Annotated in this window: 54 protein-coding genes, 1 other RNA gene and 1 pseudogene (1 of these 56 only partly in view); 28 read left to right on the top strand and 28 right to left on the bottom strand. The window is 65.7% G+C overall.

Annotated features, from left to right (window positions below; genetic code table 11):
• From hslU to dapF, 7 genes are all read right to left on the bottom strand, one after another.
• Positions 1-92, bottom strand: partial view of an ATP-dependent protease ATPase subunit HslU gene (hslU, locus tag BMW28_RS10030; RefSeq protein WP_091817380.1) — the beginning only. 1,243 nt of this gene lie to the left of the window's left edge; only the first 92 of its 1,335 coding nucleotides appear in the window; its start codon is at positions 90-92; its stop codon lies off the left edge, out of view.
• Positions 93-220: 128 nt separating this feature from the next.
• Positions 221-778 carry an ATP-dependent protease subunit HslV gene (gene hslV, locus BMW28_RS10025; RefSeq protein WP_091817377.1) on the bottom strand — a complete coding sequence of 186 codons (558 nt, stop codon included), beginning with the start codon at positions 776-778 and terminating at the stop codon, positions 221-223.
• Positions 779-928: 150 nt separating this feature from the next.
• Positions 929-1,402, bottom strand: a complete 474-nt coding sequence (dksA, locus tag BMW28_RS10020) for an RNA polymerase-binding protein DksA (RefSeq protein WP_091817374.1) — start codon at positions 1,400-1,402, stop codon at positions 929-931.
• 334 nt (positions 1,403-1,736) lie between these two features.
• Positions 1,737-2,864 carry a CobW family GTP-binding protein gene (locus BMW28_RS10015; protein ID WP_091817372.1) on the bottom strand — a complete coding sequence of 376 codons (1,128 nt, stop codon included), beginning with the start codon at positions 2,862-2,864 and terminating at the stop codon, positions 1,737-1,739.
• A gap of 258 nt (positions 2,865-3,122) precedes the next feature.
• A complete protein-coding gene (locus BMW28_RS10010; protein WP_091817369.1) occupies positions 3,123-4,124 on the bottom strand; it encodes a tyrosine-type recombinase/integrase in 1,002 nt (333 codons plus the stop codon).
• A 7-nt stretch (positions 4,125-4,131) separates the two neighbouring features.
• Positions 4,132-5,181: a DUF484 family protein gene (locus tag BMW28_RS13240; RefSeq protein WP_091817365.1), complete on the bottom strand. Its 1,050-nt coding sequence runs from the start codon at positions 5,179-5,181 to the stop codon at positions 4,132-4,134.
• Complete coding sequence (dapF, locus tag BMW28_RS10000; protein WP_091817362.1) at positions 5,178-6,083, bottom strand: diaminopimelate epimerase; 906 nt, start codon at positions 6,081-6,083, stop codon at positions 5,178-5,180. The genes BMW28_RS13240 and dapF overlap by 4 nt, the downstream gene beginning before the upstream one ends.
• 90 nt (positions 6,084-6,173) lie before the next feature.
• Between dapF and BMW28_RS09995 the strand changes: the two genes are divergently transcribed.
• Entirely contained in the window at positions 6,174-7,850 is a 1,677-nt protein-coding gene (locus BMW28_RS09995) for an MBL fold metallo-hydrolase (RefSeq protein ID WP_091817359.1), read from the top strand.
• Positions 7,851-7,934: 84 nt separating this feature from the next.
• On the opposite strand, the gene BMW28_RS09990 is transcribed toward BMW28_RS09995, so the two are convergent.
• Positions 7,935-8,858, bottom strand: a complete 924-nt coding sequence (locus BMW28_RS09990) for a ChbG/HpnK family deacetylase (protein ID WP_091817356.1) — start codon at positions 8,856-8,858, stop codon at positions 7,935-7,937.
• A gap of 146 nt (positions 8,859-9,004) precedes the next feature.
• On the opposite strand from BMW28_RS09990, the gene BMW28_RS09985 reads away from it, so the two are divergent.
• Positions 9,005-9,397 (top strand): GtrA family protein, encoded by a 393-nt coding sequence (locus BMW28_RS09985; RefSeq protein WP_091817353.1) that lies wholly within the window; start codon positions 9,005-9,007, stop codon positions 9,395-9,397.
• A gap of 7 nt (positions 9,398-9,404) precedes the next feature.
• On the opposite strand, the gene BMW28_RS09980 is transcribed toward BMW28_RS09985, so the two are convergent.
• The 3 genes from BMW28_RS09980 to rnpB form a co-directional block, all read right to left on the bottom strand.
• The gene (locus tag BMW28_RS09980) at positions 9,405-10,478 is read right to left on the bottom strand and encodes a glycosyltransferase family 2 protein (protein ID WP_091817350.1); all 1,074 of its coding nucleotides are present in this window, start codon (positions 10,476-10,478) and stop codon (positions 9,405-9,407) included.
• 27 nt (positions 10,479-10,505) lie between these two features.
• The gene (locus BMW28_RS09975) at positions 10,506-12,134 is read right to left on the bottom strand and encodes an ArnT family glycosyltransferase (protein ID WP_091817347.1); all 1,629 of its coding nucleotides are present in this window, start codon (positions 12,132-12,134) and stop codon (positions 10,506-10,508) included.
• 45 nt (positions 12,135-12,179) lie between these two features.
• An RNA gene (gene rnpB / locus BMW28_RS09970) (RNase P RNA component class A) lies at positions 12,180-12,508 on the bottom strand.
• An 83-nt stretch (positions 12,509-12,591) separates the two neighbouring features.
• On the opposite strand from rnpB, the gene BMW28_RS09965 reads away from it, so the two are divergent.
• A complete protein-coding gene (locus BMW28_RS09965) occupies positions 12,592-14,328 on the top strand; it encodes an NAD(P)/FAD-dependent oxidoreductase (protein WP_091817345.1) in 1,737 nt (578 codons plus the stop codon).
• Positions 14,329-14,409: 81 nt separating this feature from the next.
• Complete coding sequence (panD, locus tag BMW28_RS09960; RefSeq protein WP_091817342.1) at positions 14,410-14,793, top strand: aspartate 1-decarboxylase; 384 nt, start codon at positions 14,410-14,412, stop codon at positions 14,791-14,793.
• A 97-nt stretch (positions 14,794-14,890) separates the two neighbouring features.
• Here the strand turns inward: panD and BMW28_RS09955 are convergent, their stop codons facing one another.
• From BMW28_RS09955 to BMW28_RS09940, 4 genes are all read right to left on the bottom strand, one after another.
• Positions 14,891-15,061, bottom strand: a complete 171-nt coding sequence (locus tag BMW28_RS09955; RefSeq protein ID WP_091817499.1) for a DUF1328 domain-containing protein — start codon at positions 15,059-15,061, stop codon at positions 14,891-14,893.
• Positions 15,062-15,175: 114 nt separating this feature from the next.
• The gene (locus tag BMW28_RS09950) at positions 15,176-15,631 is read right to left on the bottom strand and encodes a putative toxin-antitoxin system toxin component, PIN family (protein WP_091817340.1); all 456 of its coding nucleotides are present in this window, start codon (positions 15,629-15,631) and stop codon (positions 15,176-15,178) included.
• Positions 15,631-16,734 (bottom strand): hypothetical protein, encoded by a 1,104-nt coding sequence (locus tag BMW28_RS09945; protein WP_143280585.1) that lies wholly within the window; start codon positions 16,732-16,734, stop codon positions 15,631-15,633. Before BMW28_RS09945 ends, BMW28_RS09950 begins: the two co-directional genes overlap by 1 nt.
• Positions 16,731-18,095 carry a THUMP domain-containing class I SAM-dependent RNA methyltransferase gene (locus BMW28_RS09940; protein ID WP_091817335.1) on the bottom strand — a complete coding sequence of 455 codons (1,365 nt, stop codon included), beginning with the start codon at positions 18,093-18,095 and terminating at the stop codon, positions 16,731-16,733. Before BMW28_RS09940 ends, BMW28_RS09945 begins: the two co-directional genes overlap by 4 nt.
• A gap of 124 nt (positions 18,096-18,219) precedes the next feature.
• On the opposite strand from BMW28_RS09940, the gene BMW28_RS09935 reads away from it, so the two are divergent.
• Positions 18,220-18,447, top strand: coding sequence for a cysteine-rich CWC family protein (locus tag BMW28_RS09935; protein ID WP_091817333.1), 228 nt, complete (start codon positions 18,220-18,222; stop codon positions 18,445-18,447).
• Between the two features lie 17 nt (positions 18,448-18,464).
• Positions 18,465-19,262 (top strand): class II glutamine amidotransferase, encoded by a 798-nt coding sequence (locus BMW28_RS09930; RefSeq protein ID WP_091817331.1) that lies wholly within the window; start codon positions 18,465-18,467, stop codon positions 19,260-19,262.
• 86 nt (positions 19,263-19,348) lie between these two features.
• On the opposite strand, the gene BMW28_RS09925 is transcribed toward BMW28_RS09930, so the two are convergent.
• From BMW28_RS09925 to BMW28_RS09915, 3 genes are all read right to left on the bottom strand, one after another.
• Positions 19,349-20,257 (bottom strand): PhaM family polyhydroxyalkanoate granule multifunctional regulatory protein, encoded by a 909-nt coding sequence (locus BMW28_RS09925; protein ID WP_200785781.1) that lies wholly within the window; start codon positions 20,255-20,257, stop codon positions 19,349-19,351.
• Between the two features lie 99 nt (positions 20,258-20,356).
• A complete protein-coding gene (locus BMW28_RS09920) occupies positions 20,357-21,778 on the bottom strand; it encodes a DUF3422 domain-containing protein (RefSeq protein ID WP_091817328.1) in 1,422 nt (473 codons plus the stop codon).
• Positions 21,775-22,743: a fumarylacetoacetate hydrolase family protein gene (locus tag BMW28_RS09915; RefSeq protein ID WP_091817325.1), complete on the bottom strand. Its 969-nt coding sequence runs from the start codon at positions 22,741-22,743 to the stop codon at positions 21,775-21,777. The genes BMW28_RS09920 and BMW28_RS09915 overlap by 4 nt, the downstream gene beginning before the upstream one ends.
• Before the next feature lie 157 nt (positions 22,744-22,900).
• On the opposite strand from BMW28_RS09915, the gene BMW28_RS09910 reads away from it, so the two are divergent.
• Together BMW28_RS09910 and BMW28_RS09905 are read left to right on the top strand one after the other, a co-directional pair.
• Positions 22,901-24,136 carry a DUF3108 domain-containing protein gene (locus BMW28_RS09910; RefSeq protein WP_143280584.1) on the top strand — a complete coding sequence of 412 codons (1,236 nt, stop codon included), beginning with the start codon at positions 22,901-22,903 and terminating at the stop codon, positions 24,134-24,136.
• 140 nt (positions 24,137-24,276) lie between these two features.
• Positions 24,277-24,573, top strand: coding sequence for a BTH_I0359 family protein (locus BMW28_RS09905; protein ID WP_091817498.1), 297 nt, complete (start codon positions 24,277-24,279; stop codon positions 24,571-24,573).
• Positions 24,574-24,740: 167 nt separating this feature from the next.
• Here BMW28_RS09905 and BMW28_RS09900 read toward each other — a convergent pair whose 3' ends face one another.
• Positions 24,741-26,105 (bottom strand): omega-aminotransferase AptA, encoded by a 1,365-nt coding sequence (locus tag BMW28_RS09900; protein WP_091817318.1) that lies wholly within the window; start codon positions 26,103-26,105, stop codon positions 24,741-24,743.
• Positions 26,106-26,364: 259 nt separating this feature from the next.
• Here BMW28_RS09900 and purU point away from each other — a divergent pair, with 259 nt between their 5' ends.
• The 9 genes from purU to BMW28_RS09855 all read left to right on the top strand — a co-directional run bounded on the left by purU (position 26,365) and on the right by BMW28_RS09855 (position 32,621).
• Complete coding sequence (gene purU, locus BMW28_RS09895) at positions 26,365-27,213, top strand: formyltetrahydrofolate deformylase (protein ID WP_091817315.1); 849 nt, start codon at positions 26,365-26,367, stop codon at positions 27,211-27,213.
• Between the two features lie 66 nt (positions 27,214-27,279).
• Complete coding sequence (locus BMW28_RS09890) at positions 27,280-28,203, top strand: LysR substrate-binding domain-containing protein (protein WP_091817312.1); 924 nt, start codon at positions 27,280-27,282, stop codon at positions 28,201-28,203.
• 90 nt (positions 28,204-28,293) lie between these two features.
• Positions 28,294-29,793 (top strand): FAD-linked oxidase C-terminal domain-containing protein, encoded by a 1,500-nt coding sequence (locus tag BMW28_RS09885; RefSeq protein WP_091817309.1) that lies wholly within the window; start codon positions 28,294-28,296, stop codon positions 29,791-29,793.
• A gap of 195 nt (positions 29,794-29,988) precedes the next feature.
• Positions 29,989-30,351 (top strand): DUF1428 domain-containing protein, encoded by a 363-nt coding sequence (locus BMW28_RS09880; RefSeq protein ID WP_091817306.1) that lies wholly within the window; start codon positions 29,989-29,991, stop codon positions 30,349-30,351.
• 10 nt (positions 30,352-30,361) lie between these two features.
• Positions 30,362-30,862: a VOC family protein gene (locus tag BMW28_RS09875; protein ID WP_091817303.1), complete on the top strand. Its 501-nt coding sequence runs from the start codon at positions 30,362-30,364 to the stop codon at positions 30,860-30,862.
• Between the two features lie 52 nt (positions 30,863-30,914).
• Complete coding sequence (locus BMW28_RS09870) at positions 30,915-31,322, top strand: VOC family protein (protein WP_091817495.1); 408 nt, start codon at positions 30,915-30,917, stop codon at positions 31,320-31,322.
• An 11-nt stretch (positions 31,323-31,333) separates the two neighbouring features.
• A complete protein-coding gene (locus tag BMW28_RS09865) occupies positions 31,334-31,747 on the top strand; it encodes an SRPBCC domain-containing protein (protein ID WP_091817492.1) in 414 nt (137 codons plus the stop codon).
• 26 nt (positions 31,748-31,773) lie between these two features.
• Positions 31,774-32,169 (top strand): VOC family protein, encoded by a 396-nt coding sequence (locus BMW28_RS09860; RefSeq protein ID WP_091817301.1) that lies wholly within the window; start codon positions 31,774-31,776, stop codon positions 32,167-32,169.
• Positions 32,170-32,441: 272 nt separating this feature from the next.
• Complete coding sequence (locus BMW28_RS09855; protein ID WP_091817298.1) at positions 32,442-32,621, top strand: hypothetical protein; 180 nt, start codon at positions 32,442-32,444, stop codon at positions 32,619-32,621.
• Positions 32,622-32,721: 100 nt separating this feature from the next.
• Here the strand turns inward: BMW28_RS09855 and BMW28_RS09850 are convergent, their stop codons facing one another.
• Positions 32,722-33,852 (bottom strand): aminotransferase class V-fold PLP-dependent enzyme, encoded by a 1,131-nt coding sequence (locus BMW28_RS09850; protein WP_091817296.1) that lies wholly within the window; start codon positions 33,850-33,852, stop codon positions 32,722-32,724.
• 161 nt (positions 33,853-34,013) lie between these two features.
• Here BMW28_RS09850 and rarD point away from each other — a divergent pair, with 161 nt between their 5' ends.
• Positions 34,014-34,898 carry an EamA family transporter RarD gene (rarD, locus tag BMW28_RS09845; RefSeq protein ID WP_091817293.1) on the top strand — a complete coding sequence of 295 codons (885 nt, stop codon included), beginning with the start codon at positions 34,014-34,016 and terminating at the stop codon, positions 34,896-34,898.
• A gap of 30 nt (positions 34,899-34,928) precedes the next feature.
• Here rarD and BMW28_RS09840 read toward each other — a convergent pair whose 3' ends face one another.
• Positions 34,929-35,645, bottom strand: a complete 717-nt coding sequence (locus tag BMW28_RS09840) for a YggS family pyridoxal phosphate-dependent enzyme (RefSeq protein ID WP_091817290.1) — start codon at positions 35,643-35,645, stop codon at positions 34,929-34,931.
• Positions 35,646-35,911: 266 nt separating this feature from the next.
• On the opposite strand from BMW28_RS09840, the gene BMW28_RS09835 reads away from it, so the two are divergent.
• The 3 genes from BMW28_RS09835 to BMW28_RS09825 all read left to right on the top strand — a co-directional run bounded on the left by BMW28_RS09835 (position 35,912) and on the right by BMW28_RS09825 (position 38,629).
• The gene (locus BMW28_RS09835) at positions 35,912-36,814 is read left to right on the top strand and encodes an NAD(P)-dependent oxidoreductase (RefSeq protein WP_091817288.1); all 903 of its coding nucleotides are present in this window, start codon (positions 35,912-35,914) and stop codon (positions 36,812-36,814) included.
• A gap of 7 nt (positions 36,815-36,821) precedes the next feature.
• Positions 36,822-37,199 (top strand): YbaN family protein, encoded by a 378-nt coding sequence (locus tag BMW28_RS09830; protein WP_091817285.1) that lies wholly within the window; start codon positions 36,822-36,824, stop codon positions 37,197-37,199.
• Between the two features lie 104 nt (positions 37,200-37,303).
• Positions 37,304-38,629 (top strand): tryptophan--tRNA ligase, encoded by a 1,326-nt coding sequence (locus BMW28_RS09825; RefSeq protein WP_091817283.1) that lies wholly within the window; start codon positions 37,304-37,306, stop codon positions 38,627-38,629.
• Between the two features lie 194 nt (positions 38,630-38,823).
• Here the strand turns inward: BMW28_RS09825 and BMW28_RS09820 are convergent, their stop codons facing one another.
• The 3 genes from BMW28_RS09820 to BMW28_RS09810 all read right to left on the bottom strand — a co-directional run bounded on the left by BMW28_RS09820 (position 38,824) and on the right by BMW28_RS09810 (position 43,197).
• Positions 38,824-40,176, bottom strand: a complete 1,353-nt coding sequence (locus tag BMW28_RS09820; protein WP_091817280.1) for an alanine/glycine:cation symporter family protein — start codon at positions 40,174-40,176, stop codon at positions 38,824-38,826.
• A gap of 141 nt (positions 40,177-40,317) precedes the next feature.
• Complete coding sequence (locus BMW28_RS09815; RefSeq protein WP_091817278.1) at positions 40,318-42,615, bottom strand: ATP-binding protein; 2,298 nt, start codon at positions 42,613-42,615, stop codon at positions 40,318-40,320.
• A 180-nt stretch (positions 42,616-42,795) separates the two neighbouring features.
• Positions 42,796-43,197 (bottom strand): polyhydroxyalkanoate granule-associated phasin, encoded by a 402-nt coding sequence (locus tag BMW28_RS09810; protein ID WP_091817275.1) that lies wholly within the window; start codon positions 43,195-43,197, stop codon positions 42,796-42,798.
• Between the two features lie 233 nt (positions 43,198-43,430).
• Between BMW28_RS09810 and BMW28_RS09805 the strand changes: the two genes are divergently transcribed.
• The 3 genes from BMW28_RS09805 (at position 43,431) to BMW28_RS09795 (ending at position 47,239) form a co-directional block, all read left to right on the top strand.
• The gene (locus BMW28_RS09805; RefSeq protein WP_091817273.1) at positions 43,431-45,632 is read left to right on the top strand and encodes a malate synthase G; all 2,202 of its coding nucleotides are present in this window, start codon (positions 43,431-43,433) and stop codon (positions 45,630-45,632) included.
• 190 nt (positions 45,633-45,822) lie between these two features.
• Positions 45,823-46,446 carry a cytochrome b gene (locus tag BMW28_RS09800; protein ID WP_200785780.1) on the top strand — a complete coding sequence of 208 codons (624 nt, stop codon included), beginning with the start codon at positions 45,823-45,825 and terminating at the stop codon, positions 46,444-46,446.
• Positions 46,447-46,603: 157 nt separating this feature from the next.
• Positions 46,604-47,239 (top strand): EF-hand domain-containing protein, encoded by a 636-nt coding sequence (locus BMW28_RS09795; protein ID WP_159430746.1) that lies wholly within the window; start codon positions 46,604-46,606, stop codon positions 47,237-47,239.
• 191 nt (positions 47,240-47,430) lie between these two features.
• Here BMW28_RS09795 and BMW28_RS09790 read toward each other — a convergent pair whose 3' ends face one another.
• From BMW28_RS09790 to mnmA, 3 genes are all read right to left on the bottom strand, one after another.
• Entirely contained in the window at positions 47,431-47,997 is a 567-nt protein-coding gene (locus BMW28_RS09790; RefSeq protein WP_091817270.1) for a CinA family protein, read from the bottom strand.
• A 15-nt stretch (positions 47,998-48,012) separates the two neighbouring features.
• Positions 48,013-48,405, bottom strand: coding sequence for a TraR/DksA family transcriptional regulator (locus BMW28_RS09785; protein WP_143280583.1), 393 nt, complete (start codon positions 48,403-48,405; stop codon positions 48,013-48,015).
• An 81-nt stretch (positions 48,406-48,486) separates the two neighbouring features.
• Positions 48,487-49,599, bottom strand: a complete 1,113-nt coding sequence (mnmA, locus tag BMW28_RS09780) for a tRNA 2-thiouridine(34) synthase MnmA (RefSeq protein WP_091817265.1) — start codon at positions 49,597-49,599, stop codon at positions 48,487-48,489.
• Between the two features lie 233 nt (positions 49,600-49,832).
• On the opposite strand from mnmA, the gene BMW28_RS09775 reads away from it, so the two are divergent.
• The 4 genes and pseudogenes from BMW28_RS09775 to BMW28_RS09760 all read left to right on the top strand — a co-directional run.
• Positions 49,833-51,092, top strand: coding sequence for an NAD(P)H-dependent flavin oxidoreductase (locus BMW28_RS09775; protein WP_091817263.1), 1,260 nt, complete (start codon positions 49,833-49,835; stop codon positions 51,090-51,092).
• A 246-nt stretch (positions 51,093-51,338) separates the two neighbouring features.
• Positions 51,339-53,798, top strand: coding sequence for an adenosylcobalamin-dependent ribonucleoside-diphosphate reductase (locus tag BMW28_RS09770; RefSeq protein WP_200785779.1), 2,460 nt, complete (start codon positions 51,339-51,341; stop codon positions 53,796-53,798).
• A 105-nt stretch (positions 53,799-53,903) separates the two neighbouring features.
• Entirely contained in the window at positions 53,904-54,431 is a 528-nt protein-coding gene (locus BMW28_RS09765) for a helix-turn-helix domain-containing protein (RefSeq protein ID WP_091817261.1), read from the top strand.
• Between the two features lie 26 nt (positions 54,432-54,457).
• Positions 54,458-55,129: pseudogene (locus tag BMW28_RS09760) on the top strand (IS3 family transposase); the annotation flags it as partial.
• Positions 55,130-55,162: 33 nt separating this feature from the next.
• On the opposite strand, the gene BMW28_RS09755 reads toward BMW28_RS09760, so the two are convergent.
• Positions 55,163-55,458: integrase core domain-containing protein (locus tag BMW28_RS09755; RefSeq protein ID WP_143280582.1), on the bottom strand; the 296-nt coding region annotated here is incomplete at its 5' end.

Genomic DNA, 55,458 nt, shown 5'->3' with positions numbered 1-55,458 from the left:
ATGGCGATGGCCACGGCGCGCTTGGCCTGGTTCTGGCCGACGATGTGGCGGTCGAGTTCGGAGACGATTTCCTGGGGGGTCATGGAAGACATGGCGATGCTCTGGCGAAAGGGGTTGCGGGGGTGGCGCTGTCCGTGCGAGGAGAAGCTGCGTGGCACGGGCTGGCGCGGTGCGGGCCATGGGGCGGTCCATACCCTGCCCCGGGCGCACGCAGAAACGATCAGGCGGGGAAATCCAGCGTCTCGATCGTGTGGTTCAGGTTGGTGTAGATGCAGATGTCGCCCGCGATCCTGAGCGACTCGCGCACCACCTGCTCGGCAGACAGGTCGGTGTGCTCCACCAGCGCACGTGCGGCGGACTGTGCGTAGGCGCCGCCGGAGCCGATGGCCACGATGCCCAGCTCGGGCTCGAGCACGTCGCCGTTGCCGGTGATGATGAGGGAGGCTTCACGGTTGGCCACGGCCAGCATGGCCTCGAGGCGACGCAGCACACGGTCGGTGCGCCAGTCCTTGGTCAATTCGACGGCAGCGCGCGTGAGATTGCCCTGGTATTTCTCGAGCTTGGCCTCGAACCGCTCGAACAGGGTGAAGGCGTCGGCAGTGGCGCCGGCAAAACCGGCCAGCACCTGGCCGTTGTAGAGCTTGCGCACCTTGCGCGCCGAGCCCTTGACGACGATATGGCCGAGAGTGACCTGACCGTCGCCGCCGATGGCGACCTGCAGGCCTTGGGGCGTCTGGCGACGCACGCTGAGAATGGTGGTTCCGTGATACTGTTCCATGGCGATTCAGATGGGGATGCCCGCCCCGCTTTGCAAGCGAGGGCAGCGGGATTTCCCATTCTCCATCAGCGATGTGACAGTACGACTCCTCCATCGGAGAAGATGGCAGCCCGCGATGCGCGCTGGCTGCCGGGTGCCGTCGGGCCGGAATCAGTCCCCGAACAGCTTCTGCTTCATCTCGCGGCGCTGCTGCGCCTCGAGCGACAGCGTGGCCGTGGGGCGTGCCAGCAGGCGGCCGATGCCGATGGGCTCGCCGGTTTCATCGCAGTAGCCGTAATCGCCCGCATCGATCAGCGCGATGGACTGCTCGATCTTCTTGAGCAGCTTGCGCTCGCGGTCGCGCGTGCGCAGTTCGAGCGCGTGCTCTTCCTCGATGGTGGCGCGGTCGGCCGGATCGGGGGTAACCACTGCATCTTCGCGCAGGTGCTCGGCCGTCTGGCCGGCGTTGCTCAGGATGTCATCCTTCAGCAACGTCAGCTTGTGACGGAAGAAGGCCATCTGGGCAGTGTTCATGTATTCGGACTCGGGCATGGCCAGCACTTCGGCGTCGGTGAGATCCTCGGGAGCCTTTTTCTTCCAGCTGTTGGCGAGTTTGGCGTCTTTTTTCAGGGACGTGTCAGTCATGTCAGTCGATCGGGAACAAAAGGTGCGGCAGCGTGCTGCTGCACAGGGTCGCCATCGGTAAGGACAGCATCTTCGGGAGAAGACTCGGCGCCACGGTCTGGCTGGGCAATGCTGCCTTGCCGGTGGCAGCTTCTGCCGGCAGCCGGGATCGCATTATTGGCAGCCGTGTCTCCCCGTGTTCTTCTTTTGCCCGGCTTGCGGAACGAGCGCCAGCCTGTCTCAGGGCAAATAAGCGATTTTCGCTAATTATGGGCGGTAAAAAAGCAGGGATTGTATGGGTTTTACGTGACAAGTCGATGGCAGAGCGCAATCCGCACGGATGCGGTGCGGTATGTCACACCTGGCACTGCTTGAGGCCCTGCTCCAGAATCTCGCGCGGCAACTCGACGCCGATGAACACCATCTTGCTCTCGCGCTCTTCATCCTTGCCCCATTCCGGGCCCAGATCGCTGCCCATGAGCTGGTGCACACCCTGGAAAATCACCTTGCGGTTGGTGCCCTTCATGTCGAGCACGCCCTTGTAGCGGTACATCTTGGGGCCGTAGATCTGCACGATGGCGCCGAGTAAGTCCTCCAGCTTGGCCGGATCGAAGGGCCTGCGCGCACGGTAGACGAAGCTCTTCACGTCGTCATCGTGGTGGTGATGGTGGGCATGATGATGGTGGCCGTGGTGGTTGCAGGGCTCGTCCTTGCCATGGTGGTGGTCGCAATCCTCCGCGTGCTTGTGACCGTGGTGGTTGCAGGCTTCGCCTTCGGCGTGCGCGTGGTCGCAGTCGTGCGCATGCCCGTGGTGATGGTGCTCTTCCGTGGCCATGAACTCGGGGAAGATCTCGAGCGCGGCATTGAGGTTGAAGCCGCGCAGGTCCAGCACTTCCTTGAGAGGCACTTCGCCGAAATGCACCACCTTCTGCGGCGCGCGCGGGTTCATGGCGCGCAGGCGGTTCTGCAGATCGAGCAGTTCCTGCTTGCCGACCAGATCGGACTTGCTGATGAAGATCTGGTCGGCGAAACCGACCTGACGCTGGGCTTCCAGGCGCTCGTCGAGCTGGTGCTGGGCGTGCTTCGCATCGACCAGGGTGATGATGGAATCGAGCAGGTAGCTCTCGGCCACCTCGTCGTCCATGAAGAAGGTCTGCGCTACCGGACCGGGATCGGCCATGCCGGTGGTCTCGATGATGACGCGCTCGAAATCGACCTCGCCCTTGCGGCGCTTTTCGGCCAGATCCTGCAGCGTGGCACGCAGGTCATCGCGGATGGTGCAGCAGACGCAGCCGTTGCTCATCTGGATGATCTGTTCCTGCGTGTCAGCCACCAGGATCTCGTTGTCGATGTTCTCTTCGCCGAACTCGTTCTCGATCACGGCGATTTTCTGGCCATGCGTCTCGGTCAGCACACGCTTGAGCAGCGTGGTCTTGCCGGAGCCGAGGAAGCCGGTGAGGATGGTGGCGGGAATGAGGGCCATGGGAAACCTTGTCTGTTCGGGAAACGGGAAGCAGGTGGCAACAGTACAGCAGGGTTGCCGGCGCAGGCTGCCGGGACGGCGCCGCGCGGAAACAAGCCATTGTGCAGCAAGATGGGGGCTTGTCCAGCTTCTGCAACATGTCCTTGCCAGTTGCATGCCATGCGGGTGCCTGCCGACCGCCTCCCGCATGGCAGGGGGAAGCCTGATGGCAGCCGCGAACACCCTGGCGACCCCTCAGCCGTGCATGGAGCCAGTCAGTCAGTCCTCCGGCTTGTCACCATCGCGGCGATGGGCGCGCGGATGCGCCGCATCGTAGACCTTGGCCAGATGCTGGAAATCCAGCCGGGTGTAGATCTGCGTGGTGCTGATGTTGGCGTGGCCCAGCAGTTCCTGCACGGCGCGCAGGTCGCCGCTGGACTGCAGCATATGGCTGGCGTAGGAGTGGCGCAGCATGTGCGGATGCACGGGCGTGGCCAGGCCTGCCTGCTGGCTGCGCAGGCGCAGCTTCTGCCAGATGGATTGCGCGGTGAGGCGTGTGCCGTTGCGGCCGATCAGCAAGGCGGGGGTGCGGGCCGCCACGGGCAGCGTGGCCCGTGCTGCCAGCCAGGCGCGTGCCGCGGCAATGGCCTGGCTGCCGAGCGGCACGCTGCGGCGCTTGCTGCCCTTGCCCAGCACATGGGCCTGGGCGTCGCCCAGATCCAGCCAGCCCAGCGCTTCGGGGCTGGCGACCGCATCCAGGCCGACCAGCTCGCCCACGCGCAGGCCGGCGCCATACAGCAGTTCCACCAGCAGCGCGTCACGCAGTTCCTGCCAGCCGGCCTCGTCGCCAGCCGCTCCCGCCGGCTTGTGAAAATCCGCCAGCTGCATCGCCGCATCCACCGGCAGCGCCTTGGGCAGCGGCTTGGCGGCCTTGGGCGCACGCACGCCTTCCACCGGGTTGTGCGCGATCAGGCGCTCCTGCGCCAGCCAGTGGTAGAAGCCGCGCCAGCCGGACAGGATCAGCGCAATGCCACGCGGGCTGCGGCCCTGGCTGTGCATGCCGGCGATCCAGCGGCGAACGTGGGCCGACTGCACCTGCGTCAAGGGCTGACCGGCTTCTGTTGCGAAGGCCTGCAGCTTGTGCAGATCCTCGGCGTAAAGCGCCAAGGTACGTGCCGCCAGACGTTTTTCGAAGCGGACGAAATCCAGATAGCGCAGCACCAGCGCATCCGTGGCCGGCTTTGCGGCATCGGGCTGCGCGGGATCTTGCGCCGGGGTCATGCAAGCCTCAGAAGCTCGGGCCGGAGTTGTCGACCACCAGACGGATAGAGCTGCCTTCCGAGGCAACCGGGCCTGCGGAGGCAGACACTGCGCCTGTCACCCAGCCTGGGCCGGAAGGCGTGCCGGAAACCCCCTGCTCCTGAGCTGGGGACTCCTGCTGCGCAGCCAGCTGCACGGGCGACACCGAGGAATCACTGGCTGCAGCAGCGCCGTCCGGCTGCGGAGCTGCCGCCCCGGCAGCAGGCGCAGAGCCGTAGGCTGCACCGGGTTCAGCCACCTGAGGCGCAGCCGAAGGGCTTGCCTCATGCGCTGCCGACGCAGGTGCCGCTGTTTCGGCGCCCAGCGAGGCCGCTTGCGCACACGAGGCACCCGGTGTGGTCAGGCGCGACAGTGCCGCGCTGGCGATCTCGGCAATACGCTCAAGGAAATCGGTCGCCATGTCTTCCTGGTAGCGCTGCGTGTCGGGCGAGGCCAGCACCAGCATGCCGAAGGCCGGCGCACGCGGCTGGCCTGCCGGGCGCAGCGGCAGCAACGCCAGCGAGGCCGCCTGCGTGGGCTCGTCCAGCCACTTCACTGCCTCCACGCCCACGTGCATGCCGCAGTACGGTGCGCTGAGCGAGGAGGCAAAGTTGCGCGCGTCGGCGCTCACGCCGGTGGCAAAGGGCTGCCCGGCAAATTCGGGCGTCACGCCCCAGACGCGCAGCGCCGCCTGCGGCACCATGAACACGTCGCGCATGTCATCGCAGATCTTGCCTGGCAGCGCGTTCAGGTCGTGCTCCAGGTACAGGCCGGTGGCCCACTTGAGCAAGCGGTTGGTTGTCACGCTGTTGTTGCTGCCATGGCGGATCATTTCCACCAGGCGGTGCTCCAGCACCTTGATCTTGTCGCGCAGCATCTCGGCCTGGCGCTCGTGCAGGCTGACCACGCGCTGGCCATGGGCACTGCCCAGCTGCACGGCAGACAGCAACTCGGCATTGCGCTCGAAGAAACCGGGGTTCTGGATCAGGAATTCGGCGATATCGCGTTCGGTAATGGGGGCAAACTCGTTGGCGTTCATGCAGCAACCTTGGAAACTTCCGGGAGCCAGGGATGTTCTGGCAGATCGATTTCACCGTGGTAGACGGTGGTGGCAGGGCCGCTCATCAGCACGGGGGATTCTGCACCCTGCCAGTCAATGCGCAGGGTACCACCCAGTGCATCCACCTGCACCGAGGGATCGAGCAGCCCCTGCCGAATGCCGGCAACCACGGCGGCGCAGGCGCCGGTGCCGCAAGCCAGGGTTTCGCCCGCCCCGCGCTCGTACACGCGCAGCCTGACATGGCCGCGATCCAGCACCTGCAGAAAGCCGACATTGACGCTGCTGGGAAAGGCCGGCAGCGCCTGCACGGCACGGCCGACGGCCTCGACGGGCGCGTTCATCACATCGTCGACCAGCAGCACCGCATGCGGGTTGCCCATGGAGACCAGGGCCACTTCCACCGTATCGGTCCGGCCACCCGCTGACAGCGGCAGTTGCCAGAGTTCTGCCTGGCCCACGGTGCGGTGCATCAGACTGCCCGGCACGAACGGCAAGGCAGCGTGGTCGAAGCGCGGCGCGCCCATGTCCACCGTGACGGAGCCATCCGGCAGCGCTTCGAGCTCGATCACGCCGTGCTGCACCTGCACGCGGATGCGCGCCTTCTCGGTCATGCCCTGCTCCTGCACGAAACGGACGAAGCAGCGCGCACCATTGCCGCACTGCTCCACCTCGCCGCCATCGGCGTTATGGATCACATAGGCGAAGTCCACGCCGGGCTGCGTGGCCGGGCGCACGGTCAGGATCTGGTCGGCACCCACGCCATAGCGGCGGTCGCCCAGAAAGCGGTAATGCTCGGGACGCAGATGGTAGCTGGCGCGCGTTTCGTCCAGCACGACGAAATCGTTGCCTGCTCCCTGCATCTTGGTAAAGGGAATTCGCATCACGGCATTATCAATCAAGGCATGCCCATGCGATGGACGCGTGCGGTTTGTGGCATAGTTTTCAGCTGTCTTTACAGGAAGTCCATCGTCATGCCCCGCCCCAGTCAGCAACTCCACCCCGCCGTCCCCACCCTGACCCCGCGTCTGGCCGCCACCGTGCTGCTGCTGCGCGATGGCCCGCAAGGCCTGGAGGTGCTGATGACGCGACGCTCGGCCAAGGCCAGCTTCGCCGCCAGCCTCTATGTGTTTCCGGGCGGCGCGGTGGACGCAGCCGATTCCGAAGCGCCGAAACAGCCGGGCCTGGTGCACCAGCGCAGCGGCCAGTGCGGCGAGCAGCTGACCTGGGCGCTGGCAGCCCTGCGCGAGAGCTTCGAGGAAGTGGGTGTGTTGCTGGCCCGTCGTGCCGACGGCTCGCCTGCCACCCAGGCCGATGTGGATGCGCTCGACCAGGCCATCGGCCGCCGCAACACCGCGGAAGCCTTCTACACCGCCTGCGCCCAGGCCGGCCTGCAGTTGATGGTGGACGAGGTGTACACCCTGGCCCGCTGGATCGGTCCGCTGGACATTCCCAAGCGTTTCGATACGCCTTTTCTGGTGGCGCGCATGCCGGCCGGCCAGACGGTGCAGACGGACGAGCACGAGCAGTTCGAGGCGCGCTGGATCCGGCCCTCGGAGGCGCTGTCGCTGCATGAACAGAAGCAGTTTGCCATCATGTTCCCGACCGAGCGTACCTTGCGCCGGATCGAGCATTTTGAAACCGTAGATGATCTGATCGACGCCTGCAGCGAAGAACCCCTGTGGACCTACTGTCCGCGTGGCGCGCTGGAAAATGGCAAGGAAGCCCGCATCGTCAACGACGAGCTGGCCTTCGGCGAGATCGGCCTGGTCACGCCGCACGGCCAGGTAGCGCATACGCTGGAATGGCAGCACGAGCGCCCGGTGCCGCTGCTGCGCAACGTGATGCGCCTGACGGCCCCCAATGCCAACCGCATGACCGGCCCCGGCACCAACAGCTACATCGTCGGCACCGCAGCCAGCGGCTACGGCGTGATCGATCCGGGCCCGGCGCTGCAGCCGCACCTGCAGAAGCTGTTCGATGCCACTGGCGGGGACATCCGCTTCATCGCCTGCACGCACTCGCACCCCGACCACAGCCCCGGCGCGCCGCTGCTGCAACAGCTGTGTGCCGACGCCGGCAAGCCGGTGCCTCCGGTGTACGGCGTGCCGCACGGCCCGCATTCACGCGCGGACAGCCAGTTTGCGCCGGATCAGGTGCTGGCCGATGGCCAGACCCTGCTGTTGGAGGAGCCGGACGGCACCCAGCACACGCTGCAGGCCATCCTCACGCCTGGCCACACCGCCAACCACGTGTGCGTGGCGCTGCTGGAAGACGAACTGCTGTTCAGCGGCGACCACATCCTCAACGGCAGCACCACCATCATCGATCCGCCTGACGGCAACATGGGCGACTATCTGGCCTCGCTGGACAAGCTGGAGCGCGCCTGTGAGGCGATGGAACTGGAGTTCATCCTGCCGGCCCATGGCTATGCCATGCAGCATGCCACCACCGTGATCGAAGGCCTGCGTGCGCACCGGCTGGTGCGCGAGGCGCGCGTGGCCGCCGCCATGGACCAGCTGCCGGACGGCACGCCGGAAGACTGGGTGCCGCTGGCCTATTCGGACACGCCCGAGGCGCTGTGGCCGCTGGCGCGCCGCTCGCTGATCGCGCATGTGGAGCATATCCGCGCCCTGCGCACGGGGGACTGAGCGTGTTGTAGCGGCTGGTGCAGATGTGGTGATGAGATCCGCACCTTGCACGCAGTGACACCATGCAGCCTGAAACTCCAGGGCTCAGCGCTCCGACGCCTGCTCCTGCTGCGCCTCGTGCAGCCAGCGCGCAAGCGGGCCGATGCGCAGGGGCAACTGCTCCAGCAGGCCGCCGAACCATTCGGAAGCCAGCACCTGATACTCGTTGCAGCGCGCGGCGGCAATGGCGTCGCCCCGGACCATGGCGGCAGCCGAATGGCACATCAGCACATCGCCATGGCGTGCATGCAGCAGCCACGCGCTGAGCAGCTGCTGGTAACGCACGCCGTCCCCCTTGAAGTCATACACCCCTGACAGGGCCCGGTTCATGGCAAAGCCATACTGCTTTGCCATGCGGTGCAAGGCCGGTCTGCCAAGCGCTGCGATCACTGCAGCCTTGAAGGCATTGCCAGCGCCCGCGCTCAGGCCGAGCGCCGGGCGGGTGTCGCGCAGCCAGGGGCGTTGCGCAGGATCCGGATAGCGCTGCAACAGTTCATCCAGCAGGGCCTCGCGCACCATGGGCAGCTGGTGCACGTGCTGGTGGCCGTCGACAAAGGCCGGGGCTTGCTGCCAGGCGGCTTCGAAAGCGTCCAGCTGACGTGTCACTTCCGCAGCCAGCCATCCGGCGTCCAGGCGGCGCGTATAGCTTGCACCGATGAGTTGCCGCAAGGGCAGCTTGTGCCGCGCCTCGGTGGCCAGGGACAGCTCCGTCAGGTCCAGATGCAGGCCGACATCGATGCGGCCGGCAGGCTGGGCGCGCAACTGCGCTGCGCCGGAGGCCCAGGCCGGTCCGTCCACCAAGGCACCCGTCGCGCCGATGCGGCCCAGCTCAAGCAGATGCAGCACGGCCTCGTTGACCGCACCATCCAGCCCGAAGTCGTCCACACACAGGCAGACACAGGGCAACGGGTGCGCCATGTCGCTGCGGGGTGGAGCGTGACCTTCGGCCGGCGGTGAATCGGAATACATGGGGCGATTGTGGCATGCCTCCCTGCTACCGCGACAGGGAGCCACAACAAGCCACGGTGCGGTACGCGTCGACCGCCGTGTGCGCCCGGCACGACCTCCCGGGCATAGAATGGCCGCTTCCTTCCACGCACTCCACCCCTGCCACCATGCTTCGATCGCTTCCGCCTCCCCTGCGCTTCATCGCCGTCGGGTGCTGTGCCGCTGCCGTGCACTGGGGCGTCGTGCGTCTGCTGGTGGAAGCCGGCTGGCTGCAGCCACTGCCTGCCAATGTGCTGGGCTGGATGATCGCCTTCGGCGTTTCCTTTGCCGGTCATGCGCTCTGGACCTTTGCCGAGCATGGCGCACCCTGGCAACAGGCGCTTCCCCGCTTTCTGGCGGTCTCGGCCGCCGGTTTCGCAGTCAATCAGGGCGCCTATGCGCTGGCCCTGCACTGGCTGCCGTGGCGCTACGATGTGTTGCTGGCCGGGGTGCTGGTGGCCGTGGCAGCAGGCACCTATGTGCTCGGCAAGCTGTGGGCCTTCCGCGCAGCCGGGCGCTAGGACGGGTTCACTGCAGGGTCACGTCATCCGGCAAGGGGTCGGGCAACTCCGGGCACACCGTATTGGCCCCTCCAGACAGGGGCTGCAGCGTCGCACGCCGCTTGCGAGGCAGACCGCTGCCATGCTCCTCGGACACAATGTACACCGGACGCCGCTTGACCTCTTCGAAGATGCGCGCGATGTACTCGCCCACCACGCCAAGCGACATCATCTGCAGGCCGGAGAACAGCAGGATGCAGACAATCAGCGTGCTCCAGCCCGATACCCGGTTGCCCCAGATGAAATAGGCCAGCACCACCCACGAGCCATACAGGAATGCGACCAAGGCCGCCAGCATGCCGATCAGCGTGACCACACGCAACGGCCAGGTGGTGAAGGCCGTCATGCCGTCGATGGCGAAGTGCAGCAGCCTCAGGGCATTGAAGCTGGACAGCCCGCTCTCGCGCGTGAGCGGCTGATAGGGGATGGCCACGGTACGGAAGCCCGCCCAGGCATACAGCCCCTTCATGAAACGGTTGCGCTCGGGCAGGCGCCGCAGGGCCAGCACCACCTTGCGGTCCATCAGGCGGAAATCCCCCGCATTGGGCGGAATGCCGAAACGCGCTCCGCGGTTGACGGCGCGGTAGAACAGACGGGTGCCGATCTGCTTGAGGGGTTTCTCGTCGTCGCGGTGGCTGCGGATGGCATATACCACTTCCGCTCCGTCATGCCAGTGCTGCAGCATCACGGGGATCAGCGCAGGCGAATGCTGAAGGTCGGCGTCCATGAGAATCACCGCATCGCCATGGGCCATGTCGATGCCGGCGGTAATGGCAGCTTCCTTACCGAAATTGCGCGAAAAGTGCACGGCCCGCACGCCGCGGATCTGCCCGCTCAACTGAGCCAGGGTGTCGCGCGTGTGGTCGCGGCTGCCATCGTTGATGACAATGATTTCCCAGGGCATGCCTGTGCGATCCAACTCCTCGCGCAACATCGGGAGCAAACGGGCCAGATTGTCCGCCTCGTTATAGGCCGGAATGACGCAGGACAGGGTCAGCGCGGACGCGTTCGTGTCTTGGGAGGCGGTAGCCGACTGGGGCATGGCGTCAGATTGCAAGGGAAAGCAGAATCATAGCGCAGAGCAGGCTGGCTGGCCTGACTCTGGCGGCAGCACCACCCAGTGCATGGCGGTAATGCCGCCTCCGAGGTTTTCCACATGCCCGGTGACTGCATCCTGCGGAATGACGAGCGGTCTGGCTCCCTGCGCCCAGACACGTGCGGCTTCGCGCGCAGCCTCGGTTGCGGGCTCCTTGGTGGGCGCCACCAGATAGTCGGCCCGCAACACCACCGCACCACACCGTGCCACCAGATCCTCGGGCACCCAGGGACTCCAGCGGTAATTGTTGTTGAGCAGGACCAGGGGACGTTCACGCAGGGCGAGCGCAACCGCACCGGCTTCCTTGCTGTCCCCGATGATCACCCGAACCGGCCCGCCCAGCGCTTGCTGCACCTGGGGAGTCATTGCGGCGGCCACGCGTGCGGCATCGAAGTTGCGCCAGCTCTTGTTGCGCCACTTCGGCAGACCGTGCGCCGAGGTGAGGACGACCTGTGCCACCAGCAACAGCTGCAGCACCAGAAAAGTCCGCCACACCGGACGGGACAGCACCCCAGCCCAGTCGACGCGCGGTGCCAGCAGCATCAGCCCCGGCAGCAGGATGGGCAGATAGGCCACCCCCCAGTGCCGCTGCAATTCCGACCCCATCAGCATGCCCATCAGGGTCATGAGCAGCAGGGGCACCCCGCCCCACACCAGCAGGAAAATGCGCGCACTGAGAGGAGCCCGCTGCTTGCCGCCATCTTCCTGTCGCAGGTTGGCATTCGGGATAGCAGCCTCCGGAGGCTGCCGGCGCAGGCGGCGGCGCCAGAACCAAACACCCAGCCCCAGCAACAGACCGGAAAGCATCGCCCTTCCAAGCAGCTGATCCGCCAGCCACTGCAGGCTGCCCAGCGCCCCGCTCACTCCGGCTTCACCCGCCTCCACGGAGGTACTCAGCGCATATCCAAGCGCCCCGCCGCCCTGCTGCAATTGCCACCAGGCATGAGGCGCAAAGACCGCCATGGAAACCAGTCCGGCCAGAACCAGGCCGCCACGATGCACCGGACTCTGCCACCCCCGCGCCAGCAGCCAGAGCACCAGCAACGCCACCACCGACAGGCCGATCTGGTACTTGGCCAGGGCGCCCAGCCCCAATGAGCAGCCCAGCAGCAGCCACCAGCGCCAGCGCTGCTGCTCGAACGCAAGCCAGGCGAACACGGCACTGGCCACCGTGAACAGCAGCAGGGTAATGTTGTGGTTGTAGAAATGCAGCCTTCCGGCCACAAAGGTGATGCACAGCATGGCCAGCAGGGCCAGGGTGGCAAAGCGGCTATCCTGCATGCGGCGCAACAGCCACCAGAGCCACCCCAGCGAGGCCAGCGTGAGACCGCCCCCCAGCACGTAGGTGACCCAGCCATGCAGACCGAACAGCTGGACCAGCGGCCACAGCAGCACGGTCGTGAGCGGGGGGTGTTTGTAATAACCCCAGTCGAGCTTGCGCACCCAGATCAGCTGCTCGAGGTTGTCCATGGGCGGCACCAGCACCGAGCCGCCGTGCACCAGCAGCCAGAGCGCCCCAAAGGCCAGAAGGAACAAGCCTGCCGCGCGCGCAGGAACGGAAGCGCGCGCATCATCCAGCGCGCGAAAGAATGACAACTGCATGGAACGAGAGTCTGCCGCAAAAATACGCCAGCACCGTGGAAGAAGATGTGAAGTCTGCCGATAAGCCGGATTCTGTGCACAGCGGTTGCCCGCTGCGTGACCGCCATTCATCTGGGCCGGGGGTCGCCCACCCGGCTCGGTGCTACCTACCCGCCAGCTCTGCGGAACCACATCAACGCTGGCCTACTTGGTATTGCTGCGCGCAGAGATTGCCCGTTTCACCTTGGGCAGCATAGCTGCCCAAACTCGTCTCTGTTGCTCTGATCCTCACCTCACGGTGGAGAGGTATTACCTCCTGCGCTGTCCTGTGCAGTCCGGACGTTCCTCCAGTGCCGTGTTTCCACGATTGCACCAGCGGCGGTCTGGCAGGCTTCACGCTGCGCATTATCCCAGAGTGATGACAGCCGCGCCAGCCTGCCCGATAATTGAAGTTTTGCTTGATCGACACAAGCCCATCATGATCCGACTCTCCGAAATCCGCCTGCCGCTGGACAGCAGCGATGCCGACCTGCGCCAGGCCGTGACCGACACCCTGGGCATCGCCCCCACCGATCTGGCCGAGGTGCACGTGCACAAGCGCAGCTTCGATGCGCGCAAGAAGCAGTTGCAGCAGGTGTTCATCGTCGATGTGACGCTGGCCGATGACGCCGCCTGCTCCGTGGCCGGACTGCTGCAGCAGCACGCCGGCAACTCCCACATCCAGCCCACGCCGGACATGCGCTGGTACGCCCCCGCACACGCCCCGGCAAACCTCTCGGAGCGCCCGGTGGTGATCGGCTTCGGCCCCTGCGGCATGCTGGCCGCGCTGGCGCTGGCGCAGATGGGATTCAAGCCCATCGTGCTGGAGCGTGGCAAGAAGGTGCGCGAGCGCACCAAGGACACCTGGGGCCTGTGGCGCAAGCAGGTGCTCACGCCCGAAAGCAACGTGCAGTTTGGCGAAGGCGGCGCCGGCACTTTCAGTGACGGCAAGCTCTACAGCCAGATCAAGGACCCGCGCCACCTCGGCCGCAAGGTGATGGAAGAGTTCGTCAAGGCCGGCGCGCCGGAAGAAATCCTCTACGTGGCACGCCCGCATATCGGCACCTTCCGCCTGGTGAAGGTAGTGGAAAGCATCCGCGAACAGATCGAGACGCTGGGCGGCGAGATCCGTTTCCAGCAGCGCGTGACCGATATCGAGCGCGACGCCGCTGGCGCGCTGCAGGCGCTGCATGTGCACGATCTGGCTGCCGGACAGGATTACGTGCTGCCCGCCCGCCATGCCATCTTCGCCCTCGGCCACAGCGCGCGCGACAGCTTCACCATGCTGTACGAGCGTGGCGTGCAGATGGAGGCCAAGCCGTTCTCGATCGGCTTTCGCATCGAGCACCCGCAGAGCCTGATCGACCAGGCGCGCTGGGGCGTGCATGCCGGCCACCCGCTGCTGGGCGCGGCCGATTACAAGCTGGTGCACCATGCCAGCAATGGGCGCGCCGTGTACAGCTTCTGTATGTGCCCAGGCGGCACCGTGGTGGCTGCCACCAGCGAGCCGGGCCGCGTGGTGACCAACGGCATGAGCCAGTATTCGCGCGCCGAGCGCAATGCCAACGCAGGCATGGTGGTGGGCATCACGCCGGCCGATTTTCCGCAGCTGGATCCCAGCCTGCCAGCCGCCGAGGCACTGGCGCAGGCCGAACAGCTCCCGCCCAACGTGCTGGAGCGCGACGGTGTGGGCTCGGGCCGCGACAAGGCACATCCGCTGGCCGGCATCGCGCTGCAGCGCATTCTGGAAAGCCAGGCCTTCCACATGGGCGGCAGCGACTACCGCGCTCCGGGCCAGACCGTGGGCGACTTCCTGGAACAGCGTCCGTCCACCGAGCTGGGCGCCGTGGAGCCTTCCTACAAGCCGGGCGTGACACTGACCGACCTCTCGCGCGCCCTGCCCCATTACGCGATCTATGCCATGCGCGAGGCCCTGCCGGCCTTCGGCCGCAAGATCCGGGGCTACGACTGGAGCGATGCCATGCTGACCGGTGTGGAGACGCGCACGTCCTCGCCCATCCATATCGACCGCGACCGCGAGAGCCTGCAAAGCCCGAGCGTGCCCGGCCTGTACCCGGCCGGCGAAGGTGCAGGCTACGCCGGCGGCATCCTGTCCGCAGCCGTGGACGGCATCAAGGTTGCCGAGGCGCTGGCTGTCGCAATGACGAAACAGTAAGCCAAATTTTTACCCCCCTCCGCTGCGTCGCTTTATACAATCGCGCTTCTTTCGTATTTTGTTCCTGAAGAAGGACCACCCATGCCCCGTCATACCCTGTTGAATGGCAAGATCCATCGCGCTACCGTTACCCACTGCGAACTGCACTACGAAGGCTCTTGCGCCATCGACGAGAACCTGCTGGACGCTTCCGGCATCCGCGAATTCGAGCAGATCTACATCTGGAACATCAACAACGGCGAACGCTTCACCACCTACGCCATCAAGGGCGAGCGTGGCAGTGGCATGATTTCCGTGAACGGCTCGGCCGCACGTCGCGCCTCCAAGGGCGATCTGGTGATCATTGCCGCCTTCGTGCAACTGGACGCCGACGAGATCGCCAGCCACAAGCCGCAACTGGTGTTCGTGGACGAGAACAACCGCCAGATCGAACTGCGCTCGCATATCCCCACGCAGGAGATGTAAGCCGGGCGGCCTGCCGCTCCCCAGACAGCAAGGGCTGCATCGCGATGATGCAGCCCTTGTTGCTTGTGATCACGCAATGCCCTGTTCATTTATACGGCTAGAGCTTTTTCGCGCCTATCACGCCCAGCACCAGCATGATCAGGAACAGCACCACGAACACGATGAACAGGATCTTGGCAATGCCGGCCGCGCCCGCAGAAACGCCGGTAAAGCCGAAAATGCCTGCGACGAACGCGATGATGGCGAAGATGATGGCCCACTTGAGCATGATGACCTCCTTGTTGAGTGGTTCGCTCCGCGCCGTGAAGGCCCCGAGCACGATTCCACTGTAGAAGAACGGCCTCCCCGCGCCCATCAGCCCATGGCGCTGCCGCCGGTAGGATCACGCCGACAGCGCTGCCGCGCACCATTCCTCCGGCAAAGCCCTGGCCACCGTCACGCCCTGCTTCGCCAGACGCTTGCGCAGGCGCAGCACGTGGCCGTCCTTGCTCAGCAGCAGTGCCTGCCGCTCAAGGGCCAGATCGATGTAGCACTGGTCATCCGCGTCCTTGCAGATCACGCCGCAACGGGGCGCCGGCTCCACCCAATGCACCTGCGCATCCATGGCAGCCAACACGGCCTCGTTCTCGCGGCCATGGTAGACGGCACGCTTGGCAATCTGCGGATAGTGCAGCACGCGCGCCAGCTCCTCGCGCATGCGCGGCGTGGCCAGCCATTGCAGGCGCCCCTGCTGCAGCGCCTCGCGCAGCGGCACGATGGTGGGGTCCTCGAACAGCAGCAGGTCGAGCACGATGTTGGTGTCGATGACGATGGGCTGTGCGCCTTGCGCTTGCTGCATCAGAACTCCGGCACCGGATTCGGTCCGCCGTCCACCTGCTCGTACAGGCCGTCGTTCAGGCGGAACAGCTGGGTTTCCTGCACCGGCTGGCGATCGCCGCGCGCGTTGGACACCAGGCCCTTGAAGCGGATGGAGACATCTGCGCTCGCGGCCTCGCGCGAAATCGGATGCACCTCGCCGCGCACATCGAAACAGCTGTGCCCCTGCACGGCCGCACTGGCTGCGGCCGAAGCCACGCCGGCCTGCGCCGGGATCACCACACGGCGCCGGGGCTGTCGCGGACCGGAACGCTGTGGCGCCAGCCGCGCATCGCAATCCGGATAGGCAGTCCGGTTGTTGCCCGCCAGGCGCGATTGCAGCGCCAGCGCCAGGCCATCAGGTTGCAGCAGATAGCCGTTCAGCCAGCTGCCGCAGGTGCCTTTCCAGCAGCTTTCGGACTCGAACGTGAGCAGATAGCGCTCAGGCGCCAGCTTGTAGACCTGGCTGTCGCCGGCGCTGCCGTCATAGCCGATGGCATCGACGTAGGGCTGGAAGCTGGTCACCTGCCATTGCTCCTCGCCGGGGGTGCGCGGCTTGCTGTTGCCGGCGCTCTCCGCCACACGGGTGTAGAACACGGTTCCCAGCGCAGCCTTGCTGGTCGGCTCGCGTTGCGGGCGTCCTTCCTGGTCGGCCGGCACGGATTCGAACACCAGCACCGCCTGCGTCTCGTTCAGGCGCACCACCTCGCGCGGCAACGCCACCACCGCCGTGCGCTGCAACAGCGCAGGTGCGGCGCCGCCCGCCTCGGGCATGGATGCCAGTGGCGCCAACGGTTCGCTGGCCGGCAGCATGCTGCTGGGCAACCGCGCTGCCTGCTGCGGCGGCAACATCAGGTTGGCACGCCAGCGCACCTGCTGGGTGTCCACCACCTGTTGCCGGCTGCCGAAGGCGGCATCCATCAGGGCATTCAGGTGCAGGGAGCTGGCCACGCCCTTGTTGGGGGGCATCCGTGCATCACCGTTGTCTGCCGGCTGGCACGCTGCCAGCATGAGGGCCAGCGCCAGCCCCGCGATGCCTTGCAGCAGCCGCGGCAACCGGGCGGGAGCCTCTGGCTTCACCATCACGCGCGCGGTCCTCCGTCGCCGGCACCTGCGGCCTCGCCGGCCTGGCGCTGCGGGCGCGCCTGCATGGAGCCGGCCACCAGGTCGAAACGGAACAGGCGGCACTCGATCGGGCCGTTCCACATCGGGATCTTGCGCGTTTCCTTCAGGCGCATGCGACGCGGCAGGTCGCGGTCGGGCGTGAGCATCCAGGCGGTCCAGCCGGTGTAGTTCTTCTTCCAGTGGCTGGCCAGGCGGGCGAAGAAGTCATCGTCCTCGCTGCCCGCCGCCATGATGGCGCTCTCGCGCCCGCCACGGCTGGCAGCCGCTTCGCGCAGGGTGCCAGTTCCGAGCGTGCCGCCAACGCGATGCACGCGGGGTGCGGCGCTGCGGGCACGCTCCTCGGCACGCTGGCCGGCCACGCCGGCAGCGGCGATGCGCTCGCCATAGGGCGGGTTGATCAGCAGGATGCCAGGGGTTTCAGTGGGCGGCATGCGCTGCAGGGCGTCCCCCCCGCGCAACTGCACGGCGTGGGCCACACCGGCACGCTGGGCATTGCGCTGGGCAAAGTCGACCATGCGGTGCGCCACATCGCTGCCGTAGACCAGCACCGGCGCATCGCGCAATTCGCCTTCACGCGCCTCTGCGCGCAGCTGCTGCCAGACATGGGCCTGGAACGGCAACAGGCGCTCGAAACCGAAACGGCGCTGCACGCCCGGGGCCATGCGGCAGGCCATCTGCGCCGCCTCGACGGCAATGGTGCCGCTGCCGCAGCAGGGGTCGTACAGCGGCTGGCCGGAGGCCGGATCCCAGCCGCTGGCCGCGATCATGGCGGCTGCCAGTGTTTCCTTCAGCGGCGCATCGCCCTTGTCCTCGCGCCAGCCGCGCTTGAACAGCGGCTCGCCCGAGGTGTCGATATACAGCGCCATGCGGTCATTGGTGAGGTGCGCGAAGATGCGCACATCGGGCCACTGGGTGTCCACGCTGGGACGGCTGCCGGCACGGGCGCGGAAGCGGTCGGCCACGGCATCCTTGATCTTGAGCGCGGCAAAGTTCAGGCTCTTGAGCGGGCTGCGCTGCGCCGTGATGTCGATGCGGAAGGTCTGCTGCGGCGTGAACCACAGCTCCCAGGCAATATGGGAAGCCGCCTCGTACAGGTCGGCCTCGTTCTGGTAGGGCGTGCGCGAGAGCTGTACCAGCACGCGCTGGGCCAGCCGGCTGTGCAGGTTGAGTTGCAGCGCATGACGCCAGCTGCCCTGCACCAGCACTCCGGCACGCAGGGCCTGGATCTGTGCAGGCGGCAGTGCCGTGATGGCCGCGATCTCGTCGGCCAGATAGCCCTCGACGCCAGCGGCGCAGGGCAGGAACAGGTGCAAGGCATTCATGGACCGTACTTTACAAGAGTCTGACGCTTTCCACTGGCAAATCGCGGACTTGGGCGCGAAAAAACGCCGTCCTGCGGCCCGCATGCGCTCGCCGCCCGCCCCCGGTTTGTCCGACAATGGAGCCATGTCCGACCTGAAAGCCCCCGCAACGCTCCCGCGCGCGCAGACCTGCCCGCGCTGCGGCCAGCCCAACAGCTGCGCCGTCGAAGCAGGCGCACCGTCCGGCACCTGCTGGTGCATGCACGAGCCGCTGCCCGCCCCTGCCGCCGCCCGCGAGCCGATCCCCGCCGACGCCGCCTGCTACTGCCGCGCCTGCCTACGGGCCCTCCGCTCCGAATCCGCCACCGCCTGACGACCAGAAAGACCGCCATGTGCCAGCTGCTCGGCATGAACTGCAACACCCCGACCGACATCACCTTCAGCTTCAGCGGCTTTGCCCAGCGCGCGGGCGTGACCGACCACCACAGCGATGGCTGGGGCATTGCCTTCTTCGAGGGCCATCCGGATGGAACGCCCCATGCGCAACCGGACAAGGGATTGCGCCTCTACGTGGACAACCAGGCCGCCAGCACCTCACCGGTGGCCCAGCTGATCCGCCAGTACCCGATCCAGAGCAGGCACGTGATCGCGCACATCCGCAAGGCCACGCAAGGACCGATTGCGCTGGAAAACTGCCATCCCTTCGTGCGCGAACTGTGGGGCCGCTACTGGGTGTTTGCGCACAACGGCAACCTGGAAAACTTCCAGCCCCATCTGCACAGCCACTTCCATCCGGTAGGGGATACCGACAGCGAACGGGCCTTCTGCTGGATCATGCAGGAGATCGCCAAGGCGCACGCCTGCATGCCGCCGGTGGAGGAGCTGACGCGCACGCTGCGCGAACTGATGCCCACGCTGGCGAAGCACGGCACCTTCAACATGCTGCTGTCCAACGGGGCCGCGCTATGGGCCCATGCCAGCACGCATCTGCACTACATCGTGCGCCAGCACCCGTTCACCACGGCCCAGCTGCAGGACGAGGATCTGGCCATCGACTTTGCCGAGCACACCACGCCCAATGACCGCGTCGCGGTGATCGCCACGCAGCCGCTCACCACCAACGAGCAGTGGACGGCGTTCTGCTGCGGGGAGTTGCGCGTGTTCGTGGACGGGCAACCGCTGGACTGAGTGCGAAGCGCCCACCGGCGGATGCGCCGGCTGCAGCATGGGCAGCCTGCTTCACTGCCCGTGCTGGCTTGATCCGCGCAGTCCGGTCAGGAGCGCGGCTTGGCGGCCGTTCTGCTCGCCGCCGGCTTGCGCGGGGCAGCGGGCTTGGCGCTTTCTGCCGGCTTGGCAGCAGCCGCGCGTGCCGCAGGTTTTGCAGCCGGCCGGGCGGCCGGCTTGCTGGCACCTGTTTTCGCCGCAGTCGGGCTTGTCTTCGCCTTGGCTGCTGCAGTGCCGGCTGCGGGCTTGCGCGCCGGCGCCTTGCCTGCAGCGGGCCTGGCAGCTGCAGCCGGGGCATCCGCCTGCACAGGGCTTGCCGCTGCCGCCGCCATTTCCGGCATGGCAGCCGCCACCTGCTGCGCCACTTCCTCCTGCGCCTTCAGAAACTCGGCCTGTCGCTGCAACACGTCTTCCTGCGCCTGCTGGGCAATGCTCTGGAAAGTCTGCATCATGCTGCCCCACCACTGGCCTGCCTGGGCGAAGGCAGCGTTCAGCGGAGACTCTTCCTCTTGCGCAGGGGGCTCCGCCTCGGCAGCGGCGGCGGGCTGCACCGGCACTTCATGCCAGGTCACGGTGGATGCCGGTGCGGCCTCTGCCGGGGCTTCGGGCACGGCGGCCTTCACGGCCTGCGTCACGCTGGACACGGTATCGGCCATGCCCTGCTGGAACACCTGGGCCATGTCGTTCATGCTCACGTTCATGTCCTTGAGCGTGGTCAGCGTCATCTTCTGCACTTCCAGCGCCTGGATCGTGGCCTTGAGCGCCGTGGTGTTCTGCTCGAGCCAGAACTGCACGGTGCGCAGTTCCTGGATGCGGCGCTCGACCTCTTCCGGATCCACCGTGGGGGCTACCCACTGCGCCGGCGAGGGCATCATGCTGCGCGGTTGCGTGATCTGCTTGAGAAAGTCGAATCCGGGCACGAACTTGCTGAAGTCGAAGCCTACTGCGTTGATGTTCATCTGCGGTCTCCTGCCTGGCCGCCGTGCGGCAACAATGATGGACGAAAGCATACTGCATGCCGCGGCGGCACGCCAGCCGGACAAGCCGCCGCCACGCTGTCAGTCCACGGAATGGTGCTGGCGGATGCGACGCACGAACCAGGCCACCATCAGCACCACGGGAATCACGCTGGCGCCCACGGCAGCTTCCACCGGGATGTGCAGCGCCTCGATGGCCGGCACGGTCTTGAGCAGCTTGAACACATAGCTCAGCAGGCTCACCGCGTAATAGCTGATCGCCACCACCGACAGGCCTTCCACCGTCTGCTGCAGGCGCAGCTGCAGATGCTGGCGGCGCCCCAGGGCCTGCAGCACCTCCTGGTTGTCATCCTCGCGGCGCGTTTCCACCCGCACCTTGATCAGCTCGACCACGCGCTGCACGCGCTGCGCCACATCGCTCAGGCGCGCATCGGTGCTTTCGCAGAATTCCATCGCCGGCGTGAAGCGGCGGGACAGAAAGCCGCCCAACGTCTGCAGGCCCTGGATGCGGGATTCACGCAAGTCCTGCAGGCGGCGCGCCACGATGCGATGGTAGGCGCGCGTGGCCGAGAAACGGTAGCGCGAGCGCGCCACGCCGTGCTCCACCTCGGAGGCGATCGCCACCAGCTCGGCAAACAGCCGCCGGTCCTGCAGTTGCTGTTCGGACTCCCCTGCCTGATGGCCCTGCCCGGCGAACTGGTCCACCGCCTGCAGCAGGCGGCGTTCCAGCACACCGAGTTGTGCGGACTCCTGATGCGCCAGCGGAAAACCCAGCATGGCCAAGGCGCGGTAGCCTTCGATCTCGACGATGCGCTGCACCTCGCGTGCGCGCTGCTGCTCGGACAGCTGCACGTCCAGCAGCAGGAAGCGGGTGAAGCCGGCATCGTCCAGCAGCAGATGGGTGAACACCGCCGCACGCTCATCGGCAATCCAGGAGCCGAGCAGGTTATGCGAGGTGTCATCATCCGAGCGCGTGGCAGCCAGCAGTTGCGCCATGACACGGCGTGCCTGGCGCAGCATGCCGTCTTCTTCCACCGGCCACACCACCACATGCGTGGCCGCCAGCATCGGATGCTCGCCCAGCAAGGTGAAGAAGGCGGGCGACAGGGCATGGCGCGCATCGGCGCGCAGCATGGCACCGAGCAACAGCTCCGGCTCCTGACGCGGATCGGCCGGCAAATCCAGCCGCAACTGCCAGCTGACGAACTCGCCATGGCGCTCGTACTTGAGCGCCCAGCCGCCGGTCTCGATCAGGTGGTGGCGCGCGCCGGCCTGCGGTGCAGGCTGGCCGGCATCGGCACAGGCCACACGCAGCGCGGCCTCGGCCACCTCGGCCGACAACCCGGCCTGGGCCCAGTAGCTAACCACGCAGCAGGCGGTGGTGCGCAGCGGCGGCCGCGCATGCAGTTCGTCATGCAGTTCGGCGTGGGTACGCGGCGGCAATTGCAGCGGACCGGCCACCTGCAGCGCCTGTTCCGAAGCGGTGTCTACAACAGTGCTCATTCGCACTCTCCGTTTACAACAATGTCGTGGTCAATGGCACCAAAGATGCTCTGGCCGTCGCGGCCGCGCGCCTCGATGCGCAGCGAGTCGCCGTGCTGGAGCCAGGGGGTTTCCGCGCTGCCGTGGTCCTGCATCTCGAGCGCGCGTTTGTCCTTCAGGCAGGCCACCCCCTTGCGGCGGTCGCGATTGCTCACCGGGCCGGCCGACAGCAGGCTGCCTGCTGCTGCAGGGCGGAAGCGGCACAGACGCTCCAGCAGCTGGTCGAATCCCGCTTCCATGTCGGCGCCTGCGTCCAGCAGCCCCAGCTTGCGGCCATTGCCCTGCACCTGCAGGTTCAGGTGGGCGCGCCCCTCGCGCCAGGCATCGCCCAACTCGTCCGGCGTGACGGCCACGGGGCCAAATGCCATTGCGGGACGCGAGAGCAGATCCGCGCCCTCATCCCTAATAGTTTCCAGCTGGCGCAGGCGCACGCCATTGCACAGCAGCAGCAGGCGGATGCCCTCGAGCGCCTGTGCGGCAGACGCACCGACCGGCAGGTCGCCACACACGGCTGCCAGTCCGGCCTCGAAATCGATCTGCAGGCCGGCTCCGGACAGCGTCACCGGCTCCTCAGGGCCGAGCAGGCCATCGGAGCCAGCCTGCCACAGGCGCAAGGCACGGGCTTGCGCCGACGTGCCGTCATCAGGTGCCAGGTGGCCTGCATAGGCGGCAGTATCCACGCGCTGGAAGGCGCGCGGCAAGGGCGCCATGCAGCGAGCAGGGTCAAAGGCAAAGGCGTGCGGAACGCGGCCCGCATTGAGCTGGCGGTAGCAATCCTCGAGTTGCGGGCTGATGAAGTTCCAGTCGTCCAGCACCTGCTGCATGCGCGACGCCGTCTGCGTGGCATGGCAGGCCTGGCGCAAATCACGTGAAACAACCACCAGCAAGCCGTCGCGCGAGCCATCCTTGTATGTTGCAAGTTTCATCCGTATCCTTGTGTCACCCCCGAGGGCCTGGCTGCGCGCTGCTACCCCGCCAATGTATGGAGGCATTCTAGAATAGGCCAAGCACCTTCGCCGGATTCCTCATGCGTGAGGCCGGCAACCGACATTCCCTGTTTCTTTTTTCCCTGCACTGACCGTCTTGCCCGTTCGGCCACCGCCCTTTTCCACCCGCCCGATCCGCCCGCTGCCCTTGCTGCTGGCGGCACTGGCCGTGGCAGCCGCCCATGCCCTGCTGCTGGCCGGCCTGCCGAAGCAGACGCGACCCGCCGAGCAGACGCCAGCCAGCGAAACAGTGGTGGCAGGCCTGGATACGCGCACCATTGCTGCAGAGCCGGAAGCACCGCCTCCAGCACCGGAACCCGCCCCCGAGCCGCCTCCGCCAGCCCCGCAACAGCCCATCGTGGCCCCGGCGCCAATGCGCGAGCCGCCCCCTGCACCACAGCCACGGATACGTCGCCAGCCACGACCTGCCCCGGAGACTCCCGTGGCTGAAACCCCGGCACCGGCCGCTATGGCAGCGTCTGGCGCAGAGGCATCGGCTCCAGACGCTCCCGCCTCCGCAGCAGCAGTCGCGGCATCGGGCATGGCCAGCGGATCGGCGACCACCCCCGCTGCGAGCGCTGCAGTGGCTGGCAGCGCAGCCGGCACACCTGCTCCCATCCCGGCGGAACTGATCGCGCTCTCCCGCGCTCCCGCCAAGGCGCCCCCGTCCTTCACCCTAGAGTACGACATGCAGGGCGAAGCAAAAAAGCTGAAGTATCACGCCAGTGGCACCCTGCAATGGACCAACCACGGTGACCAGAGCTACCAGATGGCCTACACCATCAGCGCTTTCCTGGTGGGCAAGCGCACCCAGGTCAGCCAGGGCACGCTGGGACCCAACGGCCTGCGCCCGGACCGTTTTGCCGACCAGTGGCGCGGCGAGAAGGCCGCCAGCTTTGCCCGCACTCCGGACGCCAGCACGGATGTCGCCCAGGGCCAGATCCAGTTCAGCGCCGGCAATCCCGAAGTCCCCCTGCTGCCCGGCGCGCAGGACCAGGTCAGCATGTTCGTGCAACTGTTGGCGCTGTTCAATGCCGATGCCGGGCGCTATCCGCCGGGCAGCACGCTGCTGCTGCAAGCGGCCGGGCCGCGCAATGCGCCACTGTTCCGCTTCCGCGTCGACCCGGAGGAAACCGTGCACGCTGGCGGCCAGGAACACCATGCCATCAAGCTCACCCAGGTACGCAGTGCCGGCCAGAACAAGCGCATCGAGATGTGGCTGGCTCCCTGGAGCAGTAGCGGCCAGACGCACTACCTGCCGGTACGCATGCGCATCAGCGAGGACAACGGCAACTTCGTCGAACAGACCCTCAAGCGCATGCCCAAAGGGTGATTGGCGTGATTTCGTGCCGGCCTGATACAGAAATTGCCCGTTTCAGTCGCAATCGACGCCCGGTCACAGCTTGATTTGCGGATTGTCGCTACCATGTAGTTGACATGCACAAAGACCTTTTTGACCAAACCGTAGCCGGCATGCACACGCTGTACGACTCCGACAGTTTCGTGGTCGTGCACATGCAGTCGAATCCCGAACTGGACGCCGATGACGTCATCCAGATGCGCGGACGCGGCCATCTGGCCCTGGCCCGTCATGGCTTCGAGATCGTCGACAAGCGTTCCGGTCGCCACGTCTATCTGGATGGCAGTTGGGCCGAACTGTTCCAGCAGCAGATCACCGCCTGGCAGGACAACACCCCGACGCAGGAAGAGGTGGAAGATGCGCTGGAGCATTACAGCGGGCTGGCCAGCAGCCCGGTGATGCTGCACTGAGCGCCGTCCTGCCCTGAGCGAAGCCCTCTGCGGAGGGCTTTTTGCTGCCCGGATGAACGCCCGCCGAAGCCGCCAGGCGTACCAACCGCCACGCAGCCACCAGCGCGAGCGGCGACCCCTCCCCTGATGCAAGGAAGGCCCCCGCCTGTCGAGAGCCGCAACTTGCCTCAGGCCAGGGCGCGGATCGCCTCGCCCAGGGTGTCGACCATCTGCGCAATATGCGTTTCCTCGGCGATGAACGCCGGCGCAAACACCAGCACATCCCCCGCATTGCGCACCAGCACACCGTTTTCGTAGCAGCGCAGGAAGATTTCGTAGGCGCGCTTGCCCGGACTGCCGGCAATGCCCTGCAGTTCCACCGCGCCCGCCATGCCCAGCGTCCGGATGCCGGTCACATGGGGCAGATTGCGCAACTGGCTGTGCATGGCATCGCCCAGCACCGGCGCCATGCGGGCAGCGCGTGCGAACAGGTCCGCTTCCACATAGTGCTGCAGCGTGGCCACGGCGGCTGCCGATGCCACCGGATGACCGGAATAGGTGTAGCCGTGGAAGAACTCGATGGCGTGCGCGGGCTGGTCCACCTGCATCAGCGTGTCGTAGATGCGGTCCGAGCACACCACACCGCCCATGGGGATGGTGCCGTTGGTCACGCCCTTGGCAAAGTTCAGCATGTCGGGCGTCACGCCGAAATACTGCGCGGCAAACGCGGTGCCCAGGCGGCCGAACCCGGTGATCACCTCGTCGAAGATCAGCAGGATGCCGTGCTTGTCGCAGATCTCGCGCAGGCGCTGCAGATAGCCCTGCGGCGGCACGTACCAGCCGGCACTGCCCGCCACCGGTTCGACGATGATGGCCGCCACGTTGGACGGATCGTGCAGCGGCAGGATGCGCTGTTCCAGATCGAGCAGCGGGTCTTCTCTCCACTGCGGCAGTTCGCCCTGGATGAAGGCATGCGCCGGATCGTGGATGAAGCGCATGTGGTCCACGCGCGGCAGCATGGCGGCGCCATAGGCCTTGCGGTTGCCGGGGATACCGCCCACGCTCATGCCGCCGAAGTTCACGCCGTGGTAGCCGCGCTCGCGGCCGATGAACACGCAGCGGTGGCCCTCGCCGCGCGCGCGGTGGTAGGCCAGCGCCAGCTTGAGCGAGGTGTCTGCCGCTTCGCTACCCGAGTTGCAGAACAGCACCTTGTTCAGGTCGTCCGGCGCCAGCGCGGCGATCATGCCGGCGGCCTGCACCGCGCGGTCATTGGTCATGGAGAAGGCTGTGGAATAGTCCAGCATTTCGAGCTGGTCGCGGATGGCCGCATTGATGGGGGCGCAGCGGTGACCGGCGTTGACGCACCAGAGGCTGGAGACACCATCGAGAACGCTGCGGCCATTGCTGGTGGTGAAGTGCATGCCGCTGGCCTGCACCACCACGCGTGGCTGGCGCTGGAAATCGCGGTTGGGGGTGAAGGGCAGCCACTGGTGCACGGTGCCGGCGCGGGCATAGGGGTGCTGGGGCTTGTCTGCGGGCAAGGGGGCGTCCATCTCGTCTCCTTTGTCACATCATTCCGTGGTGCAGCGTACACAAACCGTATTACATTACCCACATTCCGGCAAGGTATACGGAGTGCCGCTACTACAATAGGTGGCTTGTAGCCAGAGCTGCCGGCAGCGCCGGACAGTGCGACCATTGTGGCATCGAATGCCCGGCCCGGCGACCTCCTGACCTACCGTCGATCCCTACCCTGATGCCTGCCGCCCGTTCCACAGCACAACTGTACCGGCTTGCGGCACGCCCCTCACGATGAGCCATCCCTACATCCTGACGCTTTCCTGCCCCGACCGCATGGGGCTTGTCCACGCCGTGTCCGGCTTCCTGATGGAACACGGCGGCAACATCAACGAAGCCGCGCAGTACAACGACACCGGCACCGGCCTGTTCTTCATGCGCGTGGGCTTCACCTGCCCCGAGTCCGATTTCGCGCAGCTGCGCGCGGCGCTGGCCGAGTTCGCCAAGCCCTACCAGATGCAGGCCCGCCTGTATCCGCGCGCCCTGCCCATGCCCACCGTCATCCTGGTGAGCAAGGAAGGCCATTGCCTGAACGACCTGCTGTTCCGCTGGCGCAGCGGCCTGCTGGCCATCGACGTGCGCGCCATCATCAGCAACCACCGCGACTTCTACCAGCTCGCCGCCAGCTACAACGTGCCCTTCCACCACATTCCGGTCACCAAGGACAACAAGGCCCAGGCCGAGGCGCGCCAGCTCGAGATCATCGAATCCGAAGGCGCCGAACTGGTGGTGCTGGCCCGCTACATGCAGATCCTCTCCAACGATCTGTGCGGCAAGCTGGCCGGCCGCGCCATCAACATCCACCACAGTTTCCTGCCCAGCTTCAAGGGCGCCAAACCGTACTACCAGGCGCACGATCGCGGCGTGAAGCTGATCGGCGCCACCGCGCACTACGTCACTGCCGATCTGGACGAAGGTCCCATCATCGAGCAGGATGTGGCCCGCGTCGACCACAGCAAGACGGTCGACGACCTCACGGCTATCGGGAAAGACACCGAGAGCCAGGTGCTTGCCCGTGCCGTAAAGTGGCACAGCGAACACCGCGTCCTTCTCGACGGCCACCGTACCGTCATCTTCCGATAAAAAAAGCAGGCGCAGGCTGCTCCACAAGAGTCAGCGCGCCGCAGATTGCAGACAGGGATACCCTCCATGGCCATGCGCATTCCGCCTATCCAATGCCTTCTCACCTTCGAAGCCCTGGCCCGGCTCCGTAGCGTCACCCACACCGCCGAAGAACTCTGCGTCACGCCCAGCGCGGTCAGCCACCGCATCAAGCAGCTCGAACAGCTGGTGGGCATGCGACTCTTTGGCCGCTCCGATTTCTCCCTCACCACCGAGGGCAGCGAATACCTCTCGCACGTGCGCGAGGCGCTGGCCATGCTGGAGCGCTTCCCCGGCCGCAATCCGGCCCTGTCGCGCCGCAAGCTGCGCGTGGCCGTCACCCCCACCTTCGCGCGCAGCATCCTGATGCCGCGCCTGCGCCAGTTCACCTCGGCCTACCCCGAGATCGACCTGTCGCTGCACGTGAACATTCCTCTGCTCGACGTGGTGGCCGAAGATGCTGACCTGACCATCCGCTACGGCGCCGGCCGCTATGCAGATCTGGAATCGGTCTGCATCATGAAGGACATCATTTCCCCGCTGGCCTCGCCCGCCTGCATCGAGGAGTTCGGCCCCTTCCGCTCGGTTCAGGACCTGCAGAACGCCAAGCTGCTGCGCAGCCCGCTGGAGCCATGGCGCACCTGGTTTGCCGCGCACGATCTTGACTGGCCCGAGCCCATGGACGGCTCCTCCTTCAACGACGTCGGCCTGGCCTGCGATGCCGCCGCCCAGGGTCTGGGTGTGGCGCTGGTGCGCCTGCAACTGGCCCAGCCCTGGCTGGCCAACGGCTCGCTGGTGCGCCTGTTCGAACGCAGCATCCCGAGCCCGCATGCGCACTACCTGTGCTGGCGCACCGGCAACATGGATCGCTGGGAATGCAGCACCTTCGCGCGCTGGCTGCAGGAAAGCCTGCAGCAGGACGTGTCGGTGGCTGAAGCCGCAACGCCGCAGCGCGTGCTAACCACGGCCTGATTCAGCACGGCAAATCCTCACGGCAGCGCTGAAGCGATTTCACGCGGCCGCAACGCCCCTCTGCGGGGCGTTTTCTTTTACAGTGGCGTCATGCCTGACGCTGCCGCCTCTCCCCTACAGAACGACGCTCCCGCCGTGCCCAAGGCCGAGCTGATCGCCGCCCTGCAACAGGGCATGCCCGCGCACGCCCTGCTCTGGCATGAGGAAGACACCACCCCCTACGAATGCGACGGCCTGACCGCCTACCGCCAGCGCCCGCTGTGCGTGGCGCTGCCGGAAACGGAAGAGCAGGTACAGCATGTGCTGCGCACCTGCCACCGTCTGCGCGTGCCGGTGGTGGCGCGTGGCGCCGGTACCGGCCTCTCCGGCGGCGCCCTGCCGCACCGCCATGGCGTGACGCTCTCGCTGGCGCGCTTCAACCGCATCCTCCAGGTCGATCCGCACAGCCGCACGGCACTGGTGCAGGCCGGCGTGCGCAACCTGGCCATCAGCGAGGCGGCGGCGCCCTACGGCCTGTATTACGCGCCCGATCCGAGCAGCCAGATCGCCTGCACCATCGGCGGCAATGTCTCCGAGAATGCCGGCGGCGTGCACTGCCTCAAGTACGGCCTCACCGTGCACAACGTGCTGCGCGTGCGCGGCTACACCATCGAGGGCGAGCCCATCACCCTGGGCAGCGAGGCGCTAGATGCTCCGGGCTATGACCTGCTCAGCCTGGCCATCGGCAGCGAAGGCATGCTGGCGGTGGTGATGGACGTCACCGTCAAGCTGATTCCCAAGCCGCAGCTGGCGCGCTGCATCATGGCCAGCTTTGCCGATGTGCGACAGGCCGGCGAAGCCGTGGCCAACGTGATCGCCGCCGGCATCATCCCGGCCGGGCTGGAAATGATGGACAAGCCCATGACTGCCGCCGTGGAGGACTTTGTCCATGCTGGCTACGACCTGGATGCCGCCGCCATCCTGCTGTGCGAAAGCGATGGCACGCCGGAGGAGGTGGAAGAGGAAATCGGCCGCATGAGCGAGGTGCTGCGCGCGGCTGGTGCCACCGCCATTACCGTCAGCCAGGACGAGGCCGAGCGCCTGCGCTTCTGGAGCGGGCGCAAGAATGCCTTTCCGGCCAGCGGGCGCATCAGCCCGGACTACATGTGCATGGACAGCACCATCCCGCGCAAGCGCCTGGCCGACATCCTGCTGGCGATTGGCGAGATGGAGCACAAGTATGGCCTGCGCTGCTGCAACGTGTTTCACGCGGGTGACGGCAACCTGCACCCGCTGATCCTGTTCGATGCGAACGACCCGGACCAGCTGCACCGCGCCGAGCTGTTCGGTGCCGACATCATGGAAACCAGCGTCGCCATGGGCGGCACGGTGACGGGCGAGCATGGCGTGGGCGTGGAGAAGCTCAACAGCATGTGTGTGCAGTTCTCGCCGGAAGAGAATGCCCAGATGTTTGCCGTCAAGCATGCCTTCGATCCGCACGGCCTGCTCAATCCCGGCAAGGTGATTCCGACACTGCAGCGCTGCGCCGAGTATGGCCGCATGCTGGTGCGCGGCGGGCGGCTGCCGTTCCCGGAACTGGAGCGGTTCTAGTCTCCCGTACCGCTGGACGCTACCAAACCGCCCGCAGCCGCAATCCCGTTTAGCCCCTGCACCGCAGCACATAGCCCCGGACGGCCTGTTGTCTGACAAGACCGGCCCCGGCTGCCTTCCACAATGGCACTTCAGGCAATGCATGCATGCCCTGCCACCCATCCCCTTGGGCCGACTCACTCTCAGGAGGTCGCCATGCAGCAAGGCAATTACGTGGACGGGTTTGTCGTGCCCGTGAAAACCAGCGAGAAAGAGGCCTACCGGGCCATCGCCGACAAGGCGGCGCGCATTTTCATGCGCCACGGCGCGGTGGAGGTGGTCGAATGCTGGGCCGACGACGTCAAACCCGGCAAGCACACCTCGTTTCCGCAGGCGGTCCATCTGAAGGACAGCGAAACCGTGGTGTTTGCCTGGATCGTCTGGCCTACGCGCGAGTTGCGTGATCGCGGCATGCAGGCTGTCATGGAGGATCCCGAGATGGACAAGGATCCCGCACACATGCCCTTCGACACGAAACGCATGATCTTCGGCGGTTTCGGCGTGCTGGTGAATCATTGAGGACGCTGCCATGGCACGACTCGCCATCATCCAGCCCTGCCTTTGGTTCGACGATCAGGCCGAAGACGCCGCGCGTTTCTACACCGGCATTTTCCCGGACTCCGCGATCGGCACCATCACGCGCTATACCGACGTGGGCCAGGAACACCATGGCAAGCCCGTCGGCAGTGTGCTGACCGTCGCCTTCACCTTGGCCGGGCAGCCCTTCGTGGCGCTCAATGGCGGACCGGTGTTCCGCTTCAATGAAGCGCTGTCGCTGCAGGTCCTGTGTGAGACGCAGGACGAGGTCGACCACTACTGGCATCACCTGAGCGAAGGCAACCCTGCTGCGGCCATGGAATGCGGCTGGCTCAAGGACCGCTTCGGCCTGCCATGGCAGGTGGTGCCGGTACGCCTCACCGAACTGCTGGCCGACCCTGATGCCGAGGTCGTCCGCCGGGTCACCCGCGCCATGTTCGCCATGCAGAAGATGGACATCGCCAGCCTCGAACGCGCTGCCTCGGCAGGCTGAGCCGCGCGCACCTTTCCGGCTGGCCGTCGCCTGCCTTCCCATGGAGACACTCATGCAATTCACCCCCTACCTCAACTTCAACGGCAACTGCGACGAAGCCTTTGCCTTCTACCACCAACTGTTCGGCGGCGAAATCCTGCACCGCAGCACCTTTGCCGAATCTCCTGGCACCGAAGACATTCCGGAGGAATTCCGCAACGGCATCATGCACATCCACCTGCAAGTGGGCAGCTTCGGCCTGATGGGATCCGATGCGCCAGCCAACCTGTTCGTGCCGGCGCAAGGCCTGTGGGTGTCCGTCAAGGCCGACACCGTGGAAGAGGGCCAGCGCCTGTTCAACGCACTGGCCGAAGGCGGCCGCGTGACCATGCCCTTCGAGCAGACCTTCTGGTCGCCCGGCTTCGGCATGGTGACGGACCGCTTCGGCACGCCGTGGATGGTCAACGTGTACCACGAGTGAGCACCCAGGCCATGGATACCCTGACCGTGGAAACCTTCGTCGCGGCGCCCATCGACCGCGTATGGTCCGCCTGGACCACGCCGGCCGACATCCAGCAGTGGAACGCCGCGCTGGACAGCTGGCACACGCCGCTGGCGGTGCTGGACCTGCGCGCCGGCGGCACCTTCTGCTACCGCATGGAGGCGCGCGACGGCAGCGCGGGCTTCGACTACAAGGGCCGTTTCACGCAGGTGGAACCCCAGCGCCGCATCGACTCGGAGCTGGACGATGGCCGCAAGGTCAGCGTCGAATTCCTGCCACAAACCGACGGTACGCTGGTGCGCGAAACCTTCGAGGTCGAGGACAGCCACACGCTCGAGCAGCAACGCACCGGCTGGCAGAGCATCCTCGACAACTTCACCCGTCACGTGCTTTCCCGGGCCTGAAGCCCCACATCACAAGGAGACCCCCCATGCAAGCCAATCCCGTTGTCTGGTTCGAGATCTATGTGCAGGACATGGACCGTGCCCGCGCCTTCTACGAAACCGTGTTCGACTGTCGGCTGGAAGCGCTGGGCGCGCCTGACGGCGAGGCCGGTGGCATGCAGATGCTGGCCTTTCCCTCGGAGATGGAATGCGCCGGCGCCCCCGGTGCAGCCGGCACCTTGGTGAAGATGGACGGCGTGCCCTCCGGCCCCGGCGGCACCATGGTCTATTTTTCGTGCGAGGACTGTGCCGTGGAGCAAGGCCGGGTGGTCGGCGCCGGCGGCTCCGTCTTCCGGCCCAAGTTCTCGATCGGCCCCTACGGTCATGCGGCGCTCGTGACCGATACCGAGGGCAACATGATCGGACTGCATTCCATGGCGTGAATCGCCGAGCCTGACACCTGCCGGCGCAGCTCCCCGATGGCCTGCGCTGGCATTAACCCTTCACATTAGTGCGAAATGTAATAACAATTTATTTATTTTGTGTTATCATTGGAACTGCCATTAATTGGCATCGTCAATTGAATCCATCAGGAGTATTCAATGTCTTCCGACAACGCCAGTTGTCATTCTCATCAACCTCGCGGCCCACGCGCCGGTGATTGAAGCTCTTTCTCACCGCAGCTGGCCCGCTCCAGTTCATCAGGAGGTGAGACATGAACTTAGCTTACGCATCCCTTCCCTATGCCGACCTGCACGCCGCTGCCGCTCCGGAGCGCGAAGAGTATCTGCACGGTCGCCCGCATCGTCTGCGTGCCATGCGCGCCGTCTGGGTGTGCAACCCCGAAAGCGGTGTCATGGAGTGCAGCTGGGTATCGCACGGCCTGCGTGCCTGAGCATCCCGCACACTGACTCCATGAAAAACGGCCGCTGAGCGGCCGTCTCCACAGGCAGCCCGTCGCAAGACCGGCTGCCTTTTTGCTGTCCGGGCGAGAGTCACACGCCCATGCGGGTGAGGGCCTCGTCCATCAGCTGCACCGTGCGCTCCACATTGCGCCATTTCTCCAGACCGAACAGGCCCAGGCGGAAGGTGCTGAAGCCCTGCGGCTCGCCGCACATCAGCGGCACGCCGCTGGCGGCCTGCACGCCGGCTGCCACGAACTTGCTGCCGTTCTGCATGCCCGGATCGATGGTGTAGCTCACCACCACGCCAGGCGCCTTGAAGCCTTCGGCCGCCACGCTCGGGAAACCGCGCGCTTCCAGCATGGCGCGCATCTGCGTGCCCAGGGCGATCTGGCGCTCGCGCGTGACCTCGAAACCATCGGCACGCGTCTGCTGCATGGCCTCGCGCAGGCGCAGCAGGCCGTCGGTGGGCATGGTGGCGTGGTAGGCGTGTTGCCCCTTCACATAGCCTTCGGCCAGCCCCACCCACTTCTTCAGGTCGCAGGCAAAGCTGTTGCTGGTGGTGCTCTCGATGGCGGTACGGGCACGTTCGCTCAGGCAGACCATGGCGCAGCAGGGGGTGCTGCTCCAGCCCTTTTGCGGGGCGCTGATCAGCACATCCACGCCCACAGCGGGCATGTTCACCCACATGGCGCCGGAGGCGATGCAGTCCAGCACGAACAGGCCGCCCACTTCGTGCACGGCGTCGGCCAGCTGGCGCAGGTAGTCGTCCGGCAGGATGATGCCGCTGGCGGTTTCCACATGCGGCGCAAACACCAGCGCGGGCTTCTGTTCACGGATGGTGGCGACCACCTCCTCGATCGGGCACGGCGCCCAGGGGGCTTGCGCATCGTCGCTGGCGGGGCGCGCTTCGCACACGGTCACGGCTTCGGTGATCTGGCCCATGTCGAAGATCTGGCTCCAGCGGTAGCTGAAGAAGCCGTTGCGCACCACGAGCACCTTCTGCTTCTGCGCGAACTGGCGAGCCACCGCCTCCATGCCGTAGGTACCGCTGCCGGGGACGATGGCAGAGGTGTGGGCGCCATAGACTTCCTGCAGGGTGGAGAGGATGTCCTGCATGGCGCCGACGAATTGCCTGGACATGTGGTTGACGGCGTGGTCGGTGTAGACCACCGAATATTCCAGCAGTCCTTCGGGGTCGATATGGGGCAGCAGTCCGGGCATGGCTTGTCTCTTTCGTCGGGGGGTTGTTCTGTGCGCACGGGCACGGTGCGGCCGCGCGGCTTGTGCTGAAGACACGGCTCCGCCAGTGCGGAGCCTGCATCAGGCATCCATGGTAAACGGGTTTGCGGAACGCTTTGAGGAATGCCCGTACACTGCCCGCCATGTTGCAAGGAATTGTGCTCTCTGCCACGGCTTCGGTGTTGTTTGCCGTGCTGTATTACTACGCGGTGCTGCTGCAGCCACTCGATGGCATGCCGATTTTCGGCTGGCGCATCGTGCTGGGGCTGCCGGCGCTCACCGCGTGGGTGCTGGCACTTGGCAGTGGCGCCGCCCTGCTGGCGCTGTGGCGGCGGGTGCGCAGAGAGCCGATGCTGGCGCTGGGCCTGCTGGTGAGCGCACATCTGATCGGCGCGCAGATGGCGCTGTTCATGTGGGCGCCGCTGCATGGCCGGGCGCTGGAGGTGTCGCTGGGCTATTTCCTGCTGCCTCTGGTGATGGTGCTGGCCGGGCGTGTCGTCTATGGCGAACGCCTGAACCGCTGGCAGCAGCTGGCGGTGCTGCTGGCAGCCCTGGGCGTTGGGCATGCGATCTGGCAGGGCGGCAGCCTGTCGTGGGCAGCGGCGCTGGTGGCGCTGGGCTACCCACCCTACTTCATGCTGCGGCGACGGCTGCAGGTGGAGGCCCTGCCCAGCCTGTGGGCGGAGACGCTGCTGCTGGTGCCGGCTGCGCTGTGGCTGCTGGCAAGCGAGCCCATCAGCACGCAACTGGCGCAGCAGCCGCGCCTGTGGGGCCTGCTGCCCTTGCTGGGGGTACTGAGTGCCACGGCGCTGGCCTGCTATCTGGCCGCCAGCCGACGCCTGCCGCTGGGGCTGTTCGGGCTGCTCGGCTATCTGGAACCGGCGCTGCTGTTCGGCGTGTCGCTGCTGCTGGGCGAACGCATGGCACCCGGCGCAGCCTGGACCTATGTGCCGATCTGGCTGGCGCTGGGTGTGCTGGCCGTGGACGGGCTGCAGCAGTGGCGCAGGCTCGGCAAGCAGCCCGTCTGATCGGGAGTCAAGCGTGAATGCCAGTGCCGATCAGGCCGGATAGCTGCGCTGCCCGAAAATCGCCGTCCCCGCGCGCACCATGGTGCTGCCGGTGGCAATCGCCAGTTCCAGATCGCCGCTCATGCCCATGGACAGGGTATCCCACTGCGGCAAGGCCAGGCTGGCGCCCAGTTCATCGAACAGCGCCTTCGTCTGCCGGTGCACCTGCAGCGTCTGCTGAGGATCGCCATAGGGTTCGGGAATGCTCATCAGCCCGCGCAACTGCAGGCCGGGCAGGTCGCGCACGGCACGGGCAAACTCCAGCGCCTGCTCCGGCGCCAGCCCCGACTTGGTTGCTCCGCCATCCATGTTGACCTGCAGGCAGATCTGCAGCGGCGCCTTGTCAGCTGGGCGCTGGCGGCTCAGGCGCTGGGCGATGTCCAGCCGATCCAGCGACTGCAGCCAGTCGAAATGCGTGGCCACCTGGCCGGACTTGCGGCTTTGCAGCGGGCCGATGCAATGCCACTCCAGCCCCAGGGACTGCAGCGCCTCGATCTTGGCAACGGCCTCCTGCACATAGTTCTCGCCAAAGGCGATCTGGCCGGCGGCGGCGGCTTCGCTCACGGCTTCGGCGGGAAAGGTCTTGGACACGGCCAGCAGGCGCACCGAGCCGGGCGCGCGGCCGGCTGCCTGTTCGGCATCGGCAATGCGCTGCCGCACCTGAGCCAGCGCGGCAGCAATGGAAGGGAGGGAATCGGAATCGGGCATGGACAGGCGGGCCTTTCGCACCGCAGGCGCCGCCGGCTGAACCGGGCAGACACCATTCACACTTCTTGGAGAGCTTTGCAGGATGTTGCCGAACCGGGCACATCCCATGGATGAGAATGTTACCCACTTTCTGCGGCGCACGGCACAGGTCGCTGCAGTGAACGTCCTGCATTCCATCAGGAAACCATCCCTGCCTGCAGCACTGCGGGGCACGGCTGCGTTACCATGTGCCGTTCCCTTTTTTCGCACCTGCCCAGGAGTTTTTCATGTCCCAGATCGCCGACAAGACCTATGCCCCGAGCCAGCCGCACAGCGTGGCCTTTCTTGGCCTGGGGGTGATGGGCTATCCGATGGCCGGCCATCTGGCGCGCGCCGGCCATGACGTGACGGTCTACAACCGCACCGCCGCCAAGGCCGCCGACTGGGTGAAGGAATGCGGCGGCAAGGCTGCAGCCACGCCGCGCGAGGCCGCCATCGGCGTCGACATCGTGTTCTGCTGCGTCGGCAACGACGACGACCTGCGCAGCGTGGTGCGGGGCCCGGATGGCGCCTTTGCCGGCATGCAGCCGGGCAGCGTGTTCGTGGACCACACCACGGCTTCGGCCGAAGTGGCGCGCGAACTGCACGCCGCCGCGGCAGCCAAAGGCCTGCATTTCATGGACGCGCCGGTCTCCGGCGGCCAGGCCGGCGCCCAGAACGGCATGCTCACCGTGATGTGCGGCGCCGATGCGGCCACCTTCGAGCGTGCCCAGCCGGTGATCGCCGCCTTTGCCAAGGCCTGCAGCCGCATGGGCGAAGTCGGAGCCGGCCAGCTGGCCAAGATGGTGAACCAGATCTGCATCGCCGGGCTGGTGCAGGGCCTGAGCGAGGCCATCGCCTTCGGCCAGAAAGCCGGCCTCGACATGCCTGCCGTGCTGGATGCCATCAGCAAGGGCGCCGCGCAGAGCTGGCAGATGGAAAACCGCGGCAAGACCATGGTGGAAGGCAAGTTCGACTTCGGCTTTGCCGTGGACTGGATGCGCAAGGATCTGGGCCTGGTGCTGGACGAGGCGCGCCGCAACGGCGCCCGCCTGCCGGTGACGGCGCTGGTGGACCAGTTCTACGCCGACGTGCAGCAGGCCGGCGGCAAGCGCTGGGACACCTCCAGCCTGATCACGCGCCTGAAATAAGTCCTCCATGCTCCAGCACACGGTCCGCCTGCTGCTCTGGGTGATCGGCGCCATTTCGCTGGCGCTGGGGGTCATCGGCATTTTCCTGCCGGTGATGCCGACCGCGCCCTTTGTGCTGCTGGCCGCCGCCTGCTGGGCCAAGGCCTCGCCACGGCTGCACCGCATGCTGCTGGAACACAAACACACCGGGCCCATCCTGCGCGCCTGGGAAGAGCGCGGTGCCATTCCGCGCACCGGCAAGTGGCTGGGGACGCTGGGCATGGCGGTGTCCTCTGTCGGGGTTGCCATCACGCTCTCCAGCACCCATCACTGGTGGCTGGCAGCCCTGATGGCCGTCACCTGCACCGTCATTGCCTTCTGGATGTGGAGCCGGCCGGACGCCTGAGGCGGTTGCCCACCCCCTTGCAGCGCCCGACAGCAGCCCTGCCAGCGATCACGGATAATAGAACGCTTGCCGCCGCTCTGGCGGCCCATCTGCTGCCATCCGACATGACCTCCACTCCTGTTACCCGCTTCCTCACCGGCATCACCACCACCGGCACGCCCCACCTGGGCAACTATGTCGGCGCCGTGCGCCCGGCCGTGCAATCCAGCCTGCGCCCGGACGTGAAGAGCTACTACTTTCTGGCCGACTACCACTCGCTGATCAAGTGCGATGACCCGGTCCGCATCCAGCGCTCCACGCTGGAAATCGCCGCCACCTGGCTGGCTTCGGGCCTGGACCCCGAGCGTGTCACCTTCTACCGCCAGAGCGATATCCCCGAGATTCCCGAGCTGACCTGGATGCTGACCTGCGTCACCGGCAAGGGCCTGCTCAACCGCGCCCATGCCTACAAGGCCTCGGTCGACAAGAACACCGAGTCCGGCCAGGAGCCGGATGATGGCGTGACCGCCGGCCTGTTCATGTACCCGGTGCTGATGGCCGCCGACATCCTGATGTTCAAGGCCAACAAGGTGCCGGTGGGCCGCGACCAGATCCAGCACATCGAGATGGCGCGCGACATGGCCAGCAGCTTCAACCACCTCTACGGCAAGGATCTGCTGGTGCTGCCCGAAGCCGAGGTGGACGAGCAGGTGGCCCTGCTGCCCGGTCTGGACGGCCGCAAGATGAGCAAGAGCTACGACAACACCATCCCGTTGTTCGTGCCGCAGGCCGAGATGAAGAAGCGCATCCTGTCCATCGTGACCGATTCGCGCGCGCCTGGCGAACCCAAGGAGACCGAAGGTTCGGCCCTGTTCCAGATCTACCAGGCCTTTGCCACGCCTGAGGAAACCACGGCATTCGCGCAGGCCTTTGCCGATGGCATCGCCTGGGGCGAAGCCAAGCAGGTGCTGTTCGAGCGCATCGACCGCGAGATTGCGCCCATGCGCGAGCGCTATGCCGAGCTGATTGCCAACCCGGCCGAAGTGGAGCGTATCCTGCTGGCCGGTGCCGAGAAGGCGCGTGCCGAGGCGGCTCCCTACACGCGTGAACTGCGTGCGGCCGTGGGCCTGCGCAGTCTGGCGGCGATGCAGGATGCCACGGCCGCGTCCGCCGACAAGGCCGCAGACAAGGCTTCGGCCCCGCCCGTCTTCAAGCAGTACCGCGAGAAGGATGGCCGCTTCTACTTCAAGATGACCGCCGCCAACGGCGATCTGCTGCTGCAGAGCAAGGGCTACGACAACCCGCGCGAAGCCGCAGCCGCCATCGCCGCCCTCAAGACGCAGGGCCCCGGCGCACTGGAAGCCATGCGCCCGCAGCTGGAAGATCATCCCCAGAGCATGCTGGAGACCATCCGCAATGCGCTGGATGTGCTGCTAACGCTGCAGGAATAAGTTTCAAAAGCGCAAGCAAAAGGGCATGTCCGCGAAGGCGGTACATGCCCTTTTTTGTGGCGGATGCTTCAGCAAGCCTGGCCGCGCTTGTCTTGTGGCGCCTCACAGCCTGACGGGCTGGAGCAGAGGATGTCGCAACACCCTGCCGCCCTGCTCAGTACAGGCTGCAGCCCGGCTCGCACCGGGCCAGTTTCTCAGTACAAATGCCCGCTGCGGCGCTTCTCCGCAAAGTCGCGCGTCTCGGCCACGACCACGCCGGTCAGCAGCAGCAGCGCAATCAGGTTCGGAATCGCCATCAGGCCGTTGAACACGTCGGATGCGGCCCAGACCAGATCCAGGCTCACCACGGTGCCCAGGAACACAGACGCCACGTACAGCAGCCGGTAGATCAGCACAAAGCCGTCGCCCAACAGGTAGGAGGCACACTTCTCGCCGTAGTAGCACCAGCCCAGAATGGTCGAGTAGGCAAAGAACACCAGACCAAAGGTCACGATCCAGCCACCCATGCCGGGCAGCAACTGCTCGAAGGTGTGCGTGGTCAGCGCCGCGCCGGTTTCGCCATTGGTGTAGAGGCCCCCCATCACCAGCACGATGCCGGTGATGCTGCAGACCACGATGGTGTCGAGGAAGGTGCCGGTCATGGACACCAGGCCCTGACGCACCGGGTGGTCGGTCTTGGCGGCAGCGGCGGCGATCGGCGCCGAGCCCATGCCCGCCTCGTTGGAGAATACGCCGCGAGCCACGCCGTAGCGGATCACGGTACCGAGCGCACCGCCTGCCACAGCCTGGCCGGTGAAGGCGTCGGTGAAGATCAGTTCCAGCACCGGGCCGACCAGCGACAGGTTGCTGAAGATCACCACCAGACCACCCAGCACGTAGCCGATGGCCATCACCGGCACGATGGCGGAAGACACGCGCGAGATGCTCTTGATGCCACCCAGAATCACCAGGGCCGTGAACACGGTCAGCACCACGCCGGTCATCCAGGAGTCGATCTGGAAGCTGGCCTGGATGGACTGCGCCACCGAGTTGGACTGCACCGAGCTGCCGATACCGAAGGAAGCCAGCGTGCCGAACAGGGCGAACAGCAGCGCCATCCACTTCATGTTCAGGCCGCGCTCGATGTAGTACATGGGGCCGCCGGACTTTTCGCCGCGGCTGTTGGTGGTGCGGTACTTGACGGCCAGCACGCCCTCGGCGTACTTGGTGGCCATGCCGAAGATGGCCGTGACCCACATCCAGAACACGGCACCCGGGCCGCCCGCGACCACGGCCGTGGCCACGCCGGCGATGTTGCCGGTACCGATGGTGGCCGACAGCGCCGTCATCAGTGCGCCGAAATGCGATACATCCCCGTCGTGGTCGCTACCGTCTTCCTTCTTGCCGTGGGGGGTGAAGGCCTGCTTCAGCGCAAACACCAGCATCGAGAATTGCAGGAAGCGCAGTCGCAGGGAAAGATACACCCCGGTGCCGACCAGCAGGGTGAGCATGGGAACGCCCCAGACCCAGCCACCGACCACATCAAAGAACTGCTTGAGTGAGTCCATCCGTTTGTCTCCGTTTTTACAAAACGAAAATCATAGCGGTGGCCTGTGACGGAAACAGTCGCCCGAAAAAAATTCAAAAAAGGGGCAGCCTAGGCTGCCCCAAATCGCGCTCTCGCTGTGGTCAAACGGTCGCCTCGCCTCTCATACGAAGCCCATGCCGCGGTTTTCGCGGACTTCGGGCTTGATGCGATGCTCGGCCTCCAGTTGTTCGATGAACTCTTCCGGAAAAAGTTCCTCCCCCAGAATGTCGATCTGCCGGCGCACGGCGGCGTAGTCGCCCTGGCAGAGCTGGTCCATGCGCGCCAGCCGCTGGCGCAGCTCCGGCGTGAGCCGTTCCGCATCGCCTTGCAGCGCTTCGGTCACGAACATGCGCTCGCGCTGCTCCAGCGTGAGCGGCTTGAACTGGATCTTGAAGCTGAAGCGGCGCAGGGCAGCCTGGTCCACCCGGCCCATCAGGTTGGTGGTGCAGATGAAGATGCCCTGGAAGCGCTCCATGCCCTGCAGCATCTCGTTCACCTCGGTGACTTCGTAGTTGCGCTGGGCGCCGCGCCGGTCCATCAGGAAGCTGTCGGCCTCATCCAGCAGCAGCACGGCTTCGTCGCGCTCGGCGTCGGCAAACATGCGCGCCATGTTCTGCTCGGTGTCGCCCACGTACTTGCTGACCAGATCGCTGGCCTGCTTCACCATCAGCGGCTTGCCCAGCTGGCCCGCGATGTACTCGGCCAGCGCCGTCTTGCCGGTGCCGGGCGCGCCGTAGAAGCACAGCGTGCCATGGCCGCGCGCATGCAGCGCCTCCACCATGCGGGCGATGGGGTAGCGCGTTTCCACATTGAGCATGTCCAGGTCGTACTGCGTGACGCTGCGGCGCTGGCGCGTGCCCTGCGGGCGATGGCCGAGCGCCATATCGGCATGCGCCAGCTGACGCTCCATCCAGGCTTCGAGCTGGCTGGCGTCCTCATGCTCCACGAGGTTGGCGAAGCGCAACGCATTGGCGATCTGCGCCGGCGTCAGGTTCTCGCGTTCGGTCAGACGGCTGACGAAGGCATCACTCACCGGCACCTCGGTCAGCAGCTTGCGCACCAGCCGTTCGCGCGCGCCGGGCGGCGGGCTGGACAGCTCCAGGTGATAGGTGAAGCGTCGGCGGAATGCCGGGTCGATCTGCTCGATGCGGTTGGTCACCCACAGCACCGGCACCGGGTTGCTCTCCAGGATCTGGTTCACCCAGGCCTTGCCATTGACCGAGCCGCCGCCATGCACCAGTTGCTCCTGGCGTGCCAGCAGGTCGGCCGTCTGGCCCTGCACGGGCGGGAACACGTCCTCCACCTCGTCGAACAGCAAGGCGGTGCGCGGCGATTCTTTCAGGAAGGCCTGCGCGATCTGCAGCGAACGGTAGCGGTCGCGCCCACTCAGGGCGTTGCCGTCGCGGTCCGCGTATTCCACCTCGAAGCAGTCCAGCCCCGCAGCCTGCACCGCCACCTTGGCCAACTCGGTCTTGCCGGTACCCGGCGGGCCGTAGAGCAGGATGTTGATGCCGGTTTCGCGCCGCTCGCGTGCCGCCTGCAACAGGCGGGTGACGGCCTGCACATCCTGCGCCACATGGGCAAAGTCCTCTGCCTGCAGCGTGGTCGGCACCGCCAGCCGGGTGAACTCGGCCATCAGCTCCTGCTCGCTGCGGTACTCGCGCATCAGCATGGAGGGCAGCTGGTCGCTCACCTTCATCAGGTCGGACAAGTCGGTGATCGCATGCTCGCCGACCAGGTTATCGACCATGCCGATGCGCTCCAGCCGCGAGCCGCGCCCCAGCGCATCGGCCACCTCGCGCGCGCTCACGCCGGCCACATCGGCCATCATGGCGTAGGCTTCGGCCGCGCTGTTGACCTTGAATTCCACCAGCAGACCGCGCAGCTCGCGCTGGTAACGCGCCAGCGCGCCGTAAAGCAGCAGCGCACGTTCTGCGGGGTTGAGCTGCAACAGCGTGCCCAGGCTGTCGATGTTCTTCTGCATCTCCACCGGACACTTGCGCAGGCGCTGCTGCACCCACTCGCCGGTGGTGGCCAGCAGGGTCAGCATGTCCTTGGCCGCGTCCTTGACGAATTCGTCCAGGTAATAGAACAGCGAGCCTTCTTCGTAGGCACCGCGCCAGACGCCGTGCCGCTCCAGGAATTCGGCGTGGCTCAGCTGCTCGTGGCCGGTCCAGAAGCCGTTGTCACGGCAGCGCAGCGCCAGAAAGCCGCGCAGCCTGAGCAGCACATGCTCGGGCCAGACCAGATGCCGGCCGGCCAGCGCCATCAGCGAGTTGACATCCCGCCGCCAGTTGAAGCGGTTGCCGTTGCGCGCCGTGAGCGTGAGCACGAACTGCGTGCACAGCAAATCCATGGCGGGTGCCTGTTCCAGTGCCGGAGACAGGTGTACCCGCAATTGACCCGAAACGTCCGCCATGTAGCTCCTCCCGCACACTGTGCCAGAGCGAGACGGCACCGTGCCGCCTCAACGCCGATTGGATCATGGGTGCGCGAAAAGGTTGCGCTCCTGCGCGGTCATTGCGACAGCGGCAGGTGAAAAAATCCCGGTTTCGGACAGAACCGGAACCGGGGGACACTCAGGCCTTGCCGCCTGCGCTCAGCGGCGGGTGCTGCGCCCCAGCCGCTTGGCGTTGCTCAAGGCACGGCTGTGCACCGGAAACAGCCCCTTGCCCATCACATCCAGCATGCTGCGCTGCATCTGGCTGCCCAGCGCCTTGTTGTTCCAGGGCTGCCACCACATCATGGGGTTCATGAACATCTTCATCCACATCTGCTGCTGGGCCTGCAGCATCTGCCAGCCCATGGCCTGCCAGGATTCATAGAACGCGGCGACCTTCTCGGCGCCCATCATGGTGAATTCCTTGCGGTCTGCCTTGGACGGGTTCAGGCCTGCGGTGGCCATGCGCGAAACGCGATGGGCAATCACCTGCGGGGCAGCAAAGGAAAGTTCGGCGGTCTTGCGGGCGAGCTGGCTCGCCTTGTGGTTGTTGGAGGTCATCGGGTGAGTCAGTGAAAAAGCGCGCGCAGGCGCGAAACTGCATAAAAAACATGCAACCTTGCAATGCATCCTACACGGATGGGGCAAAAACAGTGTGAACAGCTGTTATTACATTCATAAATGTCACGAATCCTGCACGGATAAGCCATTTAATCCGGAGCAAAGGATGTAATACAGTATGTGTCATGCCACAGTCGTGGCTTTTGTCTGCACAACGCACAAGGAAACAACCCATGCAAACTGCCCGCACCCAGGTCCACCAGCTGCAGGTGGCCACTCCCCTGTACGACTTCGTCAACAGCCAGGTCCTGCCCGATATCGGCGTGAACCAGGATACCTTCTGGCAGGGTTTCAACCAGATCGTGGCCGACCTGGCCCCGAAGAACGCCGCCCTGCTGGCCGAGCGCGACCGCCTGCAGGCCGAGCTGGACACCTGGCACAAGGCCAACCCCGGCCCGGTGACGGACATGGCCGCCTACCGCAAGTTCCTGGAGCAGATCGGCTACCTGGTGCCGGTGCCGGCAGATGCCAAGGCCACCACCACCAACGTCGATGACGAACTGGCCACGCAGGCCGGCCCGCAGCTGGTGGTGCCGATCCTGAACGCCCGCTACGCCCTCAACGCCGCCAACGCACGCTGGGGCAGCCTGTACGACGCCCTGTACGGCACCGACGCCATCCCCGAGACGGACGGCGCGGAAAAAGGCAAGGGCTACAACCCCAAGCGCGGCGAGAAGGTCATCGCCTTCGCCCGTGATTTCCTGGACCAGGCCGCGCCGCTGGTCGGCTACTCACACAAGGATGCGGTGGTCTATTACGTGAAGGACGGCGAACTGCTGGTGAACGTGGTCGGCGGCCAGATCGCCAAACTGCAGAACCCGGCCCAGTTCGTGGGCTACCAGGGTGACGTGCGCGGCCCGTCCAGCATCCTGCTGGAAAACAACGGCCTGCACATCGACATCCGCGTGGACCGCAGCACCCCGATCGGCCAGTCCGACGTGGCTGGCGTGGCTGACGTGGTGGTCGAAGCCGCCCTGTCCACCATCCTGGATCTGGAAGACTCCGTCGCCGCCGTCGATGCCGAGGACAAGATCCTGGGCTACAGCAACTGGCTGGGCATTCTGCGTGGCACGCTGACCGAGACCTTCGACAAAGGCGGCAAGCAGATGACGCGCGGCCTGAATGCCGACCGCCTCTACACCGCCCCCAACGGCAATGGCGAAGTGCGCCTGCACGGCCGCTCGCTCATGTTCGTGCGCAACGTGGGTCACCTGATGACCAACCCCGCCATCCTGTGGGGCGCCGAGAACAAGGAAATCCCCGAAGGCATCATGGATGCCGTCATCACCACTGCCATCGCCATGCACGACCTGCAGGGCAAGGGCAAGGACGGCCTGCGCAACTCGCGCAAGGGCAGCGTCTACATCGTCAAGCCCAAGATGCACGGCCCGAAGGAAGTCGGCTTTGCCAACGAGCTGTTCGGCCGCGTGGAGCAGCTACTCGGCCTGCCCGACAGCACCGTCAAGCTCGGCATCATGGACGAGGAGCGCCGCACCAGCGTCAACCTGCAGGCCTGCATCGACGCCGCCAAGAGCCGCATCGCCTTCATCAACACCGGCTTCCTGGACCGCACCGGCGACGAGATGCACACGGCCATGCAGGCCGGCCCGATGATCCGCAAGGGCGAAATGAAGTCCACCGCCTGGATCCAGGCCTACGAGAAGAACAACGTGCTGGTGGGTCTGGCCTGCGGCCTGCGCGGCAAGGCGCAGATCGGCAAGGGCATGTGGGCCATGCCCGACCTGATGGCCGAGATGCTCAAGCAGAAGATCGCCCATCCCAAGGCCGGCGCCAACACCGCCTGGGTGCCCAGCCCGACCGGTGCCACGCTGCACGCGCTGCACTACCACCAGGTCAAGGTGTCCGACATCCAGCAGGAACTGGAAAAGACCGACGTGGCCGCCGAGCGCGACAACCTGCTGACCGGCCTGCTGACGGTTCCGGTGTCCAGCAACCCGACCTGGAGCGACGAGGAAATCCAGCAGGAACTGGACAACAACTGCCAGGGCATCCTGGGCTATGTGGTGCGCTGGGTGGACCAGGGCGTGGGCTGCTCCAAGGTGCCCGACATCAACCACATCGGCCTGATGGAAGACCGCGCCACGCTGCGCATTTCCAGCCAGCACATGGCCAACTGGCTGCTGCACGGCGTCGTCGAAGAAGGCCGCGTGCGCGCCACCTTCGAACGCATGGCTGCGCTGGTGGACCAGCAAAACAGCGGCGACCCGCTGTACCAGCCCATGCACGGCAATGCCGCCACCAGCTACGGCTACCGCGCGGCGCTGGATCTGGTGTTCAAGGGCGTGGAACAGCCCAGCGGCTACACCGAGCCGCTGCTGCACGCCTGGCGCCAGAAGGCCAAGGCCGGCGCGTAAGCGCCCAGGTCGCTGGCAGGACACCGTCATGGCGCTGCGCCTGACGGAGTCCTCCCGCTGATCGCCACCGCAGAACCGGTGCTTGCAGAGCATGCAGGCGCCGGTTTTTTCTTGCCGGCTCGGCAGCGCCCTTGCCAGATCTGCAGCACCCCTCCGGCTGTCTCTTGCCGGCGCACCCAAAGTCTGCCCTGTGTCAACTCCCGGCGCCTTTGATGGCAGCCAGCTGGCAAAGCAGTGGCACAATCAGGCCATCGTCATTCTGGAGACCACCATGCCCGAAGCGCTGACGCCGCGCCGCTACAGCACCCCCGTCATCGCCATCCACTGGCTCACCGTCCTGCTGGTGATCGCCGTCTACTGCCTGATGGAGTTCAAGGGCATCTATCCCAAGGACAGCCCCGAGCGCAACGCCATGAAGATGTGGCATTTCACGCTCGGCATGACCGTGTTCTTGCTGACCTGGGTGCGCCTGCTGGTCCGCGCACGCAGCCAGACACCGCCGATCACGCCCCCGATTCCCCAATGGCAGAAGACGCTGAGCATGATGACGCACGGCCTGCTGCTGGCGATGCTGATCCTGCTGCCGCTGACCGGCTGGATGATGGTGAATGCCTTCGGCAATGCCGTGCCGTTCTGGGGCATGGAGCTGCCGCAACTGGCCATGCCCGACCGCGAAGCCGGCCTGCGCCTGAAGGATTTGCACGAAACCGTGGCCTCGTTAGGCTACCTGCTGATCGGCCTGCATGCCGTGGCCGGCCTGTATCACCATTACGTGATGAAGGACGACACCCTGCAGCGCATGCGTCCGCACTGACGCACGCGTTGCCGCAGTACGACTGCCTGTTTCCGGTTGTATGGCGCGCGGCGTTTCCGAAACACCTGCTTGCGCCCTTCATGAACACTTAAGCTGACCGGAATATAAAGAGAGTATGCAAACCATTTGCTTTCTTCCCTTCCGAAAGGAGTGCATCATGAAAAAACCCGTCCGCATCCTGTCTGCCCTCGCTGCAGCCGCCCTGCTGGCCGGTTTCAGCCTGCCCGCCTCTGCGCAGACGCGTGCCAATTTCTCCGCCATCGACCGCGACGGCAATGGCGTGGTCACCCAGCAGGAACTGGACCGCTACCGCGCCCAGCGCCCCGGCGCCGGCCGCAACGCGCTGAGCCTCAAGCAGATGGACGCTGACAGGAACGGCACCATCAGCCGCGCCGAATACGCCAACGCGCACAAGAACCGCGTGCGCCCAGGCCAGCGCAAGGGTGCCATGCTGGGTCAGGGCCAAGGCCAGGGCATGGGTCGAGGTGCCGCCGCTGATGCGCCGGCTCCGCAGCCGGGTGTCGGCATGGGCGCCGGCCAGGGCATGGGCCGTGGCATGAACCGCCCCGACTTTGCCGATTTCGACACCAACCGCGATGGCAGCATCAGCCAGGATGAACTGAACCAGTATCGTTCGGACAAGCTGGAGCAGCGCGCCAAGGAAGGCCGCATGATGCGCAACGCCTCCAAGGCACAGGCCTTTGGCGACATGGACACGAACAAGGACGGCAAGATCGACGCCACCGAGTTCTCCAACCACCAGATGCAGCAGCCGCGTGGCCGCAACCGCTGAGGAGTGCAGGCTGACCGACAAGGCAGGCTGACACCCTGATTGCCTGCCCCACCAACGCACAAGGCACCCTGATCAGGTGCCTTGTTGCATTGCGGAAGCCGAAAACACATCCGGAGCCGGTGCGCCTGCTGCCGTGCCAATCCGTGTGAAAACGCTCAGCACGTATGCCAGCGCAGCGCACATACGCCGAGTCAGTGCGCCCGCCTCAAGGCCTGTAACCGCGCCAGCAGCCCCTGCAGCGCATGATGAACGGTCGCAGCGCGGATGGCCGCCCGGTCGCCGGGAAAGACGCGCATCTCGGCGGCTCCCAGATTGCCCAGTTGCCAGCCGAACCACACGGTACCCACCGGCTTTTCTGCCGAACCGCCGCCGGGCCCGGCCACACCCGTCACCGCCAGTGCCACCTGCGCGCCCGAGCGCTCGCACGCCCCCAGCGCCATCGCCCGCGCCACCGCCTCACTCACGGCGCCATGCTGCGCAATCAGTTCCGGCGCCACGCCCAGCAATTCGCTCTTGGCCAGATTGGAATAGCTCACCATGCCGCGCTCGAACCACTGGCTCGAACCGGCCAGCGAGGTGCAGGCAGCAGCAATCAGCCCGCCGGTACAGCTTTCCGCCGTAGCCATCATCCAGCCACGACTGCACAGGCCATCCGCCAGCTGGCGGCACAGGGTCAGGGTATCGCGTTCGAGAAACAGCAGGCCACTGTCATCCCCACCCTGCGGCACCGGATGCAGGGGATTGCGTTCCTCGGTCATGGCGAAGCGCCGTGCTTACATGCGTGCCGTGGGCACAGCGGCGGTTTCGCGCTCCCAGCGCGACTTGCAGGCCACGCAGTGCTGCGTCTGCGGCTCGATCTGCAGGCGGGCGAAAGGAATGTCGCAGCCGCACTCGTCGCACTCGCCGTAGGTACCGTTCTCGATGCGCTCCAGCGCAGCGTTCACGCGCGCCAGATCCACGGCGCCCATGTCGCTCAGGGCCAGGTCGACTTCACGGTCGGAGCTGTGCTGGCGCTCGACGCTGCCGCGCGTCTCGATGATGTCACGGGCATGATCCACACGGCTCTGGCCGTCGCGCACTTCGTCAATGCGACCTTCGATCTCAGCCTTGCGCTGCTCGAGCAGGGACTTGAGTTCGGACAGTTGTTCGGCAGAGAGCTTGCCCATGTTGTTCTCCTGATACGGGTTCACTTGTTTCAAGTGTACGGCCAAACACCCCTGTCACAAAACTGCGGCAGGGGGTGTGGCTCAGGCGGTGATGATGCCGCCGCCCAGACAGACTTCGCCGTCGTACAGCACGGCACTCTGGCCCGGCGTGACCGCCCATTGCGCTTGCGCAAAGTCCAGCTGCAGCGTGCCGTCTTCCAGCAGGGCCGGCGTGCAGGGCGCATCGGCCTGGCGGTAGCGCGTCTTGGCTGCAAAGCCAGTGGCCGACTGCGCAGCGGCCGGCGGCTTGCCGGCACACCAGCTCAGGTCCACCGCCTTGAGCGTGTGCGACAGCAGCCAGGGGTGATCATGCCCCTGCACCGCATACAGCGTGTTGCTGGCCATGTCCTTCTTCGCCACGAACCAGGGTGCATGGTCGCCACCGCCGCGCGGTGCGCCCTTGGCCTTGATGCCGCCAATGCCCAGACCCTGGCGCTGACCCAGCGTGTAAAAGCTCAGGCCCATGTGCTCGCCGATCTTGCGGCCCTTCTCGTCCTTGATCGGACCGGGCTGGCTCTGCAGGTAGCGGTTGAGAAACTCGCGAAACGGCCGCTCGCCGATGAAGCAGATGCCGGTCGAATCCTTCTTCTTTGCATTCGGCAGGCCGATTTCCTCGGCGATGCGGCGCACCTCGGTCTTGTGCAGCTCACCCACCGGAAACAGCGTCTTCTGCAGCTGCGCCTGGTTCAGGCGGTGCAGGAAGTAGCTCTGGTCCTTGGACGGATCCAGCCCTTTCAGCAGCTGCACTTCGCCGCTGTCGATGCGGCGCACGCGCGCATAGTGGCCCGTGGCGATCTTCTCGGCACCCAGGCGCATGGCGTGGTCCAGAAAGGCCTTGAACTTGATCTCGGCATTGCACAGCACGTCCGGATTGGGCGTGCGGCCGGCCTGGTATTCGCGCAGGAATTCGGCAAACACGCGGTCCTTGTATTCGGCCGCGAAGTTGACGTGTTCGATCTCGATGCCGATCACGTCGGCCACGCTGGCGGCATCGACGAAATCGATGTTGGAGGAGCAGTACTCCGAGTCGTCGTCATCCTCCCAGTTCTTCATGAAGATGCCGACCACCTCGTGCCCCTGTTGCTTGAGCAGGTAGGCGCTGACGGCAGAATCCACGCCGCCGCTCAGGCCCACCACGATGCGGTGTTTGGTCATTCTGCCATTATCGCCGGGCGCGTATTTCCCGGGTTGGCTGGCGGTTGGCACACTCTGCAGCAAGCAGCCATGCCGCGCAAGGTGTGGCATTTTCTCCAACGATGTGCATTCACGCGGCTTGCAGCGTTGTCAGCGCCGCCCGATCGACCGATTGCTTGACCCACAACAAGCAAGGGGCAGGCCTTCTTTGCTAGCCTTGACTGGTTATTACTTTGTCCCACCGGACCGTCGCGATGTCTCCCACTGCAGTGCCCCTCCCCACCTTCCCCTCCCTCGCCGAGGCCAGCGCGCTGGTCGAGCAGCTGCGCGAGAAGGCCACCGCGTCCGGCCTGAAACTGTGGTCGCTCGCCGGCAAGACGCTGATTCCCGTCGTGCAGGGCGGCATGGGCGTGGGCATTTCCGCTGGCGGCCTGGCCGGCACCGTGGCACGCATGGGCGCCGTTGGCACCATCTCCTCGGTGGACCTGCGCCGCCTGCATCCCGACCTGATGGAAAAGACCCGTCCGCTGGAAAAATCGCGTGATGTGGCCCATGCCAAGGGCGTGATCGACGCCGCCAACAACGAAGCGCTGCGCCGCGAAATTGCCCGCGCCCGCGAAATCTCCCAGGGCCTGGGCCTGATCGCCGTGAACGTGATGAAGGCCATCAGCGCCTACGCGCAGAACGTGCGCACTGCGCTCGAGGCCGGCATCGACGCCGTGGTGGTGGGCGCCGGCCTGCCGCTGGACCTGCCCGAGCTGGCCAAGGATCATCCCAAGGCCGCACTGATCCCCATCCTGAGCGATGCGCGCGGCGTGCAGCTGATCGTGAAGAAGTGGGAAAAGAAGGGCCGTCTGCCCGATGCCATCGTGATCGAGCACCCGCGCCTGGCCGGTGGCCACTTGGGTGCTGCCAAGATCATGGACCTGAACGACCCGCGCTTCGATTTCGAGAACGTGCTGCCGGCCGTGCGCGAGTTCCTGCGCAGCGCGGGCTATGAGCGCCACATCCCGCTGATTGCCGCCGGCGGCGTCAGCAGCCATGAGGACATCCAGCGCCTGCAGGAGCTGGGTGCGGATGCCGTGCAGATGGGGACCGCCTTTGCGGTGACGCAGGAAAGCGATGCCGCCCCGGAGTTCAAGCAGGTGCTGGCGAACGCCCGCCCCGAGGACGTGGTCGAGTTCATCAGCGTGGCCGGCCTGCCCGCCCGCGGCGTGCGCACGCCCTGGCTGGACAAGTACCTGCGCATCGAGCCCAAGCTGCAGGCCGTAGCGCACGAGAAACGCTGCAACATGGCCTTCGACTGCCTGCAGCACTGCGGCCTGCGCGACGGCAAGAGCGATATCGGCCAGTTCTGCATCGACAAGCATCTGGGCCACGCGCAGGAAGGCGACACGCAGAAAGGCCTGTTCTTCCGCGGCGCCGGCAAGCTGCCGTTCGGTTCGGAAATCCGTCCCGTTCAGGATCTGCTGCAAAGGCTGCTCGGCGGTCGTGCCGCTGTCGCCAATCCGTAAAAATCCCAATCCCGGCCGCAAGCCCGATGCAGACTGGGTTTGCGGCTTTTTGTCAGTTTGCTGAAAGTCCCCAGCAAGATTTCCGGTCGCCAAACCCGCTAAACTGGCTGCCGGACGACCTGCCTTCCTGCCACAAGGGACATGCCAAAAGGCCCGCCAGAGGCCCCATAATCCCCTCCCTTGCCCCGCTGGCCACGCGCCGCGTCGCTCCCCCGAATTTTTCTGAATCCCACCTGAATACCGTCCATGGACATCGCTGAACGCACTCCTGTCGCCACCACCATGCAACTGCCCGAACAACTCATCTCCCTCGACGTCCTGATCGAAAAGTACTGCAAGGAAGGCGAGAACAGCGCCGATGCCATCTACACGCGTGTGGCGCGTGCCCTGGCCGGCGCCGAGAAGCCCGAGCTGCGCGCGGAGTGGGAACAGAAGTTCCTGACCAACCTGAAGGCCGGCGCCATCGGCGCAGGCCGCATCATGAGCGCCGCCGGCACCGAGATCCAGGCCACGCTGATCAACTGCTTCGTGCAGCCCGTGGGCGACTGCATCCAGGGCGAGGATGACGAGGGCTTCCCCGGCATTTACGAGGCGCTGCGCGAGGCGGCCGAGACCATGCGCCGTGGCGGTGGCGTGGGCTACGACTTCTCCCGCATCCGCCCCAAGGGCGCCGAGGTGAAGGGCACGCACTCCATCGCCAGCGGCCCGTGCAGCTACATCAACGTGTTCGACCAGAGCTGCTCCACAGTGGAATCCGCCGGTGCCCGCCGTGGCGCGCAGATGGGCGTGCTGCGCATCGACCATCCGGACGTGCTGGAATTCATCACCGCCAAGCGCACCCCCGGCCGCTGGAACAACTTCAACGTCTCCGTGGGCGTGAGCGATGCCTTCATGCAGGCGGTGCAGAACGACGCGGACTGGGAGCTGGTGCACAAGGCCCGTCCCGGCCAGAAAGTGCTGGACAAGGGCGGCTACCAGCGCGCCGACGGCAAGTGGGTGTACCGCAAGGTGCCGGCGCGCCAGCTGTGGGACACCATCATGCAGTCGGCCTACGACTTTGCCGAGCCGGGCATCCTGTTCCTGGACCAGATCGGCCGCGACAACAACCTGAACTACTGCGAAACCATCGCCGCCACCAACCCCTGCGGCGAGCAGCCCCTGCCCAGCTACGGCTGCTGCGACCTGGGCCCGATCATCCTGACGCGCTTCGTGCGCAACCCCTTTGGCGTGGAAGGCAAAGCCGAATTCGATTTCGAGGCCTTCGAGCAATCCGTGGCGGTGCAGGTGCGCGCGCTGGACAACGTGCTGGACGTGACCTGGTGGCCGCTGCCGCAGCAGCACGCCGAATCGCAGTCCAAGCGCCGCATCGGCGTGGGCTTTACCGGCCTGGGCAACACCCTGTCCATGCTGTGCCTGCGCTATGACCGCGAGGACGGCCGCCAGATGGCCGGGCAGATCGCCGAGCGCATGCGCAATGCCGCCTACCGCGCCTCGGTCGAGCTGGCCAAGGAAAAGGGCGCCTTCCCGAAATTCGACGCAAAGGCCTATCTGGGCAACGGCACCTTTGCCAGCCGCCTGCCGGCCGACATCAAGGCCGAGATCAAGAAGTACGGCATCCGCAACAGCCACCTGCTCTCCATCGCCCCCACCGGCACCGTGAGCCTGGCCTTTGCCGACAATGCCTCCAACGGCATCGAGCCGGCCTTCTCCTGGAGCTACAAGCGCAAGAAGCGCGAGGCCGACGGCACCACCAGCGAATACACGGTGGAAGACCACGCTGCCCGCGTGTACCACACGCTCAAGGGCGCCGATGCGCCGCTGCCCGAGTACTTCGTCTCCGCGCTGGAAATGAGCGCAGCCGACCACGTCGGCATGATGCAGGCGGTGCAGCCCTACATCGACACCTCCATCTCCAAGACGGTCAACATCCCCGAAGACTATCCCTACGACGACTTCAAGGACCTGTACCGCCAGGCCTGGACGGCCGGCCTGAAGGGCCTGGCCACCTACCGTCCCAACAACATTCTGGGTGCCGTGCTGGAAGCCACGCCCAAGGCGGAAGAGAAGAAGCCCGAGCCCGTGGGGGAAGCTGCCCCGGTCACCTTTGACCCGATGCGCACCGTGATCGAGAGCCGTCCCAAGGGCAGCCTCAACGCGGTGGCCGAGAAGATCGAATACTGGACGCAGGAAGGCAAGAAACGCCTATACCTGATCGTCTCCTTCATGCCGGTGGCCACGCCCGACGGCCGCACCATCGAGCGCGCCATCGAATTCTTCATGCCGGTGGGCCAGAGCGGCGAATCGCAGCAGTGGATCACCGCCACCATGCGCTCCCTGTCGCTGGCTGCTCGCGGCGGCTTCCTGGACCGTGCGCTGGAAGACCTGCGCAAGGTCAGCTGGGACCGCGGCCCGGTGCGTCTGGGCACCTACGAGAAGGCAGACGGCACGCTGGTGCCCATGTGGCACGACAGCGAAGTGGCTGCCATCGCCTATGCGCTGCAGAACCTGATTGGCGAACGCAGCCAGATGGAACTGCCGCTGAAGGACCTGGACGCTCCCTCGCCCAACCACACCCCGGTGGGTGTGCAGCAGTCGCTGCCCGTGATGGCCGGCAAGAAATGCCCCGAGTGCGGCGCACACGCCATGATCCGCAAGGATGGCTGTGATTACTGCACGCAGTGCGGGTATGTGGGCAGCTGCGGCTAAGTCCCCAAACGGAAGGGGCTGAGCGCCATGCCCTCGCCCCTCCTGCAATAGCCGTCCTGCTGAACTGCACCCCAAAAGTTGGACACCAACTTTGGGGTGTTTTTCATGGCGAAGTTCGACGTGGATTTCAAGCTCAGGCTTGTCCAGGAGTATTTAACGGGAAATGGCGGGCAGGCAAGTCTGGCCAGTCGTTACGGAGTCGGCCGTTCAACGCTGCGCTTGTGGGTGGCGCTCTATAGGGCGCATGGTCGTGATGGTCTCAAACGCAAGCACACGACTTACAGTGCGGAATTCAAGCGCCAGGTGCTTGAGCACATGCAACGCGAAGGCCTATCGCTCAAGGAGGTGGGCGCGCTGTACAACATTCGCAATCCGCCGGGCATTCGCCTGTGGCAGACTCTCTATGCAGCTGGCGGCCTTGAGGCGCTGGCACCTCGACCCAAAGGGAGATCTCCAGCAATGCGCAAGTTCAGCCAGCCCGATGACAGAGCCGTGACCGAGAAGACGGTTGAGGAATTGCAACGCGAGAATGAGTACCTGCGCACCGAGGTGGCGTATCTAAAAAAGTTGCAGGAGATCGTCCAGGCAAAGCAACAGGCAGCGCAGGCAAAGCCCAAGCGGTCAACGCCCTGAGAGAGCAACACTATCCTCTGGCAGCCATGTTGAGCGTAGCCGGCCTTTCACGCAGCACGTACTACTACCAATGTGCTTTGCGACAGGCCGGGGATGGGCAGCAAGCGCTCAAGCAGCAAATCTGCACGATCTACCATCGCCACAAGGGCCGTTACGGCTATCGGCGCATCACGGCTGAGTTGTGCAAGCTCAGTTCCAGTAGAGTGAACCACAAGAAGGTGCAGCGGTTGATGCAGGCGCTGGGGCTGAAGTCGCTGGTGCGGCCCAAGCGCTACCGTTCATGGCGGGGAGCCGGCCATGTGGCTGTGCCCAATGTGTTGCAGCGCAACTTTCAGGCAGAGCAGCCGAACCAGAAGTGGGTGACGGACGTGACCGAAGTCAAGGTGTGCGGTGACAAGCTGTACCTCTCTCCGGTGATGGACCTGTACAACGGGGAGATCGTGTCCTGGCGCACAAGCAGGCAACCGGTGTTCAAGCTGGTCTGGGAGATGTTGCAGGAGGCCTTGGGCAAGCTCAAGGGGCAGACGCGTCCTGTGTTGCACTCCGATCAGGGCTGGCAATACCAGATGCCTGCCTACCGCAAGGCGCTTGAAGCCCAAGGCGTCAGGCAAAGCATGTCCCGCAAGGGCAACTGTCTGGATAATGCGGCGATGGAGAGCTTCTTTGGCACGCTCAAGGCCGAGTTCTTCTACCTGAATGAACCGCCCCGGGTTTCGAGGAGGCTGGTTGGTTTAAGTGGACACCTCTGCCAAGGTGTTGCTGTCGGCAAGTTGCCTCCAGTAGTTTGCCTCAGCTTCTGCCGGCGGGATACCCCCGATCGGCGTGAGCAGTCGGACGTGGTTGAACCAGTGCACCCATTGCAGGGTCGCCAGTTCCACGGCTTCCCTGGTCTTCCAGGGGCCCCGGCGATGAATCAGTTCGGCCTTGTATAGCCCGTTGATGGTCTCGGCCAGCGCGTTGTCGTAGCTGTCGCCTTTGCTTCCCACTGATGGCTGGATACCTGCCAGGCCCAGCCGCTCGGTGTAAC

It is taken from the genome of Allobrachymonas denitrificans DSM 15123 (assembly GCF_900110225.1).
Classification (GTDB): Bacteria; Pseudomonadota; Gammaproteobacteria; order Burkholderiales; family Burkholderiaceae_C; genus Brachymonas; species Brachymonas denitrificans.
Note: the sequence above shows the minus strand (reverse complement) of the source record. Positions and strands in the feature narration are given on the sequence as shown.

Excerpts from the sequence above, each read along its gene's own strand:
- BMW28_RS09860 (WP_091817301.1), top strand. The coding sequence starts at position 31,774 with ATGCAAGCCAATCCCGTTGTCTGGTTCGAGATCTATGTGCAGGACATG.
- BMW28_RS09915 (WP_091817325.1), bottom strand. The coding sequence starts at position 22,743 with ATGAAACTTGCAACATACAAGGATGGCTCGCGCGACGGCTTGCTGGTG.
- BMW28_RS09830 (WP_091817285.1), top strand. The coding sequence starts at position 36,822 with ATGCTCCAGCACACGGTCCGCCTGCTGCTCTGGGTGATCGGCGCCATT.
- BMW28_RS09920 (WP_091817328.1), bottom strand. The coding sequence starts at position 21,778 with ATGAGCACTGTTGTAGACACCGCTTCGGAACAGGCGCTGCAGGTGGCC.
- BMW28_RS09815 (WP_091817278.1), bottom strand. The coding sequence starts at position 42,615 with ATGGCGGACGTTTCGGGTCAATTGCGGGTACACCTGTCTCCGGCACTG.
- BMW28_RS09785 (WP_143280583.1), bottom strand. The coding sequence starts at position 48,405 with ATGGGCAAGCTCTCTGCCGAACAACTGTCCGAACTCAAGTCCCTGCTC.
- BMW28_RS09765 (WP_091817261.1), top strand. The coding sequence starts at position 53,904 with ATGGCGAAGTTCGACGTGGATTTCAAGCTCAGGCTTGTCCAGGAGTAT.
- BMW28_RS09770 (WP_200785779.1), top strand. The coding sequence starts at position 51,339 with ATGGACATCGCTGAACGCACTCCTGTCGCCACCACCATGCAACTGCCC.
- BMW28_RS09980 (WP_091817350.1), bottom strand. The coding sequence starts at position 10,478 with ATGCCCCAGTCGGCTACCGCCTCCCAAGACACGAACGCGTCCGCGCTG.
- BMW28_RS10015 (WP_091817372.1), bottom strand. The coding sequence starts at position 2,864 with ATGGCCCTCATTCCCGCCACCATCCTCACCGGCTTCCTCGGCTCCGGC.
- rarD (WP_091817293.1), top strand. The coding sequence starts at position 34,014 with ATGTTGCAAGGAATTGTGCTCTCTGCCACGGCTTCGGTGTTGTTTGCC.
- BMW28_RS09835 (WP_091817288.1), top strand. The coding sequence starts at position 35,912 with ATGTCCCAGATCGCCGACAAGACCTATGCCCCGAGCCAGCCGCACAGC.
- BMW28_RS09965 (WP_091817345.1), top strand. The coding sequence starts at position 12,592 with ATGATCCGACTCTCCGAAATCCGCCTGCCGCTGGACAGCAGCGATGCC.
- BMW28_RS09880 (WP_091817306.1), top strand. The coding sequence starts at position 29,989 with ATGCAGCAAGGCAATTACGTGGACGGGTTTGTCGTGCCCGTGAAAACC.
- BMW28_RS09930 (WP_091817331.1), top strand. The coding sequence starts at position 18,465 with ATGTGCCAGCTGCTCGGCATGAACTGCAACACCCCGACCGACATCACC.
- hslV (WP_091817377.1), bottom strand. The coding sequence starts at position 778 with ATGGAACAGTATCACGGAACCACCATTCTCAGCGTGCGTCGCCAGACG.
- BMW28_RS09890 (WP_091817312.1), top strand. The coding sequence starts at position 27,280 with ATGGCCATGCGCATTCCGCCTATCCAATGCCTTCTCACCTTCGAAGCC.
- BMW28_RS09985 (WP_091817353.1), top strand. The coding sequence starts at position 9,005 with ATGCTTCGATCGCTTCCGCCTCCCCTGCGCTTCATCGCCGTCGGGTGC.
- BMW28_RS09990 (WP_091817356.1), bottom strand. The coding sequence starts at position 8,858 with ATGTATTCCGATTCACCGCCGGCCGAAGGTCACGCTCCACCCCGCAGC.
- BMW28_RS09870 (WP_091817495.1), top strand. The coding sequence starts at position 30,915 with ATGCAATTCACCCCCTACCTCAACTTCAACGGCAACTGCGACGAAGCC.
- BMW28_RS10010 (WP_091817369.1), bottom strand. The coding sequence starts at position 4,124 with ATGACCCCGGCGCAAGATCCCGCGCAGCCCGATGCCGCAAAGCCGGCC.
- BMW28_RS09950 (WP_091817340.1), bottom strand. The coding sequence starts at position 15,631 with ATGCAGCAAGCGCAAGGCGCACAGCCCATCGTCATCGACACCAACATC.
- BMW28_RS09825 (WP_091817283.1), top strand. The coding sequence starts at position 37,304 with ATGACCTCCACTCCTGTTACCCGCTTCCTCACCGGCATCACCACCACC.
- BMW28_RS09790 (WP_091817270.1), bottom strand. The coding sequence starts at position 47,997 with ATGACCGAGGAACGCAATCCCCTGCATCCGGTGCCGCAGGGTGGGGAT.
- BMW28_RS09865 (WP_091817492.1), top strand. The coding sequence starts at position 31,334 with ATGGATACCCTGACCGTGGAAACCTTCGTCGCGGCGCCCATCGACCGC.
- purU (WP_091817315.1), top strand. The coding sequence starts at position 26,365 with ATGAGCCATCCCTACATCCTGACGCTTTCCTGCCCCGACCGCATGGGG.
- BMW28_RS09805 (WP_091817273.1), top strand. The coding sequence starts at position 43,431 with ATGCAAACTGCCCGCACCCAGGTCCACCAGCTGCAGGTGGCCACTCCC.
- BMW28_RS09905 (WP_091817498.1), top strand. The coding sequence starts at position 24,277 with ATGCACACGCTGTACGACTCCGACAGTTTCGTGGTCGTGCACATGCAG.
- BMW28_RS09820 (WP_091817280.1), bottom strand. The coding sequence starts at position 40,176 with ATGGACTCACTCAAGCAGTTCTTTGATGTGGTCGGTGGCTGGGTCTGG.
- BMW28_RS09940 (WP_091817335.1), bottom strand. The coding sequence starts at position 18,095 with ATGAATGCCTTGCACCTGTTCCTGCCCTGCGCCGCTGGCGTCGAGGGC.
- BMW28_RS09840 (WP_091817290.1), bottom strand. The coding sequence starts at position 35,645 with ATGCCCGATTCCGATTCCCTCCCTTCCATTGCTGCCGCGCTGGCTCAG.
- BMW28_RS09995 (WP_091817359.1), top strand. The coding sequence starts at position 6,174 with ATGCCCCGCCCCAGTCAGCAACTCCACCCCGCCGTCCCCACCCTGACC.
- dapF (WP_091817362.1), bottom strand. The coding sequence starts at position 6,083 with ATGCGAATTCCCTTTACCAAGATGCAGGGAGCAGGCAACGATTTCGTC.
- BMW28_RS09810 (WP_091817275.1), bottom strand. The coding sequence starts at position 43,197 with ATGACCTCCAACAACCACAAGGCGAGCCAGCTCGCCCGCAAGACCGCC.
- BMW28_RS09775 (WP_091817263.1), top strand. The coding sequence starts at position 49,833 with ATGTCTCCCACTGCAGTGCCCCTCCCCACCTTCCCCTCCCTCGCCGAG.
- BMW28_RS09885 (WP_091817309.1), top strand. The coding sequence starts at position 28,294 with ATGCCTGACGCTGCCGCCTCTCCCCTACAGAACGACGCTCCCGCCGTG.
- BMW28_RS09955 (WP_091817499.1), bottom strand. The coding sequence starts at position 15,061 with ATGCTCAAGTGGGCCATCATCTTCGCCATCATCGCGTTCGTCGCAGGC.
- mnmA (WP_091817265.1), bottom strand. The coding sequence starts at position 49,599 with ATGACCAAACACCGCATCGTGGTGGGCCTGAGCGGCGGCGTGGATTCT.
- BMW28_RS09855 (WP_091817298.1), top strand. The coding sequence starts at position 32,442 with ATGAACTTAGCTTACGCATCCCTTCCCTATGCCGACCTGCACGCCGCT.
- BMW28_RS09975 (WP_091817347.1), bottom strand. The coding sequence starts at position 12,134 with ATGCAGTTGTCATTCTTTCGCGCGCTGGATGATGCGCGCGCTTCCGTT.
- dksA (WP_091817374.1), bottom strand. The coding sequence starts at position 1,402 with ATGACTGACACGTCCCTGAAAAAAGACGCCAAACTCGCCAACAGCTGG.
- BMW28_RS09795 (WP_159430746.1), top strand. The coding sequence starts at position 46,604 with ATGAAAAAACCCGTCCGCATCCTGTCTGCCCTCGCTGCAGCCGCCCTG.
- panD (WP_091817342.1), top strand. The coding sequence starts at position 14,410 with ATGCCCCGTCATACCCTGTTGAATGGCAAGATCCATCGCGCTACCGTT.
- BMW28_RS09935 (WP_091817333.1), top strand. The coding sequence starts at position 18,220 with ATGTCCGACCTGAAAGCCCCCGCAACGCTCCCGCGCGCGCAGACCTGC.
- BMW28_RS09925 (WP_200785781.1), bottom strand. The coding sequence starts at position 20,257 with ATGAACATCAACGCAGTAGGCTTCGACTTCAGCAAGTTCGTGCCCGGA.
- BMW28_RS13240 (WP_091817365.1), bottom strand. The coding sequence starts at position 5,181 with ATGAACGCCAACGAGTTTGCCCCCATTACCGAACGCGATATCGCCGAA.
- BMW28_RS09900 (WP_091817318.1), bottom strand. The coding sequence starts at position 26,105 with ATGGACGCCCCCTTGCCCGCAGACAAGCCCCAGCACCCCTATGCCCGC.
- BMW28_RS09875 (WP_091817303.1), top strand. The coding sequence starts at position 30,362 with ATGGCACGACTCGCCATCATCCAGCCCTGCCTTTGGTTCGACGATCAG.
- BMW28_RS09850 (WP_091817296.1), bottom strand. The coding sequence starts at position 33,852 with ATGCCCGGACTGCTGCCCCATATCGACCCCGAAGGACTGCTGGAATAT.